At 47.8% G+C, this 57,671-nt stretch carries 55 protein-coding genes, 10 tRNA genes and 3 rRNA genes (2 of these 68 only partly in view); 55 read left to right on the forward strand and 13 right to left on the reverse strand.

Translation table 11 applies throughout. The features are described from left to right. The 6 genes from GI364_RS09290 to GI364_RS09315 all read left to right on the forward strand — a co-directional run. A protein-coding gene (locus GI364_RS09290; RefSeq protein WP_198853328.1) for a DVU_1553 family AMP-dependent CoA ligase crosses the window boundary here: on the forward strand, positions 1-706 show its 3' portion. Its footprint begins 677 nt before the window's first position; only the last 706 of its 1,383 coding nucleotides appear in the window; its start codon lies off the left edge, out of view; the stop codon is at positions 704-706. Then, positions 707-1,771, forward strand: coding sequence for an XdhC family aldehyde oxidoreductase maturation factor (locus GI364_RS09295; protein WP_198853329.1), 1,065 nt, complete (start codon positions 707-709; stop codon positions 1,769-1,771). Then, complete coding sequence (locus GI364_RS09300) at positions 1,764-2,423, forward strand: nucleotidyltransferase family protein (protein WP_198853330.1); 660 nt, start codon at positions 1,764-1,766, stop codon at positions 2,421-2,423. The genes GI364_RS09295 and GI364_RS09300 overlap by 8 nt, the downstream gene beginning before the upstream one ends. A 26-nt stretch (positions 2,424-2,449) precedes the next feature. Next, positions 2,450-3,220: an HAD-IIB family hydrolase gene (locus GI364_RS09305; RefSeq protein WP_198853331.1), complete on the forward strand. Its 771-nt coding sequence runs from the start codon at positions 2,450-2,452 to the stop codon at positions 3,218-3,220. A 210-nt stretch (positions 3,221-3,430) separates the two neighbouring features. Beyond that, positions 3,431-4,369: an alpha/beta hydrolase gene (locus GI364_RS09310; RefSeq protein ID WP_198853332.1), complete on the forward strand. Its 939-nt coding sequence runs from the start codon at positions 3,431-3,433 to the stop codon at positions 4,367-4,369. Between the two features lie 93 nt (positions 4,370-4,462). Beyond that, positions 4,463-5,203 carry a restriction endonuclease gene (locus GI364_RS09315; RefSeq protein ID WP_198853333.1) on the forward strand — a complete coding sequence of 247 codons (741 nt, stop codon included), beginning with the start codon at positions 4,463-4,465 and terminating at the stop codon, positions 5,201-5,203. A gap of 43 nt (positions 5,204-5,246) precedes the next feature. Here GI364_RS09315 and GI364_RS09320 read toward each other — a convergent pair whose 3' ends face one another. Further along, positions 5,247-5,636 (reverse strand): hypothetical protein, encoded by a 390-nt coding sequence (locus GI364_RS09320; RefSeq protein WP_198853334.1) that lies wholly within the window; start codon positions 5,634-5,636, stop codon positions 5,247-5,249. Between the two features lie 435 nt (positions 5,637-6,071). Between GI364_RS09320 and GI364_RS09325 the strand changes: the two genes are divergently transcribed. Together GI364_RS09325 and GI364_RS09330 are read left to right on the forward strand one after the other, a co-directional pair. Beyond that, the gene (locus GI364_RS09325; RefSeq protein ID WP_198853335.1) at positions 6,072-7,097 is read left to right on the forward strand and encodes a 2-oxoacid:acceptor oxidoreductase family protein; all 1,026 of its coding nucleotides are present in this window, start codon (positions 6,072-6,074) and stop codon (positions 7,095-7,097) included. A 24-nt stretch (positions 7,098-7,121) separates the two neighbouring features. Then, a complete protein-coding gene (locus GI364_RS09330; RefSeq protein ID WP_198853927.1) occupies positions 7,122-9,422 on the forward strand; it encodes a thiamine pyrophosphate-dependent enzyme in 2,301 nt (766 codons plus the stop codon). A 206-nt stretch (positions 9,423-9,628) separates the two neighbouring features. On the opposite strand, the gene GI364_RS09335 is transcribed toward GI364_RS09330, so the two are convergent. Then, positions 9,629-9,808: an H-type small acid-soluble spore protein gene (locus GI364_RS09335; protein ID WP_198853336.1), complete on the reverse strand. Its 180-nt coding sequence runs from the start codon at positions 9,806-9,808 to the stop codon at positions 9,629-9,631. Between the two features lie 585 nt (positions 9,809-10,393). Between GI364_RS09335 and GI364_RS09340 the strand changes: the two genes are divergently transcribed. From GI364_RS09340 to GI364_RS09355, 4 genes are all read left to right on the forward strand, one after another. Then, positions 10,394-11,940: ribosomal RNA gene (locus GI364_RS09340) — 16S ribosomal RNA — on the forward strand. 319 nt (positions 11,941-12,259) lie between these two features. Then, positions 12,260-15,220: ribosomal RNA gene (locus GI364_RS09345) — 23S ribosomal RNA — on the forward strand. A 126-nt stretch (positions 15,221-15,346) separates the two neighbouring features. Further along, positions 15,347-15,463: ribosomal RNA gene (gene rrf, locus GI364_RS09350) — 5S ribosomal RNA — on the forward strand. The 16S, 23S and 5S rRNA genes sit together here, the layout of an rRNA operon. 1,545 nt (positions 15,464-17,008) lie before the next feature. Continuing rightward, complete coding sequence (locus GI364_RS09355) at positions 17,009-18,331, forward strand: hypothetical protein (protein ID WP_198853337.1); 1,323 nt, start codon at positions 17,009-17,011, stop codon at positions 18,329-18,331. A gap of 146 nt (positions 18,332-18,477) precedes the next feature. Here GI364_RS09355 and GI364_RS09360 read toward each other — a convergent pair whose 3' ends face one another. Next, on the reverse strand, positions 18,478-19,779 hold the full coding sequence (locus GI364_RS09360; RefSeq protein WP_198853338.1) for an Nramp family divalent metal transporter: 1,302 nt from the start codon (positions 19,777-19,779) through the stop codon (positions 18,478-18,480). A 283-nt stretch (positions 19,780-20,062) separates the two neighbouring features. Here GI364_RS09360 and GI364_RS09365 point away from each other — a divergent pair, with 283 nt between their 5' ends. Then, a complete protein-coding gene (locus GI364_RS09365; protein ID WP_198853339.1) occupies positions 20,063-21,493 on the forward strand; it encodes an NAD(P)/FAD-dependent oxidoreductase in 1,431 nt (476 codons plus the stop codon). 71 nt (positions 21,494-21,564) lie between these two features. Here the strand turns inward: GI364_RS09365 and GI364_RS09370 are convergent, their stop codons facing one another. Further along, positions 21,565-22,209: a hypothetical protein gene (locus GI364_RS09370; RefSeq protein ID WP_198853340.1), complete on the reverse strand. Its 645-nt coding sequence runs from the start codon at positions 22,207-22,209 to the stop codon at positions 21,565-21,567. 278 nt (positions 22,210-22,487) lie between these two features. Between GI364_RS09370 and GI364_RS09375 the strand changes: the two genes are divergently transcribed. From GI364_RS09375 to GI364_RS25385, 17 genes are all read left to right on the forward strand, one after another. Beyond that, positions 22,488-22,564: transfer RNA gene (locus tag GI364_RS09375), tRNA-Arg, on the forward strand. Positions 22,565-22,568: 4 nt separating this feature from the next. Then, positions 22,569-22,651 (forward strand) — tRNA-Leu (locus tag GI364_RS09380). 5 nt (positions 22,652-22,656) lie between these two features. Continuing rightward, positions 22,657-22,732: transfer RNA gene (locus GI364_RS09385), tRNA-Ala, on the forward strand. Positions 22,733-22,737: 5 nt separating this feature from the next. Further along, positions 22,738-22,812, forward strand: a tRNA-Asn gene (locus tag GI364_RS09390). 112 nt (positions 22,813-22,924) lie between these two features. Beyond that, a tRNA-Glu gene (locus GI364_RS09395) sits at positions 22,925-22,999 on the forward strand. Beyond that, positions 23,000-23,074: transfer RNA gene (locus tag GI364_RS09400), tRNA-Val, on the forward strand. 24 nt (positions 23,075-23,098) lie between these two features. Beyond that, positions 23,099-23,174: transfer RNA gene (locus GI364_RS09405), tRNA-Met, on the forward strand. 3 nt (positions 23,175-23,177) lie between these two features. After that, positions 23,178-23,254: transfer RNA gene (locus GI364_RS09410), tRNA-Asp, on the forward strand. Positions 23,255-23,258: 4 nt separating this feature from the next. Further along, positions 23,259-23,335 (forward strand) — tRNA-Ile (locus GI364_RS09415). 308 nt (positions 23,336-23,643) lie between these two features. Further along, on the forward strand, positions 23,644-24,240 hold the full coding sequence (locus tag GI364_RS09420) for an anthranilate synthase component II (protein ID WP_198853341.1): 597 nt from the start codon (positions 23,644-23,646) through the stop codon (positions 24,238-24,240). Then, positions 24,237-25,910 (forward strand): anthranilate synthase component I family protein, encoded by a 1,674-nt coding sequence (locus tag GI364_RS09425; protein WP_198853342.1) that lies wholly within the window; start codon positions 24,237-24,239, stop codon positions 25,908-25,910. The genes GI364_RS09420 and GI364_RS09425 overlap by 4 nt, the downstream gene beginning before the upstream one ends. Before the next feature lie 61 nt (positions 25,911-25,971). After that, positions 25,972-26,046, forward strand: a tRNA-Arg gene (locus GI364_RS09430). Positions 26,047-26,254: 208 nt separating this feature from the next. Continuing rightward, positions 26,255-27,331, forward strand: a complete 1,077-nt coding sequence (locus tag GI364_RS09435) for a tyrosine-type recombinase/integrase (RefSeq protein WP_198853343.1) — start codon at positions 26,255-26,257, stop codon at positions 27,329-27,331. Positions 27,332-27,382: 51 nt separating this feature from the next. Beyond that, a complete protein-coding gene (locus GI364_RS09440; RefSeq protein ID WP_198853344.1) occupies positions 27,383-27,610 on the forward strand; it encodes a helix-turn-helix domain-containing protein in 228 nt (75 codons plus the stop codon). Between the two features lie 110 nt (positions 27,611-27,720). Then, on the forward strand, positions 27,721-27,966 hold the full coding sequence (locus GI364_RS09445) for a hypothetical protein (protein WP_198853345.1): 246 nt from the start codon (positions 27,721-27,723) through the stop codon (positions 27,964-27,966). A 99-nt stretch (positions 27,967-28,065) separates the two neighbouring features. Beyond that, positions 28,066-28,725, forward strand: a complete 660-nt coding sequence (locus tag GI364_RS09450) for a GIY-YIG nuclease family protein (RefSeq protein WP_198853346.1) — start codon at positions 28,066-28,068, stop codon at positions 28,723-28,725. Continuing rightward, positions 28,722-28,979 carry a DUF4357 domain-containing protein gene (locus tag GI364_RS25385; RefSeq protein ID WP_370541856.1) on the forward strand — a complete coding sequence of 86 codons (258 nt, stop codon included), beginning with the start codon at positions 28,722-28,724 and terminating at the stop codon, positions 28,977-28,979. The genes GI364_RS09450 and GI364_RS25385 overlap by 4 nt, the downstream gene beginning before the upstream one ends. 476 nt (positions 28,980-29,455) lie before the next feature. Here GI364_RS25385 and GI364_RS09460 read toward each other — a convergent pair whose 3' ends face one another. Further along, entirely contained in the window at positions 29,456-30,064 is a 609-nt protein-coding gene (locus GI364_RS09460) for a DUF4304 domain-containing protein (protein WP_198853348.1), read from the reverse strand. Positions 30,065-30,961: 897 nt separating this feature from the next. Here GI364_RS09460 and GI364_RS09465 point away from each other — a divergent pair. From GI364_RS09465 to GI364_RS09520, 12 genes are all read left to right on the forward strand, one after another. Then, a complete protein-coding gene (locus GI364_RS09465; RefSeq protein WP_198853349.1) occupies positions 30,962-31,402 on the forward strand; it encodes a WapI family immunity protein in 441 nt (146 codons plus the stop codon). A gap of 38 nt (positions 31,403-31,440) precedes the next feature. Next, on the forward strand, positions 31,441-32,007 hold the full coding sequence (locus GI364_RS09470) for a hypothetical protein (protein WP_198853350.1): 567 nt from the start codon (positions 31,441-31,443) through the stop codon (positions 32,005-32,007). A 53-nt stretch (positions 32,008-32,060) separates the two neighbouring features. Beyond that, entirely contained in the window at positions 32,061-32,516 is a 456-nt protein-coding gene (locus GI364_RS09475; protein ID WP_198853351.1) for a hypothetical protein, read from the forward strand. A gap of 64 nt (positions 32,517-32,580) precedes the next feature. Next, positions 32,581-33,126, forward strand: coding sequence for a hypothetical protein (locus GI364_RS09480; protein WP_198853352.1), 546 nt, complete (start codon positions 32,581-32,583; stop codon positions 33,124-33,126). An 8-nt stretch (positions 33,127-33,134) separates the two neighbouring features. After that, the gene (locus GI364_RS09485; RefSeq protein ID WP_198853353.1) at positions 33,135-33,506 is read left to right on the forward strand and encodes a hypothetical protein; all 372 of its coding nucleotides are present in this window, start codon (positions 33,135-33,137) and stop codon (positions 33,504-33,506) included. A 593-nt stretch (positions 33,507-34,099) separates the two neighbouring features. Next, positions 34,100-34,609 (forward strand): RDD family protein, encoded by a 510-nt coding sequence (locus tag GI364_RS09490; RefSeq protein WP_198853354.1) that lies wholly within the window; start codon positions 34,100-34,102, stop codon positions 34,607-34,609. A 265-nt stretch (positions 34,610-34,874) separates the two neighbouring features. Beyond that, a complete protein-coding gene (locus GI364_RS09495; RefSeq protein ID WP_198853355.1) occupies positions 34,875-35,474 on the forward strand; it encodes a hypothetical protein in 600 nt (199 codons plus the stop codon). Positions 35,475-35,586: 112 nt separating this feature from the next. Further along, on the forward strand, positions 35,587-35,847 hold the full coding sequence (locus GI364_RS09500; RefSeq protein WP_198853356.1) for a hypothetical protein: 261 nt from the start codon (positions 35,587-35,589) through the stop codon (positions 35,845-35,847). A gap of 241 nt (positions 35,848-36,088) precedes the next feature. After that, positions 36,089-36,295, forward strand: a complete 207-nt coding sequence (locus GI364_RS09505; protein ID WP_198853357.1) for a hypothetical protein — start codon at positions 36,089-36,091, stop codon at positions 36,293-36,295. A 242-nt stretch (positions 36,296-36,537) separates the two neighbouring features. Next, positions 36,538-36,978 carry a hypothetical protein gene (locus tag GI364_RS09510; RefSeq protein ID WP_198853358.1) on the forward strand — a complete coding sequence of 147 codons (441 nt, stop codon included), beginning with the start codon at positions 36,538-36,540 and terminating at the stop codon, positions 36,976-36,978. Between the two features lie 92 nt (positions 36,979-37,070). Further along, positions 37,071-37,829, forward strand: a complete 759-nt coding sequence (locus GI364_RS09515; RefSeq protein ID WP_198853359.1) for a kanamycin nucleotidyltransferase C-terminal domain-containing protein — start codon at positions 37,071-37,073, stop codon at positions 37,827-37,829. Positions 37,830-37,946: 117 nt separating this feature from the next. Continuing rightward, entirely contained in the window at positions 37,947-38,390 is a 444-nt protein-coding gene (locus GI364_RS09520; protein ID WP_198853928.1) for an HAD domain-containing protein, read from the forward strand. Between the two features lie 303 nt (positions 38,391-38,693). Here the strand turns inward: GI364_RS09520 and GI364_RS09525 are convergent, their stop codons facing one another. Next, positions 38,694-39,170 carry an SRPBCC family protein gene (locus GI364_RS09525; RefSeq protein ID WP_198853360.1) on the reverse strand — a complete coding sequence of 159 codons (477 nt, stop codon included), beginning with the start codon at positions 39,168-39,170 and terminating at the stop codon, positions 38,694-38,696. After that, on the reverse strand, positions 39,163-39,534 hold the full coding sequence (locus GI364_RS09530) for an ArsR/SmtB family transcription factor (protein ID WP_198853361.1): 372 nt from the start codon (positions 39,532-39,534) through the stop codon (positions 39,163-39,165). Before GI364_RS09530 ends, GI364_RS09525 begins: the two co-directional genes overlap by 8 nt. Before the next feature lie 1,433 nt (positions 39,535-40,967). On the opposite strand from GI364_RS09530, the gene GI364_RS09535 reads away from it, so the two are divergent. The 3 genes from GI364_RS09535 to GI364_RS09540 all read left to right on the forward strand — a co-directional run bounded on the left by GI364_RS09535 (position 40,968) and on the right by GI364_RS09540 (position 42,617). Beyond that, on the forward strand, positions 40,968-42,251 hold the full coding sequence (locus GI364_RS09535) for a hypothetical protein (RefSeq protein ID WP_198853362.1): 1,284 nt from the start codon (positions 40,968-40,970) through the stop codon (positions 42,249-42,251). Continuing rightward, positions 42,248-42,370 carry a hypothetical protein gene (locus GI364_RS25125; protein WP_255524630.1) on the forward strand — a complete coding sequence of 41 codons (123 nt, stop codon included), beginning with the start codon at positions 42,248-42,250 and terminating at the stop codon, positions 42,368-42,370. Before GI364_RS09535 ends, GI364_RS25125 begins: the two co-directional genes overlap by 4 nt. Before the next feature lie 106 nt (positions 42,371-42,476). After that, positions 42,477-42,617, forward strand: coding sequence for a hypothetical protein (locus tag GI364_RS09540; protein WP_198853363.1), 141 nt, complete (start codon positions 42,477-42,479; stop codon positions 42,615-42,617). Between the two features lie 86 nt (positions 42,618-42,703). Here the strand turns inward: GI364_RS09540 and GI364_RS09545 are convergent, their stop codons facing one another. Both GI364_RS09545 and GI364_RS09550 read right to left on the reverse strand, forming a co-directional pair. After that, complete coding sequence (locus tag GI364_RS09545) at positions 42,704-43,600, reverse strand: 2-hydroxy-3-oxopropionate reductase (protein WP_198853364.1); 897 nt, start codon at positions 43,598-43,600, stop codon at positions 42,704-42,706. A 427-nt stretch (positions 43,601-44,027) separates the two neighbouring features. Further along, complete coding sequence (locus GI364_RS09550; RefSeq protein ID WP_198853929.1) at positions 44,028-44,795, reverse strand: DeoR/GlpR family DNA-binding transcription regulator; 768 nt, start codon at positions 44,793-44,795, stop codon at positions 44,028-44,030. Positions 44,796-45,103: 308 nt separating this feature from the next. On the opposite strand from GI364_RS09550, the gene GI364_RS09555 reads away from it, so the two are divergent. The 3 genes from GI364_RS09555 to dhaL all read left to right on the forward strand — a co-directional run bounded on the left by GI364_RS09555 (position 45,104) and on the right by dhaL (position 47,696). Continuing rightward, on the forward strand, positions 45,104-45,928 hold the full coding sequence (locus GI364_RS09555) for a sugar phosphate isomerase/epimerase family protein (protein ID WP_198853365.1): 825 nt from the start codon (positions 45,104-45,106) through the stop codon (positions 45,926-45,928). Between the two features lie 123 nt (positions 45,929-46,051). Beyond that, complete coding sequence (dhaK, locus tag GI364_RS09560) at positions 46,052-47,053, forward strand: dihydroxyacetone kinase subunit DhaK (protein ID WP_198853366.1); 1,002 nt, start codon at positions 46,052-46,054, stop codon at positions 47,051-47,053. 13 nt (positions 47,054-47,066) lie between these two features. Then, positions 47,067-47,696, forward strand: a complete 630-nt coding sequence (gene dhaL / locus GI364_RS09565; protein WP_198853367.1) for a dihydroxyacetone kinase subunit DhaL — start codon at positions 47,067-47,069, stop codon at positions 47,694-47,696. A 58-nt stretch (positions 47,697-47,754) separates the two neighbouring features. On the opposite strand, the gene rpiB is transcribed toward dhaL, so the two are convergent. Further along, positions 47,755-48,207, reverse strand: a complete 453-nt coding sequence (gene rpiB, locus GI364_RS09570; RefSeq protein ID WP_198853368.1) for a ribose 5-phosphate isomerase B — start codon at positions 48,205-48,207, stop codon at positions 47,755-47,757. A gap of 209 nt (positions 48,208-48,416) precedes the next feature. Beyond that, positions 48,417-48,746: a winged helix-turn-helix transcriptional regulator gene (locus tag GI364_RS09575; RefSeq protein WP_198853369.1), complete on the reverse strand. Its 330-nt coding sequence runs from the start codon at positions 48,744-48,746 to the stop codon at positions 48,417-48,419. Positions 48,747-49,259: 513 nt separating this feature from the next. On the opposite strand from GI364_RS09575, the gene GI364_RS09580 reads away from it, so the two are divergent. The 4 genes from GI364_RS09580 to GI364_RS09595 all read left to right on the forward strand — a co-directional run bounded on the left by GI364_RS09580 (position 49,260) and on the right by GI364_RS09595 (position 52,682). Next, a complete protein-coding gene (locus GI364_RS09580) occupies positions 49,260-50,696 on the forward strand; it encodes a glycan biosynthesis hexose transferase WsfD (RefSeq protein ID WP_198853370.1) in 1,437 nt (478 codons plus the stop codon). A 140-nt stretch (positions 50,697-50,836) separates the two neighbouring features. After that, a complete protein-coding gene (locus GI364_RS09585; protein WP_198853371.1) occupies positions 50,837-51,082 on the forward strand; it encodes a hypothetical protein in 246 nt (81 codons plus the stop codon). A gap of 134 nt (positions 51,083-51,216) precedes the next feature. Beyond that, positions 51,217-51,672, forward strand: a complete 456-nt coding sequence (locus GI364_RS09590; protein WP_233096081.1) for a DUF420 domain-containing protein — start codon at positions 51,217-51,219, stop codon at positions 51,670-51,672. 44 nt (positions 51,673-51,716) lie between these two features. After that, positions 51,717-52,682 carry a COX15/CtaA family protein gene (locus GI364_RS09595; protein WP_198853372.1) on the forward strand — a complete coding sequence of 322 codons (966 nt, stop codon included), beginning with the start codon at positions 51,717-51,719 and terminating at the stop codon, positions 52,680-52,682. Here GI364_RS09595 and GI364_RS09600 read toward each other — a convergent pair. Beyond that, a complete protein-coding gene (locus GI364_RS09600; RefSeq protein ID WP_198853373.1) occupies positions 52,669-53,832 on the reverse strand; it encodes an ABC transporter permease subunit in 1,164 nt (387 codons plus the stop codon). The two genes, GI364_RS09595 and GI364_RS09600, sit on opposite strands and share 14 nt — an antisense overlap. Positions 53,833-54,096: 264 nt before the next feature. Here GI364_RS09600 and GI364_RS09605 point away from each other — a divergent pair, with 264 nt between their 5' ends. Continuing rightward, on the forward strand, positions 54,097-54,585 hold the full coding sequence (locus tag GI364_RS09605) for a PaaI family thioesterase (RefSeq protein WP_198853374.1): 489 nt from the start codon (positions 54,097-54,099) through the stop codon (positions 54,583-54,585). A gap of 155 nt (positions 54,586-54,740) precedes the next feature. Here the strand turns inward: GI364_RS09605 and GI364_RS09610 are convergent, their stop codons facing one another. Continuing rightward, positions 54,741-55,307, reverse strand: a complete 567-nt coding sequence (locus GI364_RS09610; protein WP_198853375.1) for a hypothetical protein — start codon at positions 55,305-55,307, stop codon at positions 54,741-54,743. 641 nt (positions 55,308-55,948) lie between these two features. Here GI364_RS09610 and GI364_RS09615 point away from each other — a divergent pair. Both GI364_RS09615 and GI364_RS09620 read left to right on the forward strand, forming a co-directional pair. After that, positions 55,949-56,587, forward strand: a complete 639-nt coding sequence (locus GI364_RS09615; protein WP_198853376.1) for a YfbR-like 5'-deoxynucleotidase — start codon at positions 55,949-55,951, stop codon at positions 56,585-56,587. A gap of 329 nt (positions 56,588-56,916) precedes the next feature. After that, positions 56,917-57,671: the beginning of a succinyl-CoA:acetate CoA-transferase ScpC gene (locus GI364_RS09620; protein ID WP_198853377.1), read on the forward strand. 757 nt of this gene lie beyond the right edge of the window; the window shows 755 of its 1,512 coding nt (coding positions 1-755); it begins with the start codon at positions 56,917-56,919; its stop codon lies beyond the right edge, outside the window.

Below are 57,671 nucleotides of genomic sequence, written 5' to 3' on the forward strand. Positions count from 1 at the left end.
TGTAATTGTCAACACAGATTCGGTTCCACGTTCTGTAATTCGACGAATTCAGGATAAGTGGGGCTGCCGGGTTTTTAATCATTATGCCATGACGGAAATGGGACTCGGCGGTGGATTGGAGTGCGCAGGGTTGGACGGGTACCACATGAGAGAGGCAGATTTATTGTTTGAAATTGTAAATCCTGTAAGCGGTCAGGTGCTACCAGACGGATCCGAAGGGGAAGTCGTGTTCACGACACTGACGAGAAGAGGCATGCCGCTCATTCGCTACCGGACCGGCGATATCTCAAGGTTCATGACAGATTCGTGCTCGTGCGGCAGTGTGCTGAAGCGCCTGGCACCCGTACGCAATCGAGCTGCGGGACGAATCGAACTCATAAGCGGAGACTTGTTAAGTATGTCCATGCTTGACGAAGTTGTATTGGCTATACCTGGAGTACTGAACTTCAAAGCTGTACTCACGACCGCAAAGTTGCCGCTGAACCGTCCTGTAGATTGCCTGAGTGTGACAGTCCAGGTCGCGGATTGGGTCGAATCCGACACCGCGGAAGTCGTAGAACATGCGTTGTTTTCTCTGCCTGTCGTAGCGAAAAACGTCCATGACAGAGCTTTAAAGGTGAATCCTGTGGTTGTGGACAAATCGCGCAAGTTATGGAACCCAGTTAAACGAGTGATTCAAGATGAAAGAGTTAAGGAGAGAGCCTAGATGAAGGGTCTGTATGATGCTTGTTCGCGACTCTTGAACGCAGGGGAAGACGTGGTGATGGCTGCGGTGGTTGACAAACAGGGATCGGCGCCTCGAACCGCGGGAGCAAAAATGCTGGTGCGGCGTAACGGATTGCTGTTCGGAACCATTGGCGGAGGGCTGCTGGAAGCCAGGGTTATACATTACGCTAAAGAAGTCTTCGCAACGCGTGAAAGCACTGTTCGTGAATTCTATCTCACCGGGGAAGATGCTGCCAGCACCGAAATGATTTGCGGCGGCAGGGTCAAAGTGCTCGTAGAGTACGTGTCTCCCGCTGACAAAGTTGCAGTGACACTGTTTCGCAGACTGACAGAGCTCTTGAATTCAGGACGGGATGCGTGGCTTATTACTGAGTTGCCGCGGGACGGACAACAAACCGAGCGGTTGAACCGTTATCTTTTGGATACCATGGGCAGTGCAGCAAATCCCGAAGGCATAGACAGTGAGGAAGACTTTCCCATACCGGCGATGGTACACAAAGCTCTTGCAAGGAAAAGGATACAGATTGTAGAGACCCCTGAGACCCGTTACGTAGTAAATCCCGTTCACTCTCTCGGGACTGTGTACTTGTTTGGTGCGGGCCACGTCGGACAGCAAGTGGCAACATTAACGGGAATGGTGGACTTTCGAACCGTTGTATTGGACGACAGGGCTGAATTTGCCAACGGTGAACGATTTCCAACTGTCGATGAGATACTAGTGCTCAAGAGCTTTGATTCATGCTTTAGCCGGCTGTCTGTGTCCGGAGACAGTTATATCGTTATTCTTACGAGAGGGCATGGACATGATAAAACGGTTTTGGAGCAGGCGCTTGCCACTGATGCGGGGTATATCGGTCTCATCAGCAGTCAGCGCAAGCGCAAACTGCTCTATCAGGCTCTGCAAGACAGTGGCGTTTCAGACGAACAGCTTCATCGAGTGTACTCACCGGTTGGCGTGGAGATTGGTGCGGAGACACCGGAAGAGATTGCAATCAGCATTGTGGCGCAACTCATCCAGGTGCGAGGAGAGCGGGCACATGAATGAAGTTGGTATAAATGAAGTTGGTATGAATGAAGTTGACAGAGCGCTTCCAGGGACTGCTGCCATCATACTTGCAGCGGGTTTCTCGTCGCGAATGGGGGCATTTAAACCCCTTTTGAGACTTGGACAAAGTACGGCTGTGGAACGGTCAGTCCGCGGCTTTCTCAATGCAGGTGTGAACAATGTTACAGTGGTTGTGGGACATCGATATGAAGAAATGGTTCAGGTGGTTCAGTTTCTCGGGGCACTGATGGTCGTCAATTCTCAGTATCGGGAAGGCATGTTTTCCTCAGTACAAGCAGGCGTGACAAGCTTGAGGAGTGACGTTCAAGCGTTTTTTCTGCTGCCGGTCGACTGTCCAGTGGTTCAATCCAGCACCATCAGGCAGCTGTATGCGGCCTATCAAGGCAGTGGAAAAGACATCGCTTATCCCGTCTTCAGAGGTCAGAGAGGACATCCGCCTCTTATTTCGACGTGTTTATCTAGCGAAATTCTTGAGTCTAAAGCGTCTTCTGATGGACTCCGAGGGGTGCTTCGGCAACATGAAGCGGCAGCAGTAGACGTTAGTGTCGAAGACCACGGCATCTTAATTGATATGGATGTTCCGTCAGACTACAGGGACCTGCAGGCGCATCTGCAGCGCACAGGTGAATGAATGTCATTTGGGAGAAGAGGAAGCCGATGCAGTATAGGCTGTTGGCGCTAGATTTGGACGGTACCCTGCTGACGCTCGATGACAGTGGCGAACCCACCGTTTCTAATCAGAATCGGCATTGGATTCAGGCTGCTTGGGACGCCGGCATACAAGTAGTCTTGGCGACAGGACGTCATCGTCTGTCTGCTGCGGTCCATCGAGTTGTTCAACAACTTTGTATCCCCTTCCCCTTGGTTGTTGTGAATGGAAGCGAAGTCTGGACATCTCAAGGTGAGCTTCTCTTGCGTCAGGCCTTTCGCTACGAGGATGCAGTTATACTGCACAATCTTGCGCGAAAATTTCATGTGTCTTGCATCGGATTTACCTGCGGAGGCCGTGTAAAAGCTGAGGAACTGGCTGAAGGACTACCAGACTTAACATGGTTGAAGTTTGTACTGCGGTCTTCTGCGGACTTGACAGGTCCTGATACCTTCGCGAGGCTGCGAACCCGTGTTCTCGCCAGCGGAAGATTTGAATGCACACGTTCAACAGACTCAACCATGGAAGTCAATCCTGCTGGAGTGAATAAAGCAGTCGGGCTCAGTATTCTCTGCAAGAGACTTCAAATCAGCAAGCACGAGGTTGCAGCCATTGGCGACGGGTGGAACGATATAGAGATGCTGAGGTGGGCAGGTCTAGGCATCGCCATGATGAATGCGCCCTCTGAAGTGCGAAGGGCAGCTGACGGAGTGACAGATACGTGTGAAAATGACGGCGTGGCCAAGGCTGTTGAGAAGATTCTCTTGGCACAGAGTTAAGTGTTTGACTTCTGGTGACAGCAGTAAGTTTCTAGCAATGCGACACAAGAGTGGAAGCATAGCACCAATCAGGTTTGAACCCATTTTTTGAACCCATTTGTAGTAAAATAGAATTACCTGACTATGATTGGTCAACTGCGTCTAGTCCAATTGTGCCGCGGCTGACACGAAGCCCGAATTATTGTACAAAGTGAAACAGGGGTGACCCACATGGAGCACGAATTTACCATGAGTATGTCTGACGGCCATCAGGTCTTCCTGAAAAAATGGCACCCTGAAGGGCAGGATGCCAAAGCAGTCATGCAGTTGTCTCATGGCATGGCCGAGCACATTGGCCGCTATCAGCCATTTGCAGAATTCTTGGCGAATCATGGTTTTATAGTGTACGGCAACGACCATCGCGGTCATGGGAAAACTGGGCAGCAGTCCGGGAACACGGGCTTTCTGGCAGACCATGACGGTTTTGAACGTGTTGTGGACGATATGCACGAGATAAACGGACTGATCCATGGTGAGTTTCCGAACGTACCTGTGTTTCTGCTGGGTCACAGCATGGGTTCGTTTTTAGCACGACGCTATGTACAGCGCTTTCACGGCCGGGTTCAAGGGGTTATACTGACAGGCACCGCGGGAAGTCCTGGCTTTCCTGGTCGCGTGGGCAAAATTCTTGCTCAGTCGCAAGTCCGAAAGCTGGGAAAGTTGGCGCCTAGTGAAAAGATGAACCAACTGATGTTTGGCAATTACAATAAATCTTTTGCAAATGTACGAACACCCTTTGACTGGCTGTCTCGAGACCATCGCGAAGTGGACAAGTACGTGAATGACCCCTTGTGCGGCTTTGTCTGTTCGTCGGGTTTCTACGTGGATTTACTTACAGGTCTGTTTGCAATTCATAGGGATTCAGAAATTTCCAAAATAGAGAAGGAGTTGCCTTTTTTGTTCTTGAGCGGCTCTGACGATCCCGTTGGTCATCGCACAAAAGGCGTCCAACAGGCAGTCCAGCAGTTGCAAAGAAGAGGTATCACGAACGTGGAAGTGAAATTTTACGACGGAGCCCGCCATGAGTTGTTTCAGGAGACCAATCGAGACGAGGTGTTTCAGGAGATCTATCAATGGCTGGAGCAACAACTGAAATTTGGAACCATCTAGTGATGTGTCAGCTCGTGATGTTTCATAGAGGATTGAACCCTGTCCGACTTGTCTACACTTGTAACAAGACAACAGCGCGACAGGGGAGTCCATATGAATCGAGATTGGATGAATCGCAGGCTGCTTTCAATGGCTATTGCGATTGGCATCGTCATTTCGTTAGTTACTTTTCACGACACGAGACTTGTCTTGGGAATCACAGTCCTCAGTACCGAAGCCTCGCTTGCTGCATATTACGTCATTCGGAAGAAATACACGGTTGCGGGATTGTTCGCAATCGCTATGGCTGCCACGGCCCTGTCATTTTCCCATAATCCGTTGCTCAGGAACTCAGACATATTGATTGTTGCACTAGGTATTGCAGCTATCGGATTTTACAACAAATACTTTGCGGCTCCTCGTCTCAAGGCGGAGCAGTTGCAAAGAATTGAGCAGTCAGGAATTCAGCAAATGGAGGAAATGGAGCCGGAGGCTTTTCTTGAGAGCATGGAGTTGCACTTTTATGCGAAAGGGTGGGCGCCGGAGCGTACACCGAGGACAAACAATCACGGGGCAAATCTAGTTGTCAACAAACCAAACGGCAACCGTGTTGCAGTGCGATTGAGAGCCTCTAGGGAGGCTGTAGGGACACGGTGGGTTGAAGAGGTCATTGGCAGCAGACCGTACTATCATGCTGACGCCGGAATGGTGATAACCACCAGCGAGTTTACGGCGGGCGCCCGTGAAATAGCGAAGAAGAATGACATTGAACTGTGGAATCGAAGCGATTTGATTGACAGTCTCATCGAAGTGAGTGAGAAACAGGAACAAGCGGAGAAAACGGTGCAGGCGTAGCCGTCTTCGGCTTGTTCTCACAGCTTATTTCGTCTTGGACTGTCTACTCAACAATTTCTGCATTTCCGTATCTTCCTGTTTCAATGAGTTGAGCGTACATATCGACCAGTTTCATTTCGTGGTCGGAGAGGTGTTTTGGAATACCGGGGTCTTTGTGTTGCATAAACATGGGGGCTTTCATTGTACGGATGTCAATGTAAAACTTGTGCTCGGTGCCCTCAGCGTATCCAATCATAATCCTCAAGTCTCTTCTACTTCCCGTCAGAGGAGGTTGCTTATCCCAATCAATCTGGTTCTCATACTCTGTTTCGTTGATGGCTTCAGCCATATGAATTCCATCGAGGATAGCAAGTTTCGCTGCAGTCTGATAGTTTCGAGAAACAAATTCCTCCTGCTTTGCACCGTCTCCGAATACGGCCTGATAAACGTTCACCGTGTCTTGACTCCTTCCTGTTGAAATCGTCCTCGTGAAGTGAGAACAGTTGTTTTAGTTCGCTGGCTGTTTGTAAACGAGAAAAACAAATTTACTGTCAATGATAAAAGGTCTGGTCTGATTTCCAGTGTACTAGTCTAAAAGACACATCACAATCCATCGAATCCAAGTGAACCAATGACGGCCAACCCTTACCAGTATTGAAAAAGTAACACATCTCAAGAATACATCAAAAAGGGGCAGGGTCGGATTGGGGGATATTTAAATAGTCCAAAACACCTATCTGATAATTAGTACATATTCCTCTACTATGAAATGCTCTGCAGGTCTACGCTTAATCCGTAGCTGTTGATACAGGGGTGTCGCGTAAGTAATACAGACGTCCTCATCGTGTTCTTTTACCTGAATTAACAGCGATTGCGGAGGTGAACACAAATGAAACAGCATGAAACAGCTGTATCACATCGATTCATGGAAATTCGAATGGAGTCCATCGGAGGACTTGGAGCGAATTTGGCCGGCAAGATTTTGTCGGAGTCAGGCGTGATTAGACAAGGTTTGAACGGTTGGTATGCAGCTTCGTACGGTTCTGAGAAAAAGGGATCACCTGTAAAAGCGTTCGTGAAGTTTGCACCGCATGAAATTGAAATTCGCGGCACATACCCTGTGGATGAGCCAGACGTTGTTGCGGTGTTTCATGAAGCACTGCTAAGAAACCCGTCAACCATTGCGGGACTGAGACCCGGCGGAACACTGCTGGTTAATACAAAACGCACGACGAAAGAAATTCGGGAACAAGTTTCGCGAAACGATATTAAGATTGCTGTTGTCGATGCACTGGGCATTTCGGTCCGAGAAAAGACCCGTATCAACACAGCAATGCTTGGTGCCATGTGCAGAGCAGTGCCGATGCTCGACCCAGAAGCAGTCCGGGAAGGCATCACAGAAGCATTCTCTACACGCTATCAACATTTACTCGATGCAAACTTGAGAACGTTTGACGGGGGCCGCACAGAAGTCATTGAGGAAGAGCCGATAGAAAGCGCGGAAACACCATCCAATAACAGTGCAACTGCAGCAGACCCTGTACCTGTAAAAACGAGCTTGGGTTACGAATCGCAGTTCCTTGGCGGGAACATCGTCCATCCAGGGAATTCAGTGGCGAAAGACCTGAGTGCATCACGTGAGGGATTCGTTCCAGCGTTGAATCTGGATACCTGCATTCACTGCGCGGCTTGCGACCAAGTCTGTCCCGACCTTTGCTTTGTCTGGGAGACAAAAGACAACGGCAAGGGACGCGAGTTTCAGTATCTGAAAGGTATCGACTACCAGTACTGCAAGGGTTGCCAAAAGTGTGTTGAAGCGTGTCCGACTGATGCGCTGCAGACAATTGCCGAAGAAAGCGACTATGTAGATGAGCATACGGTGAAACACGGTTTTGCCGGATTAGCAGTTCGGTGAGAGGGAGGTTGAAAACAAATGAGCATGAATGTTGTGGATAAAGCATCTGTCAGTAACAACAATGAGTCTTTGGGCCAGCAAATCCAGGAGTTTCATTCAGGCAATGAAATGGCAGCAAAAGCCGCTGCACAAATCAACTACCATTTAATGGGTTACTTTCCTATTACACCGTCAACTGAAGTCGCTCAGTACTTAGATCAGATGAAAGTGCGCGGCGAGCACAACATCACGATGATCCCGGCCGACGGCGAACACGGCGCAGCGGGTATCTGCTACGGTGCAGCAACAGGGGGCGGACGCGTGTTCAATGCGACGTCTGCGAACGGCTTCCTATATATGCTGGAGAACTTGCCCGTGTTCTCAGGGACCAGATTTCCGATGGTGTTGAATTTGGTAACGAGATCGGTATCGGGACCCTTGGACATTCGCGGCGATCACTCCGACCTATACTATGGCCTGAACATTGGCTGGCCGATTTTGTTGGCACGGGACCCGCAGGCTGTGTACGACATGAACATCATGGCCCTAAAACTGGCTGAGCACAAAGATGTACGCTTGCCTGTGATGGTTGCGTATGACGGATTCTTTACCTCCCACGCGAAACGGAGAGTAGAGTTCTTCGAGGATAGGAAACCAGTTGAGGAGTTTGTCGGACCGACACCGACACCAACCGTAACTTCACTGGATCCGAAGAATCCGGTGACCATTGGTCCATACATGAACGACCCGGATCAGATGAACAACAAATATCAACAGTCCAATGCAATTTATAACGCGGAGGCAGTCTTCGAGCAAATTGCAGTTGACTATGCAAAGGTATCAGGTCGGCATTATGGACTCTTGGACCTCTATAAAATGGACGATGCAGAAGTGGTCCTGTTTATTTTGAATTCCGCTGCTGACACGGCTCGAGATGCTGTCGACGACTTGCGGGCACAGGGAATTAAGGCTGGAATTGTGTCACCCAACATGATTCGCCCGTTCCCAAAAGCAGCAATCCAACAAGCATTGGCGAAAGCCAAGGTTGTTCTAGTAGCAGAACGTGCAGATTCATATGGTGCACACGGCGCGAATCTCACACAGGAAGTGAAAGCTGCGTTGCAGGAAGTTCATTCCGAAGCACATGTCTTATCTCGTGTGTATGGACTGGGCGGCAAAGAATTCTACCCTGCAGATGCACTTGACTTGTTTGATGCCTGCACAACCTGGTTGGCTGGCGGCGCAGTGCTCGATTTTGATTACTACGGCACACAGCCTGGCAGTGTGGAGGCTGTACAGGAAAACTTGCATCAAGGGTTGCCGGCACTGACTAAGGAAGAAATGAGCGGTTACGTTTCAGTTGAGCAGCAAGATACCGGGGAACTAAAGGTTAAGGTTCCGAATCTGAGAACACTGACCAAAAAGCCCCGCCGCTTGGCACCTGGTCATGGAGCTTGTCCGGGATGCGGTATCTTCCCTGGAGTTGAGACATTCCTGAAGGGCATTGAAGGGGACGTAGTGGTTTTGTATCAAACCGGATGCGCCATGGTAACCACAACCGGTTATCCATACACATCGCATCGCGTGACCTATGTTCATAATCTGTTCCAAAACGGTGCAGCGACTCTGTCTGGTCTCGTAGAAATGTTCTGGGAGAAAAAGCGTCGCGGAGAAATTGAGGTTGGCGAAGATATCACATTCGTGATGGTAACCGGAGACGGCGGCATGGACATCGGCATGGGTCCAGCCATCGGAGCCGCACTGCGGAACCACAAGATGATTATCCTGGAATACGACAACGAAGGGTACATGAACACTGGTGCACAGTTGTCCTATTCAACACCGCTGGGACACCAAACATCAACATCTAACATTGGTCCGAAAGGTACAGGGAAGTCATTCCCGCATAAGGATACACCGCAGATTATGGCTTCCACGAACATTCCGTACGTCTTTACTGGCACGGAAGCCTTTGCTCAGGACCTGATTAAGAAAGCAGCAAAAGCACAGTGGTATGCTCAGAACGAAGGATTGGTTTACGGCAAGATTTTGATTGCCTGCCCGTTGAACTGGAAGTCCAAGGATTCTGAAGGCAACAACATTGTGGGCGCTGCCGTCAAATCCTGCTTCTTCCCGCTCTATGAAGTGGAGCATGGCAAGACGAACATCACTTACAATCCGGATGAAAAGAAGCAGCGAATTCCGGTGACAGACTGGCTGAAGACCATGGGTAAAACCCGCCATCTGCTCAAGGAAGAAAATGAAGGACTGCTGCACCAGTTTGAGGAAGAAGTCGACCGTCGCTGGCGCCGTCTGCTCGCAAAGCACGAGCACCCGGATCTGTAATCAACGACACGTGTGATGAACGACATAAGTGCAATACGTGCACAGTACTGAAACTGAATACTTGAACCGTGAAGAAGCCCCCCCAGGCCCCCTCCCTGGAGGGGTCTTTCACTGTTTCAGTTGCGCTGGTGGCCCTCTCATACCATTGCAGGCTTTCTGATTCGTCTCTGGTTCCTAACAAGTGGACTTCTGCTTAGCGCATTCAGTTAACCCTCGTATAAATCGTCCAGTGCAACATTTTGTTCCGCCTTCGGATTATTCAGAGGATAGACGCGCGCTGAGTGACCGCTGTCCTCAACATGTTGGATGTAAATCGGCTGTCCCTTATACGTCACGTTGGCCATAATTGGCGATCTCGCAATTTGCTCCGCTCGATTCTGATTCACATCGATAGCCCCCTTCAGTTATCACGTCTTCAGCAACGTTCACCTTATTGGATTGCAACCTGACTCGAATTCTGATTCGGATTGATTCGGATTCACGGAAAGCGGCGTCGATGTGGTGCTTTCCTATCATGTTTAGCAAACTTCGTGCACCTGTTCTGGCCCTGCGTACATTCACGGCGGCAGCATCTGCGCCGTCTTCTCTACGATGTGCAGAATCCGTTCGTGCGATGTACGAAACTGAAATGTAGATTTTTGTCGTAAAGGGTTGATCTGCCTCTCACATCGTGGTATATTAGTCGATGTCGCCGCGAGAGCGGGCCGGACAACAAAGTCTTTAAAACCCGCGCCATAACAGCATTTATAAGACATCATGAAGGACTTCAGGCGGGATGATTCAGCCGAGATTGACAAGTGGATGAGCGGAGAAATGCAGACCGCCAACCCAGTGGATTGACAGCAGAATGGTTCATCGGGATTTGAAGCAAAGGGTTCCTTGAAAACTAAACACACGAAAGAGACGCTTGTGTAAGAAATGAGCTTCGTCTGTTCTTTGAGAGAAGAGCAGTACAGGATATAAGCAAGACCAAATTTGAGAGTTTGATCCTGGCTCAGGACGAACGCTGGCGGCGTGCCTAATACATGCAAGTCGAGCGGACTGATGGGAGCTTGCTCCCAGAGGTTAGCGGCGGACGGGTGAGTAACACGTGGGCAATCTGCCTGTCAGACTGGAATAACATCCGGAAACGGGTGCTAATGCCGGATAGACAGCGGGAAGGCATCTTCCTGCTTTGAAAGCTGCTACGGCAGTACTGACAGAGGAGCCCGCGGCGCATTAGCTTGTTGGTGGGGTAACGGCCTACCAAGGCAACGATGCGTAGCCGACCTGAGAGGGTGACCGGCCACACTGGGACTGAGACACGGCCCAGACTCCTACGGGAGGCAGCAGTAGGGAATCTTCCGCAATGGGCGAAAGCCTGACGGAGCAACGCCGCGTGAGCGAAGAAGGCCTTCGGGTTGTAAAGCTCAGTCAATCGGGAAGAGCGGACAGGAGAGGGAATGCTCCTGTCGAGACGGTACCGGAAGAGGAAGCCCCGGCTAACTACGTGCCAGCAGCCGCGGTAATACGTAGGGGGCAAGCGTTGTCCGGAATCACTGGGCGTAAAGCGTGCGTAGGCGGCCTTGTAAGTCTGGGGTGAAAACTCAGGGCTCAACCCTGAGAATGCCTTGGAAACTGTGAGGCTTGAGTACTGGAGAGGCAAGGGGAATTCCACGTGTAGCGGTGAAATGCGTAGAGATGTGGAGGAATACCAGTGGCGAAGGCGCCTTGCTGGACAGTGACTGACGCTGAGGCACGAAAGCGTGGGGAGCGAACAGGATTAGATACCCTGGTAGTCCACGCCGTAAACGATGAGTGCTAGGTGTTGGGGGTTACCGCCCTCAGTGCCGAAGGAAACCCAATAAGCACTCCGCCTGGGGAGTACGGTCGCAAGACTGAAACTCAAAGGAATTGACGGGGGCCCGCACAAGCAGTGGAGCATGTGGTTTAATTCGAAGCAACGCGAAGAACCTTACCAGGGCTTGACATCCCCCTGACCGGTGTAGAGATACACCTTCCCTTCGGGGCAGGGGAGACAGGTGGTGCATGGTTGTCGTCAGCTCGTGTCGTGAGATGTTGGGTTAAGTCCCGCAACGAGCGCAACCCTTAATCTGTGTTACCAGCATGTAAAGATGGGGACTCACAGGTGACAGCCGACGCAAGTCGGAGGAAGGTGGGGATGACGTCAAATCATCATGCCCTTTATGTCCTGGGCAACACACGTGCTACAATGGGCGGAACAAAGGGAAGCGAGACCGCGAGGTGGAGCAAAACCCAGAAAACCGTTCGTAGTTCGGATTGCAGGCTGCAACCCGCCTGCATGAAGCCGGAATTGCTAGTAATCGCGGATCAGCATGCCGCGGTGAATCCGTTCCCGGGCCTTGTACACACCGCCCGTCACACCACGAGAGTTGGCAACACCCGAAGTCGGTGGGGTAACCCTTAGGGGGACTAGCCGCCGAAGGTGGGGCTGATGATTGGGGTGAAGTCGTAACAAGGTAGCCGTATCGGAAGGTGCGGCTGGATCACCTCCTTTCTATGGAGTACTAGACAGACCGCGAGAGTCTGTCAGAACGCAAGCGTCTCTGAACTAACTGCAAGTCCCATTGTGGAAACTGGAGTTAGTGTGTGTGTTTAGTTTTGAAGGTGCCCTGCCTGCAGGAATGCAGGGAAGTGTATCTTCAACTTTTGTGTCTACGGACACAGAGGTGTGTACCTTGACAACCAGATAGCGAGAAGTGAATTTTCCTGTTCACAAATAAGAAATGGGTAACTGCACTTCGTTCACAGGGATGTGAATGAAAGTGATAGTATGAAATACCGAAAATCGGGAAGCAGCAATGCGGACCGAATGTGGTGAAGGTAGAAAGGGCGCACGGGGGATGCCTAGGCGCCAGGAGCCGAAGAAGGACGGGGCGAACACCGAAATGCCACGGGGAGCTGTAAGCGAGCCTTGATCCGTGGATGTCCGAATGGGGGAACCCCCTGGTCGTGATGGGCCAGGACTGCAGGCTGAATCCATAGGTCTGTAGAGGCAACCGGGAGAACTGAAACATCTCAGTACCCCGAGGAAGAGAAAACAAGAGTGATTCCGTCAGTAGTGGCGAGCGAAAGCGGAAGAGCCTAAACCGGATACGCGGGAAACCTTGCAGGGGATGCGTAGACGGGGTAGCGGGGCAAGCGAAGAACGGGCTGCAACCGGTTCACAGAGTGAGAAAACGATGTTCGTAGAGGAAAGGTCTGGGAAGGCCTGTCGAAGAGGGTGAGAGCCCCGTACTCGAAACGGACGCGACTTTGTCGCATGACCCCAAGTACCGCGGGACACGAGAAACCCCGTGGGAATCTGGGAGGACCACCTCCTAAGGCTAAATACTCCCTGGCGACCGATAGTGATGAGTACCGTGAGGGAAAGGTGAAAAGCACCGCGGGAGCGGAGTGAAAGAGAACCTGAAACCGTGTGCCTACAATCAGTCGAAGCATCCGTAGAGGTGTGACGGCGTGCCTTTTGTAGAATGAACCGGCGAGTGAGGGCGGCGAGCAAGGTTAAGGTGAGAAGCCGGAGCCGAAGCGAAAGCGAGTCTGAAAAGGGCGATAAGTTGGCAGTCCTCGACCCGAAACCGGGTGATCTACCCCTGGTCAGGGTGAAGTGCGGGTAACACCGCATGGAGGCCCGAACCCACTGGCGTTGAAAAGCCAGGGGATGAACTGGGGGTAGGGGAGAAATTCCAATCGAACTCGGAGATAGCTGGTTCTCCCCGAAATAGCTTTAGGGCTAGCGTCCGGGGATGAGTTGCGGAGGTAGAGCACTGATTGGGTGCGGGGCCCGTCCAGGGTTACCAAGCTCAGTCAAACTCCGAATGCCGCAATATTAACCCGGGCAGTCAGACTACGAATGCTAAGATCCGTGGTCAAAAGGGAAACAGCCCAGACCAACAGCTAAGGTCCCAAAGTACCAGTTCAGTGGGAAACGATGTGGCGGTGCACAGACAACCAGGATGTTGGCTTAGAAGCAGCCACCATTGAAAGAGTGCGTAATAGCTCACTGGTCGAGTGACGCTGCGCGGAAAATGTAACGGGGCTAAACTGGACACCGAAGCTTTGGATGCACAGAGATGTGCGTGGTAGGGGAGCGTTCCATGAGCGGCGAAGTTGAGCTGAGAGGCTTGGTGGAGGTCATGGAAGTGAGAATGCCGGTATAAGTAGCGAAAAGACAAGTGAGAATCTTGTCCGCCGAAAGCCCAAGGGTTCCTGGGGAAGGATCGTCCGCCCAGGGTTAGTCGGGACCTAAGGCGAGGCCGAAAGGCGTAGTCGAAGGACAACTGGTGGAAATTCCAGTACCACTCCAGACTGTTTGAGCGAAGGGGTGACGCAGGAGGTCCAGGGAAGCGGCCGGATGGAAGAGGCCGTCCAAGCAGCAAGAGGGGAATCGAGGCAAATCCCGGTTCTATTAACCTCAAGCTGTGATGGGGAGGGAAGAACAGTACCGAAGTCCTGAGGATCACACTGCCGAGAAAAGCCTCTAGTGAGGAAAGGAGTGCCCGTACCGAAAACCGACACAGGTGGGCGCGTGGAGAACACGAAGGCGCGCGGGAAAACTCTCGTTAAGGAACTCGGCAAAATGGCCCCGTAACTTCGGGAGAAGGGGCGCTCATCGAGAGATGAGCCGCAGTGAAAAGGCCCAAGCGACTGTTTATCAAAAACACAGGTCTCTGCCAAGCCGAAAGGCGAAGTATAGGGGCTGACGCCTGCCCGGTGCTGGAAGGTTAAGAGGAGGGCTTAGGGTTTCGACCCGAAGGTCTGAATTGAAGCCCCAGTAAACGGCGGCCGTAACTATAACGGTCCTAAGGTAGCGAAATTCCTTGTCGGGTAAGTTCCGACCCGCACGAAAGGCGCAACGACTTGGGCGCTGTCTCAACGAGAGACCCGGTGAAATTGTAATACCTGTGAAGATGCAGGTTACCCGCGGCTAGACGGAAAGACCCCGTGGAGCTTGACTGCAGCTTGATATGGGAGATGGGTATGTCATGTACAGGATAGGTGGGAGACAGAGAAGCAGGGGCGCAAGCCAATGTGGAGTCGGTGTTGGGATACCACCCTTGAGATGCCAATCTTCTAACCTGGCGCCATGAAACTGGCGTGGGGACAGTGTCAGGCGGGCAGTTTGACTGGGGCGGTCGCCTCCAAAAAGGTAACGGAGGCGCCCAAAGGTTCCCTCAGCGCGGATGGAAATCGCGCAGTGCGTGTAAAGGCAAAAGGGAGCTTGACTGCGAGACGGACAGGTCGAGCAGGGACGAAAGTCGGGCTTAGTGACCCGGCGGCCCCGAGTGGAAGGGCCGTCGCTCAACGGATAAAAGCTACCCCGGGGATAACAGGCTGATCTCCCCCAAGAGTTCACATCGACGGGGAGGTTTGGCACCTCGATGTCGGCTCATCGCATCCTGGGGCTGAAGTCGGTCCCAAGGGTTGGGCTGTTCGCCCATTAAAGCGGTACGCGAGCTGGGTTCAGAACGTCGTGAGACAGTTCGGTCCCTATCTGCCGCGGGCGCAGGATACGTGAGAGGAATCGTCCTTAGTACGAGAGGACCGGGATGAACAGACCGCTGGTGTCCCAGTTGTTCTGCCAAGAGCATAGCTGGGTAGCTAAGTCTGGAAGGGATAAGCGCTGAAAGCATCTAAGCGCGAAGCCCCCTCAAGATAACGTGTCCCATCCATTTATGGAGTAAGACCCCTTGAAGAAGACGAGGTAGATCGGTCCGGAGTGGAAGCGTAGTGATACGTGGAGCTGACGGATACGAATCGGTCGAGGGCTTCACCAGAGGAACAGGGAAACGACAGACGACTCGCTATCTGGGAAGAAGAGGTACCAATTACATAGGGGAATGAAGGGTGTGTGCGCAGTGGCTTGCGCAGCACGAACGAAGCACACGCCCTTCATCTCCCAGTCTGGTGACGAGAGCGGAGGGGCCACACGCGTACCCATCCCGAACACGACCGTTAAGACCTCCAGCGCCGATGATACTTGGAGCGCGAGCTCCTGGGAAAGTAGGACATTGCCAGGCGAGAGAGCAAGAAGAGAGAGGCGTTGCACCCGATGTGGTGCAGCGTCTTTTTGTATGTGACTGTAGGTACAAGTGGAGGAACCGACAAAGAGAGAAAGAGGAGAAGGAAGATAAACGGGGACACCCGTTTATTTACCGTCCGAAGTTCTTTGAATGCATGGAAGCAGAGTTGGTTGATGTTTATGGCGGAATTGTGTCTGCTTGAGGGCAAAAGAGGGGGGGCAGTGCCAAAACATGGTCCCTGGCGACGTTGTGTTCACAAGGCGGACACAAACAGCCCGTTGACATGCCTCAGATGTGGCGGAACTGTGTCCAAAGTGCCGATGAGGGGGAGGGGTGCAGAAAATAGAGATCCCACAAGTGCTTATTTGGAACATGCCTATCGCCATGTACAAAATAAGCTCCTGAGAAGTGCTTAAAGGCCAGAAAACCAACGAAAATGGGGTCTGAACAGCAAATAAGCTCGTCTGAAGCGCCTATTTCCTCTCTTGGGCCTCCGTTTCGGCGAATAAGCGCTTCTCGGATCTCTATTTGGCCCTGGCGCCGACAGCCGGAGCCCCCGTGCCCCCTGGTTTCGACCGCCCTGTACGTGAACCCGCCGCTCTTGCACAGTCGTGTGCAACTGTGTCCATGAAAGGAATGAACACAGAGAGAAAGAGGAGAAGGAAGATAAACGGGGACACCCGTTTATTTACTGTCTGAAGTTCTGAATGCATGGAAGTAGAGTTGATGTTTATGACGGGATTGTGTCTGCTTGAGGGCAAAAGAGGGGGGGCAGTGCCAAAACATGTTCCCTGGCGTCGTTGTGTTCACAAGGCGGACACAAACAGCCCGTTGACATGCCTCAGATGTGGCGGAACTGTGTCCAAAGACCCGATGAGGGGGAGGGGTGCAGAAAATAGAGATCCCACAAGTGCTTATTTGGAACGTGGCTATCGCCGTGTACAAAATAAGCTCCTGAGAAGTGCTTAAAGGCCGGAAAACCAACGAAAATGGGGTCTGAACGGCAAATAAGCTCGTCTGAAGGGCTTATTCGCTCCATTTGGCCTCCGTTTCGGCGAATAAGCTCTTCTCGGATCTCTACTTGGCCCTGGCGCCGACAGCCGGGCCCCCTGGCGCCGACAGCCGGGCCCCCTGGCGCCGACAGCCGGGCCCCCTGGTGGGCGGCAGCCGGAGCCCCGAGCCCCCGGTTTGGTGCCTGTGCCGCCGGGTTGGGTGCCCGAGCCCCCCCGGGCGGGGTTGCTTGTGCTGCACTGCCACCTGCCCCCCTGCCGTCGTGAGTAAGCGTTATAGCGAGTCACTCACAGAATAATGGTTCTTCTCACAAAAGCATATCTATCCGAGGCCTTCTAGGAGTCGTGGAGTCACGCGGTAGTGGGGCCGTGCGGCCGGCAAAACTGGAGGATTTTTGACTGAGTTGCTTCTTACAGAGATATTAAGGTAGTTTGACAGCTGATTTGGCTAAGGAGGAAGACTAGCGCCGTCTCTCATGTTATCGTGAGACACAAGAATGAAGGACCGATATGAAGGGGTTTGGCTGAGAAAATGACGACCGGGAATACTTTTAGACGTAACATTCTATTGTTAATCGGTTTTAACGTTTTGCTGCGGACGTTGTGGCTCTTGTATATGCATCCGCATCAGATATCTGATTTTGCGTGGTATTATGGGCACGCTTCGCAGCTAGCAGCGGGCCATGGATATCGTGAACATGGGCGTTTCACTGCATACTGGCCCATCGGGTATCCGTTCTTCCTCTCCCTGCTCTTCAGGTTGACCGGGCCTTCAGTGCCTTGGGGACTGGCTATGAATGCAGGTCTGAGTGTTTTTATAGTGGTTCTGATTTATGTGATGGCTTACAAGTTAATGAACCGCCATGACATTGCCTTTTTTGCAGCTTTGGGCTACACGATTCTACCAAGTCAGATTGAATGGAATTCCGTTCTGGGTTCCGAAGAACTCTACACAGCTCTGTTGCTGGGGGCTTTGCTGGTGTACATGTTTTCCTCATCACGTACAGTCTGCACTTCTGATACAGCCCGAACTTCAGGTCCTGTACGCACTTCAGGTTCACAGCACAAGTGGACAATACTCCTCTCGGGGATTCTCTTAGGCGTGGCGTCTGACGTCCGGCCAATTGCCCTGCTTTTTCCTGTGGCCATCGGTGTATATGAAGTTTGGATTAACAAAAAGCCGTTTCGTGCAGCGGCAGGCATGATTCTAGTGATATATGCAGGGGTATGCCTGAGTGTTTTTCCGGTAACGCTCAGAAATATTTTGACGACACATCATTTGTCATTAATCTCCACAAATGGTGGTGTCGTTTTGTGGCAAGGCACGCATGCGGACGGGTCGTACTACTGGTCCTGGAATCCGGAAGTTAATCCTTTATTGGCGGCGAATATGCACTATTTACCCGCTAAAATGGGGCAAATCGGAATGCACTATTTTCTGTTACATGTGATACGACATCCATTCTGGACCATTCTCCACGGATTCTACAAGTGGTTTTTCCTGTACTGGATGGACAACAATGTTATAGGCGTTACTTTTGGGGTTAAAGACCCGTCAAGCCGATGGCTAATAAATGGAGCCTCGTTATTTAATAACATCTCCTATTGGATGTGGATGGGAATATGCTTCATTGGTGCCATCAAAGGTATTCGAATGGTCTTAAAGTCCTGGCGTATCATTGCCCTGCCAACCGCGTACTTGGCTTACAACACGGCGATTTTCTTTTTCTTTCCAGCATGGGATCGCTTTCGATATCCGATGATGCCGCTTTTCGCTATATTTTTCGGTTTAGGTATACATGTAATTCGAACCATGATTGACTTTTACAGACCCAGCTTCAGAAAATTTACCTAAGGGAATTGAAGTGTTGCAACCGAGCCGACACAAGTGTTGCAACCGAGTCGCAACAAGTGCTGGAACCGAGTAGGATTAAGCGGTGTGATGGATGAAACCTGCTTTCCTGTCAATGCTGTGTATGTGGAATCTGCCCCTGCCAACAGTTACACAAACGGGAGTTTTCCGCCAAATGTTTGATAGATAAGAAGCAGGTTTAACATGACAATTAACACCGCGGTAAGGGACGCGAGGACTGTTGTCCAGCGCTTATTGACTAGAACGCCCATAATGTCACGCCTGCGGGTAAAGTATATGAGTGCAATAATAGGCATTGGTAAAACCAGGCTGAGAACAACTTGGCTTATGACCAGGGTTTTTGTTGGGTCGACGTGCAGAGCTACAATGACAATTGTGGGAGCCATGGTGACGACCCGTCGTACCCATAGTGGAATGGTAAATCCAACAAATCCTTGCATAATCACCTGTCCCGCCATGGTGCCAACAGCAGAGCTGGAGAAGCCGGAGGCTAACAGGGAAACAAGGAAGACGGCTGCTGAGGCAGAACCGAGCAGAGGTGTCAGGGTTTTGTAAGCCGTTGTGATGTCGGCGATGCCTGTATGCCCGCTGCCGTGAAAAACGGAAGCGGCCATGTACATCATGGCTAAATTGACGAGGCCGGCCAGACTCATCGCGATGATGATTTCCTTGATACTAAAGCCGTTGATTTTTCTTTTCTCTTCATCGTTTTTGGGGACGATCCGTTTTTGCGTCAAGCCCGAATGCAGATAGACTACATGGGGCATGACGGTGGCTCCAATGACACCGACAGCCAGAAGCATCGCACTGCCATTTCCAATCCATGGAACAACGCTGTGGTATGCGACTTGGCGAAAATTAGGTTTGGATAAAATGGTCTCTGCAATGTAGCAAATTCCAATCAAAACAACGAGTGCACCAATGAATTTTTCCAAGGGTCTAAACCCAAATCTATCGAGCATAAGAATTACGTACGTTGCTATACCGGTGATAATTGTGCCGATGAGCAGCGGGATGTGAAAGAGCAAATACAGGCCTAGCGTGGCACCCAAAAACTCGGCAAGGTCTGTCCCCATTGCGGCGATTTCGGAGAATACCCACAAGAACACGGACAGCCATTTGGGGAACCGCTCTCTGCAGAGCTCCGGGAGGCTTTTTCCCGTTGCGATCCCCAGTTTGGCAGACATGCTCTGTATCAGCATAGCCATCAGGTTTGCCAGCACAACGACCCACAATAATCTGTAGCCAAATTGCGACCCGCTTTGGATGTTTGTGGCGTAGTTGCCGGGATCGATGTATGCTACAGCAGCAATAAAAGCGGGTCCGATAAACGGAAGCAGAGAGCGTAATCCCTTCTGCTTACCGCTAAGCACATGTCTTGCAGCTAATTCTGTTTTATTTGGCTTTACCGTGGTTTCTGGAACAGACACAGACGAGCACTCCTTTACATATCCTCTCTGTCAGTACAGCGTACTTCGCCATCACAAAAGTTGCTTTGAAGACAATTTGTTAGCCAAAGGAAACTTAGGGTACAGTATATGAAAGGGGCTGTATTTGGTGCTTGTCTCTGTGAATCGAGAAACCATCTGGGTGGATTCTAGTGATTCTGTCAAGTATAATGAACAAGGTACAAATACCGAACATAAAATGATTTTGTCTATAGTAATGTTCGGATTCGTGCTTTTAGGAACTTGACAATAAAGGAGAGTCATTATGACTCAGCAGTATGATGCTATCATCGTAGGTGCGGGTCCCGCAGGTCTGTATGCAGCCTACGAGTTTACACGCCGTGCGCCGAACGCAAAAGTCTTGCTTGTAGAAAAGGGTGTGGAGGCAAAGTATCGCCACTGCCCAATTATGGAGGGGAAGATTGAAAAGTGTCCTCCCGCAAATAAGATTAAAAACTACGCTAGTTGCTGGCCGGCTTGCGGTGTTATTAATGGCGCAGGCGGTGCCGGCAGTTTCAGTGACGGCAAATTTAACATCACGTCTGAGTTTGGCGGCTTTTTGACGGAGTTTTTGTCGCCTTCGGAAGTGTTGTCTTTGATTCAATATGTAGACGATATTAATTTGGAGTACGGTGCCCCTGGAGCTATAACCGACCCTACGACAGACGCAGTCACACAGATAGAAAGAAAAGCCATGGGCGCAGGCCTGAAATTGCTGCGTGCCAGAGTGAGACATATTGGTACAGACAGAAACTTAGAGTTAATGACAAACATTTTTGCGTACTTGGAAAAACACGTGGAGCTGCGGTTCCGTACATTTGTAGAAGAGCTGATGGTCGAGAACAATCAGGTTCGGGGAGTGAGAACGCGATCGGGCGAAGAAATTCATGCCGATAACGTGTTGCTGGCTCCTGGGCGCGACGGCTCAACGTGGTTGTCCGAATTGCTTCGTCAACATGGGCTTCGCATGACAAACAACCAAGTGGACATTGGTGTTCGGGTGGAGACGTCGAATGTCATTATGAAAGAGATAAACGATCATCTGTATGAAGGCAAGTTTATTTTCCTTTCGCCGTCAACAGGTCTGAGAGTTCGGACGTTCTGCAGCAATCCTTCAGGTCATGTTGTGGTTGAAAATCATACGGGTGTCATGGCGGCTAACGGGCATGCCTACAAGGACCCGGCTTTAGGAAGTGACAATACCAACTTCGCTTTGCTGGTCAGCCACCGCTTTACCGAACCCTTTGATCGTCCAAACGAGTTCGCAAAGCAGATTTGCCGGCATGCCAATGAATTGTCCAACGGGTCCATCATTGTTCAGAAATACGGTGACATATTGAAGGGCCGCCGCAGTACTGTTGAGCGGATTGGAGAAGGGTTTATCGAGCCAACACTGAAAGAGGCGGTGCCGGGAGACTTGGGTCTCGTGCTGCCTTACAAGACCATGGTTGCTTTACAGGAAATGATTGAAGCATTGAACCACGTTACGCCTGGCGTAGCCAATGAACATACACTGTTCTATGGTGTTGAAGCCAAATTCTATGCAGCACGGGCAGAGGTAGACAACCGACTCGAAACAAAAATCCACGGCTTATATTGTGCCGGTGACGGTCCGGGAATCTCAAGAGGAATTTCTCAGGCAGCCAGTTCCGGTGTCTATGCAGCACGAAACATTATGGAACAGCTAAGTCAATAAAGTGACAAGGCGAACCCGACGGAGCACTTGGGTTCGCCTGTTTGTTCGTGGCGCTTTCTATCAGAGGGCCCTTAGTTATAGTTGGAACGGCTTGGTCCTTGCTCAGCAGTTTTATCTGCTTGCATGACCTGTGACAGGCCCGGAGTAAATCCTGGACGGGTGGTATAGGCTGGCTGCATGTGTTGGGGCTGTGCATAGTTTGCGTAGTTCGTTCTTTGAGGTTGGCCCATTTGTCCGTATGGCTGGTTGTGTTGCTGATTTTGTTGCTGATTTTGGTGATCCGCTTGCATGACCTGAGCCATCTGCCCAAACTGTTGACTGTATGGCTGGTTTTGCTGTTGAGCCTGCCGATCCGCTTGCATGACTTCAGCAATCCCGGGATACGAGTGCTGCTGGTAGCCTGGTTGCATCGGACGCATGGCTTGTTGCAGACTGTTTTGCATAGGTTGATGTTGCATAGGTTGATGTTGCATGTTTTGCGGCTGCATGTTTTGTTGTTGCATATTTTGCATTGTCATTTGCTGCTGAACTTGTTGTTCCGCCTGGTTGCAAAGTTGAATGATTTGCCCAAGTTGTTGGGCGGCATGGGTCTCGGTTTGCGCCATACCTGCCATGCCGTTTTGCTGCGCAAGCATCTGTGCGTTCTGGCGTTCACTGGCTTGCAGTTGCTGACTGATGGTTCTGATTTGTTGCAAGTCCTGCATGATTCGATGCATGAGGTAACCTCCTGAATTGGTTTTGTCGTCGCTGTTTTGGTTGTCTGCGATTTGTCTTCTTGGTGTCATTCAAAGCTTTGACGACAGATGCTATTTTCCGCAATCTAGGAGGAAATATACAAATGCATTGCACTAGTTGTTACGTGCAGCGAAGGGGGATGAAAGCCTATTATGACACGAAGAAAATTCGCCTGAAAAAGTGGTTGCATTGCTGGGGGAAACATCGTATAATAACCCTTGTCGCTCCGGTGGAGGACAACAACCAAAGAGCTTGTTTTGTGCCCGTAGCTCAGCTGGATAGAGCGCTTGACTACGAATCAAGAGGTCGGGAGTTCGAATCTCTCCGGGCACGCCAGCGTGCCGAAGTGGCGGAATTGGCAGACGCACACGACTCAAAATCGTGCGGGAAACCGTGCCGGTTCGAGTCCGGCCTTCGGCACCACCTTTGGGGCTATAGCTCAGTTGGGAGAGCGCTAGAATCGCACTCTAGAGGCCAGCGGTTCGAATCCGCTTAGCTCCACCAGACGGTCCTCGATAGCTCAGCGGTAGAGCATCCGGCTGTTAACCGGAGGGTCGTAGGTTCGAATCCTACTCGGGGAGCCATGACACTTTCCTGTAGCAAGTGACGCTGAACAACTTGTGGCATTCGTTGCACTCATAGGAGACGAAATGCAGGAGAGAGTAAGCATTGGTCACTGAAGGATTCGGTGATAAAGGCCCCATGGTCAAGCGGTTAAGACACCGCCCTTTCACGGCGGTAACGGGGGTTCGAGTCCCCCTGGGGTCACCAGGGCGGTTAGCTCAGCGGGAGAGCACTCGCCTCACACGCGAGGGGTCGGCAGTTCGATCCTGCCACCGCCCACCACCAATTTCATAGCATCAACCCTGACGCGGGGTGGAGCAGTTGGCAGCTCGTCGGGCTCATAACCCGAAGGTCGCAGGTTCAAGTCCTGCCCCCGCAACCAAGTGGAGCTGTGGTGTAGAGGCCCAACATGCCTGCCTGTCACGCAGGAGACCGCGGGTTCGAATCCCGTCAGCTCCGCCACTAAGGGCCTATAGCTCAGCTGGCTAGAGCGCACGACTGATAATCGTGAGGTCAGAGGTTCAAGTCCTCTTAGGCCCACCAAATCGCTTAGAACTAGCGAACCCCTTCCAAGACGGAGGGGGTTTTGAATTTTCTGTTGTCCCCTGGTACATTTGTCCCATTGTACCATCGTTATACGATTCTTATATTTTCACATTTTACAGAAGTTATTGTGAGACTCCTTGACACTGTGATTCGTTCAAGGTTACTCTGTTATGGAGATGAGCTGAGTAAGCAGAGATGAGTTGAACAGTTGAACGCCCGTAACAGGGTGTGGCTTAGCCTGCGAACCGGAGCTTATGCTGCGGTTTTTGTGTTTTCTACTGTTCAATTCGAGAGGAGGAGAGCCATTGCTGCTCGTACTTGACAACTTTGATTCATTTACCTTTAACCTCGTACAGTATTGTGGAGAATTAGGTGCCGAGGTGACAGTTCGGCGTAACAACATTTCCTTAGAAAATCTCGTCCGTCTTCAACCAGAAGCACTCTTGGTTTCCCCTGGACCAGGCACGCCGTTACAAGCCGGTTCATCTATGGACGCTATTCGTTACTTCTCAGGCAGAATCCCGGTTTTCGGGGTATGTTTGGGTCATCAGGTTCTTGCACAAGCTTATGGAGGAACGATTCTGCGGTCCCCCGAGCTTCGACACGGCAAGACTTCTCCTGTTCATCATGATGGTACTGATCCGCTCTTTTCAGATGTTCCTCCCGTTTTTCAAGCGACCCGGTATCATTCGCTCATAGTAGACCCAGCCACACTGCCTTCCTGTTTCGATATTACCGCATGGACAGAAGACGCCATTATGGCAATTCGCCACAAGGAAACGGGTGCTGCGGGTGTGCAATTCCACCCCGAATCCGTGTTGACACCGTCTGGAAAACAAATTCTTGGGAATTTCCTTCAGACATTCATGAGTAAAGTTGCAACAGGAGTGTTTTCGGCATGACCTTACTTAAAAAATGGAACCTGTCGAATCGAATCGATCCCTTCTACAGCTATTTGCACATTACGGAGGCATGTGGAGAAGGCGAAGTGTATTTGCTTGACGGTGCAGCAGAAACACAATCTGCCTACAAAATGAGTATTATTGCTGCACTGCCCGTGGTAGAGGTTCAGATTAAAGATGGAAATGTGATTCTCATTGCAGAAGAAACGCTTCTTGAGAACCTTGTGCGCGTGCTCCAGAAACGCGGCTATGCGCGAGATGTAGCGGATGCGGCAGTCGGGGCAAAGAGCGTCATAGCCGGTGAGAGAGCTGTGTTCTTCCCAAAAGACGCAATGGACTTCCTAGAAGCACTGAGGACAGGAATTCGGAGCTTTTTCGGTGATACGGACTTAGCACCTTTTGCCCAGGGGTTCCTGGGCTATGTTGGATATGATGCCGTACACTATTTGGAATCTCTCCCGAAAACAACGATAGATGACAGGGACTTGCCGGACGTTCGTCTGCAATGGCACAGTGCCGTCATTCAGTTGACTGAACAGAGGCTGGAACTCTATTCGGCTGCTGGAATCCTGCAGCAGTATGTCTCCGCGGAGCAGGCAAGAGTCTTGCTGGAGAAGACAAAGCAGATTTCTAGACTTGCGGCCGATTGGATTCAGGAGCCGCCGTCTGTGCCTGCATTCTATTCGTTTAGTTCCGCATCTGGAGCGAAAGGTGATGTCAATGCGAACCAGCAGACGGCGGGCGACCAGGCGATGATGAGTAAAGTACCTGAAACATACAATTGGCCGCCGACGTCTGCACCTGTGCTGGACGATGAAAGCCCGCTCACAGAAGACGTCTCTCAGGAAGACTTCGAAAATAGTGTTCGAAAGGCAAAGACATACATTGAGGCGGGAGATATCTTTCAAGTGGTGCTATCAAAGCGGATTCGAATCAAGAAGCGTATGCACCACTACGAAGCGTACGACAGGTTGCGCAAAATTAATCCATCTCCTTACATGTTCATGAGTGAGTATCCGGATATGAGACTGTTTGGAGCCAGTCCCGAAGTCCAATTTCGCACATCCTCAGGTCGGGCTGAGATGAAGCCGATTGCCGGTACTTCGAAGGGTAGAGGAGCTACACCAGAAGAAGATAAACGTCTTAGCCAGCGGCTGCTAAATGACGAAAAAGAACGTGCAGAACACATTATGCTGGTTGATTTGTGCCGGAATGACTTAGGGCGGGTTAGCAAAATCGGATCGGTCAGTGTGGAAGACTTTATGACGGTAGAACCTTATTCGCATCTGTTTCACCTTGTATCTACGATTCGAAGTGAACTGCGGGAAGACGTCAATGTGTTTCATGCGCTCTTGTCTACGTTTCCCGCTGGCACCCTTTCCGGTGCCCCGAAGATTCGCGCCATGGAAATTATTGACGAACTGGAACCGTACCGACGCGGGCCTTACGGCGGTATGATAGGGATGATTGACTTTGACGCGAATGCAAACACGGCCATTGTCATTCGCACAATTGTTGAAACGACAGTCGAGTCAAGCAGCACCTATTTTGTCCAAGTGGGCGCAGGGATTGTAGCCGACAGTAATCCAGAACAAGAGTGGATGGAGTGCGGTCACAAATCCGGCGCAATCTTGGCGGTACTGAACGAAAAACCAGGTGTCCGTGTGTGATGTGACGCCCGAGCGGGTTGCAGGTGAACTCGCTTCTGTGGTATATTTATGGGCGTCGCTTGCGCCTATAGCTCAGGGGATAGAGCACCGGTCTCCGGAACCGGGTGCGCAGGTTCGAATCCTGCTAGGCGCACCAAAGAAGCTGACTGGTGAGCGCAAGCCTTGCTGTGACAGGAATATCGCACGTTTGGCAATTTGGAAGCAGACGATGTTCCTAGGGCACAGGAAAGCCGAGCACGTGTGACAAACTTTGCACGGAACCGTGTATCCAGCAGTCCATTTCAGAAAAGATCTGCTTGTCCTCATATGGATTCAATCCAAGGAGGCAAGGAGGTCTTTTTGTTTTGAATCCACGTCAGCATCGCCAACCCGTAATGGGTACTGTTTTGATTAATACCCGTACGGCACCTACCTTTGCAGAAGCGCAGGTTTTGTTTCAAACCTTTTTGGAGGTCAAAGAAATTGAAGGATTGAGACCCAGGACGCTCTCCGATCATCAGGTGTATTTTAAGGGCTTGGTAGATTTCGTTAGAATGAGCCAGTCGGAAAACTTGGAAGAGGTCACACTATCGGTCGATGTCATTCGTCAATACATTTTGTACTTAAAAAAGGAGAAAGGCATCTGGGACAATCATCCTTGGCTCGCCAAGGATCATGCACACAAACGCGGGCTTTCTCCGGTCACCATCAATGTCCGACTGCGTACCCTAAAGTGCTTCTTTCGGTACTTGACGAGAGAGGGTTACATGCAGGAGGACCTGAGCGCGAAGATTAAATTGCTGAAGACAGACAAGGATCGCATCGTCGCGCTTGACAAACAACAAGTGACAGCGCTTTTGCATCAGCCCAATCTGCAGTCCTATGCAGGGAGCCGGGATTATGCAGTCATGTTGCTGTTATTGGATACAGGACTTCGTATTAGTGAAGCACTGGGATTGACGCTCTATGACATCGACCTGAAAACCCACGCCCTGGTCGTACCTGCACACTTAGCGAAGAACGGAAAATCCCGTGAATTGCCCATTTCGCCTGCGACGGTTCAAGCCCTGTTGAAACTTAAATCGCAAACGCAGCGGTCACTTCCCGAGGGCGACCGCTTGTTCTACAGCATCTACGGCGACCCCTTGGAACCGTCTGGCTTCCGAAGGCAATTGACGCGATACGCTAAACGTGCCGGAATCGAACAAACCCGCGTTTCACCACACGTGTTTCGGCATACCTTTGCCAAGTTCTATATTTTGAACGGTGGGGATGCTTTTACGCTGCAGCGCCTCCTTGGGCACAGCACCATGGATATGGTCCGTGTCTATATTCAAATGTTTACTTCCGATGTACAGGCGCAACATCAACGGTACAGCCCCGTGCAGGGTATTTTGGGGAAGACCCAACGCCGGACACGAATGGACCTGCGACACAGGTAATGGTTTGAGCATAGACGCAAGGTGACTTTTACAGGAAGGGAGTCATTTCGTGTGAAACTGGACCCGATATTTGAAGTCGATGATGACTGCATTCTCGATCCAAATACGATTGCTGAAATTTTGCAGGTCAGTGAGGAAACTGCCCGTCGGTGGTGTCGTACTGGAGTGATGGATGCGTACGCGCCTGGCGGTCACTACATCGTCTCTGGTGCCGCGTTTAAGCAGTTCTTGCGCGAATCTCGTCCTACTGCAAAATGGGACAAGCGATTGCCAAGATGACCCAACGTTCCCTTGCCGCCAGAGCATTCCTCAAGACGCGGGACATTGAATATTTCCACACCGAAGGCATGTTGACATTTGCTTGTCCAACGTGTCATTACGAGGCAGTAATGGACGAAGAGACAACGCGGTGGGCATGTACACATTGTCATGCAGACGGGAACTTACTTTCGCTTTTGCAAATCGCAAGTTTTAAGAGCGCGAGAATTGAACACGGCTACAATCCTGAGCGGCAGCGCAGGGATATCCAAACGATGTTTCTACACGCCATTAATGATGGGCAAATGAATCAACAGCGACTCCGATGCCTGTATGAGAAAACGATGGCGTTGATTCACTACTACCGTAACTCATGAGAGTGCCACGTCTTCTCTGAACACAATTTTGCACTGGGTGCTCGAAGGCGGAGGCACGCTGCCACGCTTTTGGTCAAGTCGTCGTTACAGGAGGGAGTCATGATGGATAACTATCCGCGTACGTTGTCGTCGTTCTTTATGGACGGATCACCGGCGGGGAGGGTGCTGTATACCCTCAGTAATTGGAGCGGTGCCGGACTGCGCATTCCAAGAGATTTGGTTCGACTGACGAGCCAAACACGAACTGAGTTGTATCGTACAGGCGTGTATTTGTTGTTTGGGAAGGATTCGAAAAACCCGAATCAAGCGAGAGCACGGGCTGGGCAGGGAGGAATCCTGAAACAAAGGTTATTTGACCATCTTGCCACAATAGATTGGTGGGACGAATGTGTCGTGTTTTTCGCGAATGACGGTAGCTTGAATACAGGACATACGAGGTATCTCGAACTCATGCTCATCCGGGAGGCGAAAAAGGCGGGAAAATATCTGGTGACCCAGAACGAACCGAGTGAGGATACGTTCGATTTGACAGAACAAGACCGTGCGCAAGTGGATGAATTTTTCTCCTATGTGAAGCTCATTATGTCCTCCGTTGGACATCCCGTGTTACAGCAGGAGAAAACGCCTCAGACGGAGGAGGAATCTGTATTTGTCATCCGCAGTAAGTTGGACGATGGTACAGCATTTGAAGCGATGGGCAGAAAGAGCATAGGTGCCCAATTGAGATTTTGGCGGGTTCCATCGCAAACAAGACGGTGAGTAGTGCGGTTTCCTTTTCGGCATTGAGCGCAGTACGTAAGAAGGACATCGAAGACCTTCTCTCCAACGGGGTAATCGTGGACAAGGGCGATTATTATGAGTTCGAGAAAAATCATCGGTTTTCTAGCCCATCCTACGCTGCGGTCATCGTTCTCGGACGAAACGTTAGTGGGCTGACAGAATGGAAGTGCGCTTCTTTGACGTTACGGGACTATGAATTCGAGCAGAACTCAGCGCTCACCGCTCAGTGTTGAGGACCGTTGTGGGGTAGGGATGTAATGGGTGCCGTTTTGGAGGATGAAACATGAAATGGATGAAGAAGGTGCCTTGTATTTCACAAAGTACATGTCGACGATTTGGTTCCCTAAATCGAAGAGAAACGGTGTGCTAATGATTAGTGCGCCGTTGGGCATTGTTTTTCTTCCAATATTGTCGCGTTAAAGCCCCAATGGTTCAATTTGATTGGGAACTAGATTAGCTACGCCAAAGACACAATGTGGTCAGAAGATAACTCAGTCAGCCGCGACGCGTGTGTTAGGTCAGGAAGCATTGACTGCTAGTCTTCATGTTTGACGCTCAGGACATTATTATCAACTTAAAGTTCTCGCTCTTGTCCTTGTAGATGTCTAAAAGTTCAGTGCTGTTTTCCGGTCAAGAGAGAATGATGTCATCTCGGTGATATGAGACTGCTGATAGCGTCCCCCTAGTCTCTTTGGAACACAGACGATGCCTAAGTAATACAATCAATTAACGAAACTAAATAATTATCTATTTTACGGAAATTTAGACCGTTGACTTTTTCGGCTTTGTATTTCACTAAAGCCTCATTGGCTCCGTCCTTATCTCTTAGTTTAATTTTGCAAAAAACCTGCAATAAGGCGAACTCTTTCCTTTTGGCAATGGGCGACACGTTGAGCAACGAATACATGTCATCTTCAGTTTTGCCAATTATCCCTTCGTACGTCCCATATTTCAAAATCCATTCCTCGATTTCTGGCATACTCTCAATAAAATAATCCGCTGCCCTCTCGTTTTCAATTGAAACTAATCCTTCTTCGAAAACTCTCATTTCTATATTCTTTACGACTTGTTCTACCCTTTGTCTTATGATACATTCATGTTCTTTTGGCTGTTCCAAAATTAGCAATTCATTGGAAACCAGTTTAGGCATTCCATGAGGATGTATACCTATGTTAATGAAATAGTATTGTCCGTAAAGCCCTCTTTGAAAATTGATTACTCTGTAAAAATCATTTTCAATTTTCCAAAAATTATTTCCCTTTCTCCTATATCCTAGGCTCTTTAGTTCCTGATCGACTCTTTGCAATAATACCTTCATAAGGTACCTCCCTATTTCGACCTCGGTCCAATGTATGTGTAACTTTTTTGAGGGATTTGTCTTCCAATTTGTCTAGCACATACTTCAGCGGTTCGTGGGGGGGTTGTACAGTCACATGAACGGCACCATCTCTGTTAGAAAGCAACACAGAACTTTACACCTCGTTCTGTGGAGTAAACTTTCCATCCGGTTAGGGTACATACTGTACACGCCAAGTGTTGTCTCGCCAACCGCCGTCACGCTTGTATGTAGAATTCTTTCGGCAAGCATGCTTGATTAATTCCACTTTTTTCAACCCAAAGCCTCCTCGAAATTCCGTTCGTCCAACTTCATCTCATGCCTGCCTAAATCTCACACAACCTGCAAGCCTGGCGGACTGCATGGATTTGCAATCCTATACGCGTTGGTTACTCAATACACGCTCTCGACAATACAACTGGTGATTCGGAGGACTGATCGAGAAACTTCGACTACTCCATGACAACCTGCGTATCCATAATCTTGCGCATTAATATCAGAGAAAACATAGTCCCTTCTCTTTCAGGTAGTATATCTTTCAAATATATAGAGCTGTCCTCATATATACTTGGAAACGAAATGGTCACATAATTCATTTGTCGATTCTTACTGTCCCACATTCTGTATCTCACCTTATGCGTTAGATGTGGCAAGCCTGTTAGAGTTTTTAGTGATGACTACGAACTGTTTGAGCGAATGCACTGGATTTGTTTCCACTTCGAGTTCGAACATGGGGGACTTTGACCCTGACGAGCCATGCACTGATCCTAGTTGCCCGTGGAATAGGATCGATGGGTACAAAGAGAGTCTGAGGAATCGCACTGATTGAACGTCCGAAAGGTTTCGTGGTCAACAGTAATATACTGAAGAGGTGAGCCTATGCGGGTCTTATCCGACGACAGAGAGTCTTATATTGAAATGATTCCAGTTGAATATGAATCGCAACATCTTCCTAGCGTCTCACTCATGATTAGCATTTCCGCGAGTTCATATGGTCATTTGTATTCTGCAAGCAATCCTACAGTCTGGTTTACAAAGGAGAGTTTGAAGAAATTTATTTCGGACCTAAATTTGTTGGACGCATCAAGACAAGGTGCGGCTACACTGCAGAGCATGAGTCCAAATGAGTGTGAAATATCTATCTTCGCATTTGACCATCGTGGTCACGTAGCTATTAAACTGCTCATGTCGAAGCCTCAGTTTGGAACAGGTCAGATGTTTCAACATCACCTGGAAACTGGATTTGAACTTGATCCCACAGAGTTGCTAAACATCATACGGGGTTTTAAGGGACTCTTGCAGCCGATCAGTACATCATAAAACTGTGCTTTTATTAGGGAAGGAGTGTGATGCGGTGTATGCAGTGGTTTTCAGAATTAGAGGATATTCCGCTATTCAAGCCACTCATAGAGGTTTTTGACCTACTTGGAGAACCTGTGAGCCGCATTCCTGGTGAGTTTTTTGGCGGTGGTCATTACTACATGGGTAATGGGTTTTCAATATGGTACAACACGAAGCGGTGGTACTTAGACAGTGGCATGGAACGACATGAAGTTGGTGTTGAAGGTGAGTATTTTGCTAGTCTTTCATATAACTCCTCAATCCTGTGGGAGTCTGGGATAGACAACGACTTCACTGAAAAAGGTATCCTCCCTAAGGAAGCTGGATTTGAGATTAGTCATGCTATCAGGGTTGGTTCATCATATAAGGACGTAATGCAGATAATAGGACAGACCAGTGGTGTTCGTGTATATGAGGGGCAAAGTCGGAAATTAAGTGCTGACCGTAACCAATTTCTGTTCGAATACAACTGGGTTGGTTGGAACAACTTCGAGTTTAGGTTTTATGGTACAGGAAAGAAGACACCTTTGAGTTCTTTCCAATTCACGCCTCCCAACAAATACAGATGGCAGGACTTGAACTAGGTTTATGAAACCGCCGCTCTTTTATTACAGCATGTTGCTAAGGATGTGATGCAGTGCTTTCCTTACAGACAATCGCAGGAGTTTACAGGTTAGGACTGGAAATTGGATTCTTTAGCAAGGACGAAGTAATAGAATGGGAAGACAGGCTCATCGAATTAGAGCAACGACCATCAAGTGAACTTATTGATGTTTCCATGGCGGTAAACTCAGAGCCTGTGGATGTTGTGAGTGCGTTGAGAAGACTTCAAGGTGAACACGGTGACGCGATGCCTGTTAAGGTTTTGCTTGGATTACTTTGGCTCAATGCGAAGCACAAATGTGATAATGAAGCTATAGTTCATTACCTCTATAGGTTTTCCAATGAAATATCCAGTGACTCCCTTGATGATGAAGTGGTAGTAAAGATGAACATTATTGAGGACGAATATCGTTTTACAGATTTAGACGAGACAGATGTGGAGAACTTTTTGCGCCCATTCTCTAAATATGGCGATGAGTGGAAGCGGTAATAAAGCGCTTTTGTTGGTAGTAGAATGCACCTTTAATGCTTGGGTAGCCAGGAGGGTACGTAAGGTGGAGCAGTTGGACACCGCTAGGGACATATTTCTCAAATATGGTGGCAGTTATTTTCACATGGATCGAGAAGGAGACTACGGATACTATAAGAGCTTTGGGGTCTCGAAGGAACAGGAACTGGCATGGATTGAAGAAAAACAACGAGAATTATCGTCAGAGATCAAAAATGAAACTAACGCCCACAAAATAGAACTTTTGTTGTCTGAATGGAGCGACATCCTCTACAACTACAACGACGTGTTTTTCTTTGCCTTACTGCTTGATGCAGTCAGGGAAAAGAGACGTGGTTTGGATTCTTTTAGTCAACTATTAGTGGCGGAGAGAATCGTTCATGTTCTTGGATCACTGAGTCAATTACAGGGCGAGAACGACGTATTGTCCGACGGGAAGGATTTGGCACTCGAACTTCTCCATCGTGTACTCAACAGCCCCATCACAATCGCAGAAGAATATCGAAATACGGACTATCTTAGTGACGTGATTACGAAGCGAAACATTGTGGCTAGGGCGTCGAAGGCTATTGAGGTTTTTGCGAAGAGGTGAAGTTATCAATGAAAAAATTGATTTTTGTAATGTTGGCAGTTGCGTTTCTGGTTAGTGGATGTGGTCAAGCAAAAACATTCACGACAGAGCCAATTCACACTGCGAATCAACTATCCATCACGCATTTTAGTATAAAGCCAAATTTATATTACGTCCTGACAGCCACACCTGTACACAAGGTTGGCAAAGTGTTAGCTGTTATAAACTCTAAGGACACAAAAGCAACTCAAAGCAACAATGGTTGGTCAACAGCTATTGTTTGGACTACGATTGAAATTCGTGAAATTCCTGGTGTTAATGTCAAGAAGGCAGTTGCTGTCAAAACTTCGTTTGACGGACATTATGTTAAAGCGGTGGCACAGAGTAAAGAGCCTACATGAGCCATTCCAGTCCAACACCCCGTACCCTTACAGACGCACTGCAGGATGTCGCAGTCCAAATATTCATCCAATTACTATATATACATGTCAGATAGAGTGACAAGATGCCACAAGACGTTGTATATGAATCTACGTCCCAGTGATTCGGTCTATGGGCTGCTACGAGGTGTCTACGTATGTTTACTGTAATTTTCCAACTTACACGATGGGTGAGCTATGCGTAAGTTGTTTCTTGTGTGCGTGCCTCCTTTGGATAGAGGATGAAACATGGTCAAGATGGAAGTCATTCTTGTCTACAGGTTGTTCGCACACATGCCAGCGTCGAGTTCATAAATTTCTTCTCGGACGAGCTTGTGTATTCCGCGGTTGTGATTTACACAAAAACGCTGCTTCCGTTTATGTAGATAAATTGCATATTCATACGTTACCAGTGTGCTAAACTTATGTAAGTCAAGGGCAGAATAGCTGAATAGCAGCGCAATTGAATAGGCGCATAATGATGGAATAAGTGTGAGGGGCTTGGTCAAAGGATTAACTTTGAGGTTGACACCGATAGCAGTCCACGTACACTAGAGCCGGGCAGATGGAAGGACGTGACACCTCTGAAGAGGATTATTGCGTACATTATTGATATGTGTGTAGTGGGCGTTTACATCGGTCTGCTTGCCATAGTGGGACTATCGATAGTCCACTTGGGACATCACGATACGGTGGTCAATAGCAGCTTCGAACGTGCAATGGCTCAACTTGGAGCCTTCTTCGTGCTGACACTGCCAGTGACAGTATGGTTGGCTGCTTGGGAGTACGGAGCGCAGGTAACACCAGGCAAGCGTTTGATGGGTCTAAAAGTGGTTACATACGACGGAAGACAATTGACCCTGAGGCAAGCGTTTCTAAGGTCAGTCATAAAAGTCACACCTCCATGGGAGTTGGCTCACGCTGCCGTTTGGAGGCTAGTCACCATTCATGGAACAGGTCCTGATATTGTCACTTATCTTTTTCTCAGTTGTTCCTACTTCATAATTCTGCTCAATGTAGTATTACTCTTTTTACCCACAAGCAGACTACTTCACGACAGATTAGCTAGGACCATCGTGAGGTAGTCGAGAGAGCCATGTCCATTGACCTTTTCAGGTTCAGGGGCAAAACGTACCAGAGACGTGGTTGCTGTCGCCATGTATGAATATGCACTTCCATAGTGAGCACCGTTCCGGGGCTATTGGACAGTTTAGTCCAGCGGAATCCATATCAGGTAAAATCAGAGTATTAGGATATCTGTGCAAAGCATTTCAAACGACGGTTATGCTGAACACTAGAGTAGGACCTACCTTTCACGTATCTATACGAAAGCAGAATGGAGTGAGTAATTTGTCGGTCAGATTTCATCGGACTCGTCCAACCAACCACTACGATGAAGATGTTCGTCCCTTGGATGCAAAATTGGTCGAATTGATTGCGGCACGCAAGACTGTTTCAAACAATAATCCAGGATTCCCACCTAATGCAGACATAGATATGTGGGCACAGAAGTTCGGCTTGTATGAAACCTTTGTACATAGTGTTTTTACCACCTTATACAACGAAGAGATTCACCGACCCAGGGTAGAGCCCCAAGGATTTCGTCGTGTCATTCCAGTCATGAGGTTAAAGGAGACTGACTCCCAAGTCTTCTTAGTAACGCACCTACGTCAATACGATAATGCGAGCGTCTTGTATCTGGAGATTGATAGCAAATCCGAAAATCAAAGTGAGCCTACACATCGCCCCCACGTTCAATGGAATTTGACTATAGGACCCGAGTACGACTGTTATTCGACAAGCGGCTCGGGGAATAGCGACCACTTTTCGCAACAATTCGTCGTCAGTCCTTGCTTACCAGATAAGGTTGAAAACCTCGTTTTCAAATTCAAATGGTCATCCAGAATGCCAAATGCGGAGGACGGCTCCCAAGGACAAGTCATTCTTTGAAATACAATAGCCATGTTTGACTGCATGTTTATGCGGTCAAGTGTGAGATCCAGTTATATCGCAATTGGGCAGGTTTGTACCACAAAATCTGCGTTGCGAAATGAGGTGTCACGTGGACGATTTACGGAAGACAGCATATAAAACGATGAATTATCAAGCTCTGTTGGATATCAAGAACAGTGGGCAGTTCACCGAAGCGAACTTTTATCGAGTGTCTCGTGTTGCACATGTCTTCCACAACCTTGCGGAGTACATAATTGCTGACTTCAATGGCTTTGATGAAGACTCTTTTTGGAATGCAGTGGCTGGTTTGGAACAGCAGTTCGGAATGCATCACTACAGGAAAATCTTTGATGAGGTAGTCTCGCATTGAGTCTACGTTCTGTCGCATAAGGGGGCATAACCTGAACAAGCCCGCCCAACAATTTTTTGAATGAATATTCAGTTGCGTCGGTGGCACAGAAATGTCGCTATTGGGCAGTTATGCGACACAGTAGTTGTCGACGCTAGGAGGGGAATTTCTGAGCCGAAGAACTAGACGCAAGAAGCACAAAGAATATCTAATGTCAATGGTGTATGCAATAAGCCTGAGTCCAACGTGGAGAAAAACACTGTTGGATAGTCCGTTGGGTGTAGAGCATAAAATCCTTCCCGAGACTTTAGACACCAAGCATCTGCTATATTCCGCTGTTGAACGATATAACCTTGAGTACAAGGTTTGGAAAGACAACGAATCCCATGGATTTGTGGAATTTGTAGTACAGTCAAACGAGTTTCCCGAAGTACAGGGTTCTAGTTGGAACAATCCAAACGTCATGTAAGTAGGAACAGAGTGCGGTGCGGTTGTGTCGCTCACGGGGCAATACCGACATAAGCATTGGCTTCCCTATTGCACTATCCGGCAGATTAGTTTATTAAAGGCGAATTAGGAAAGAAGGGCATCCGGGTGTGGATGGGCATCCCAAATTACGAACCACGATTTATGCGAAGTACCGCAGAGGTCATCTCACAATGCGGAAGAACATTACGGCAACTGCATGGTAAGACCTTAGAAGGTATTTATGTGCTGTGGAACATCACATTGGATGAATGGTACAAAGACGCCCCCGTTATTGTCCAAGTAGAAGATTCACAAGTTGAGCTTTGTTCAAATATGAACGACCTGTTCTCAATCACCTTCAATCAAATCGACAGATCGCTTGATATAGAGCCCATGGACTTGGCGGACATTGGGGTGTGGCATTTTGAATGGAGAAGTATTTCTGAGCAAGACATCGTTGGTCGTAGGATTAACGAAATTGAAGTGATTGAATATGAATTTCGAACTACAAATCCCAGCAGCAAAAAATCACTTAATGGATTAGGACGAGAGGCATACAGTTGGCTGCACGGTCTTGGATTCAACTTAGATCGTGGATACGTTGGAGTTTTTAATGCACTTGACGAAAATGACATCACCTTCCACCGAACAACTACCGAGGAATTTCATTACATCGGCATTTAGGTGGAATATTATAAAAATTAATGGTTGCATGGTCGCCATGGAGTTAAAGGGCTATAAAGTGACAAAAGGAGTTAGAGTCGGGAGCTGTTTAAATGTTTGGTCCGATGCCAACATCACGGCAAGAAAAGCTAGATATGATCGACGAGATCGTGAATCGATTATTGGCTCGCTATGCGTCTGCAATAGTTGCTATTGGAGTCTATGGTTCAATTGCCCTGGAGTCGGACGGACCGTTCTCAGATATTGAAATGTACGTCATTGTCCAAGATGGTGCGGAAGTCCAAGGGCATGAATTTGTCTATGAACCATTCAAGATTGAAGTGGCTGTATTTCAGAGAACGCCATTCCTTAACCGAGCCAGGGCAGTTGACGATTTGTGGGCACTTACTGCTGATTCATATATCAATATCAAAGCCGTTTTTGACCCAGATGATTTCTTTTTGGCAGTCAAAAGTCTCCCACTAGATATCTCCGATGTGACCGTTGAGAAAATTATGAGGGAATTTGTGATTTGGGAGCCATATGAGACTATCGCCAAATTGCGCAATAACTATAATGCGGGTAACCTCAACTACATTTCGCTCGGGGCAAAGGACCTTTCGTGGCGAACAGCGAAACTAATTGGACTTGCTAACAAGCAATATTACAGCACAAGAGCCAAAACCTTTGAAGAATCCTTACTGGCAAGGTCCAAACCTGACGGATACGCAGAATTGGTTCAACACATCATGAACGGTTCATTGAGTGACCGTGACCACACTTACAAACTGTGTGAACAACTATGGAACGGCTTAAACGATTGGCTGAAAGAACTCGGAATCGAGTACGTGGAAACAGAGTTACCCTTTTGACGCTCCCGAAGACAGACTTAGTGAATAAATATGCTTTTAGGGAGTCAAGTGCTTCCTGAACACTTGGGCAGGATAGTGCAACAAGGTCTGACCAAATTATGGGTGGTGAACTGTGTGATGAAGGTCATTTTTCTTGATATTGATGGAGTGCTAGTTACCAGTCGCCACTTCGTCCAAAGCCAAAAGTATTTTGGTCACGAGTTTGACCCTGTTTGTGTCGAGAATCTAAAACTGATTTTAAGTCAGACGAATGCAAAGATTGTAGTGTCTTCGTCGTGGAGAGAAGGACGCACGCTGAAAAATCTTGAAGCTATCTTCGATGCGAATGGACTTGAAAATTGTCTTGTCGGACAGACTCCATTGCTGGAGTTTGGTACGAGGGAAGATGAAATCCAAACCTACATCGATGAGATGCGTGGCACGGAATTTGAAGTACAACAATTCGTCATAATTGACGATGAAGAGGAAATGAACAGGTTGGTGAGCCATCTTGTTCGTACGGACTTTCAGACGGGATTAACCTCTGAAACAGTTCTGTCTGCGGTCGAACATTTGGGATAAGCCTATTCGTATAAACATACATCTTGCTCAACGACGCCTTCCGTCGCACACGGGCAGCAATGTTGAATAGTGAGCCTACTGAAAAGCCTGTCATGGACGCTGCCGCGGCGAGGCAATATGAAACGCCCACCAAACTTGAGCTTGATGGGCTGGACAAACTTGAGATTAAAGGGATCCCTTACGCTAACGGCTTACATACAACACGTTGGAAGACGTTAAGATGAAATTGCTCGGTGCTCTAGACTACCCGCCTACAGGTGAGATCAATTTACTGTTCCTGCTTTTTGATCGTTGGTGAACCATTCACATCAATTTTAGTACTTCGTCCAACATGGCATAGGTTTGCTGCATGCCTTCTTCCATGCCGCCTGATATCATTCCGTCCCTATCGTCGACACTCAGGCAGGTCCCGGTTGATACTAGTTTCGTCATTCCGTTGCCCACTTCGATGAGTTCTATCTTCTGAAGGGACACATGTCCACGTTCAGCAAGACCGTCAAATTCGAAAGTTTGAACCGTCATCTCTGGGGAAACCATGTGGAAGCTCCCGTGGAAGATAAATTCGGCTCCATTCGGGCTGGTTTGCACAAATCGCCATGAACCACCGTCGCGTACGTCGAGATGCTCTACGCGCGTGGTATATCCTGGTCCAATCCACCAGCGTTCTAACTTGTCCTTTTGCGTCATCGCAGCAAAGACTTTGTCTCGGGGGGCATCAAATGTGCGTTCAATTACCATTGTTGGTTGTCCGGGCTCAGCTGTCACTTTAGCTCTATTCATTCTGATCGTCCTCCTGTAATAATGCGTCCAAGGTATCAAAGCGATAATTCCATAGTGCTTCAAATTGGTCCAGGTACTCACTCGCATCTCTCAAGGCATCGGGTGCGATACTGACAATTTGCTCCCTTCCATTTCGTCGTTTGACGATTAACTTAGCCTTCTCCAGTACACTCAAGTGTTTGGCAACGGCAGCGAACGACATTTCATAGTTCTCGGCAAGTTGACTGATGGTGCGCTGGGCATGGACCAGTTTCTGTAATATGTCTCTTCGAATTGGATCTGCCAGCGAGCCAAACAAGCCATCTAGATACGGATTATATTCAACCATATGGTTTAATGTAAGCCGTTTCGTATAGAATGTCAAGCACGCAGGTCACAACCCAATCGAACCTATTTTGGACATGCGTTCCAGGATATTGAACAAACGGGGGCTTTAGTTCAGCAAGAGATCTCTGTTAAAAATGCATAAATATTAATTTTCGAAAATATCTATCCGATGCACATTCTGTGTTATGGTTTAACTTAAGATAACCGAATGCTTATGGTCTGTTGTTGCGACCGGACTGCAGGCGTTGCTCGTGGAAAGGGAATATTCTCCTCGGTGATATGAACGTCAATGTCCAATGCGAACTCCTTAACGGACAACTTGTAGCGTCAACGCCATCTATGAGTTTTAATGGGGCAAATGCGGTCATTAGTCGGCATCATTACCGGGATCCGTATTCCAGGAACCAAGGCTTTCGGACCTGATACTCGTCAACCTATGGACAAAATGGCTCGGTAGTAACACTTGAGGTCAAGAAAGACCGCCCGTGTGGAGAGCTGAATTCGGAGGTCACCCATATGTCGTTCAAACAGTTTTATAACGGTATAAAGTTTTCAGAAGTTACGGTAGAACACTTTAATGAGCTGTTGACTAAAAATATGAGGGTTCTTTACCAACATGAGTTCAAAATCGCCGTTGCATTTCATGTCAAACGGTGTTTTGCTACAATTCTCGCTTTGGAAGTCTTCCCACCACTTCTTTTCCTTAGGATCAAGGTCCCTGGATATGCATAATACCCATTTGCTGATTGTTTTATTGTGTTGACTGGCACTGTCAAATGCCTTGCCAAATGATTCCTTAATTTGTGACGATCTACTTTCCTAATCGATTGTGCCACTTACAAAAAATTCACACTGATATACGACCCACTTATCACCGCTCTCAAATATAAGGTCTAATCCCCCATCGCCTTGTCGTGTGGAAATATGGTATACCTTCTTTGCCACATTCAAGTGAGTGTCGTACCCAAGACCGGAAACGCGCAGTTCTCCAAGTGTGCTTGCTGAACTTCTGATAGACTTCAGTCAGCATGTTCCTGTAGCAACAGTAGTGCACACATGTTTTCAAAGTGATGCCTTGTACTCTTCACGCCATAAAGCCCCGCAAGCAAATAGCTTATTTGCACGAGAATACCCCCTACGATAATTGCAGATACATTGCGGCTGTCGCCTTTTTTTCAATCTTATCAATAGAGCTACCAATGCGTATATTCGTCGTCAACATCCATATTATACCACGCGCGTCTTTCTACATGATGCGCGTTTGACTCGAGTAATGGTTCCGCAACGAGCATTGTCTTCATGAAGATCGTTTCATCAAACTCACGTCCACACTTGTATGAGCCGTGTACGCGTTTAGCGTCGGTACCTTCAAAGAGAAGATGCACTGTAAATATTTATGCCATTGAGTTATACTTTTCAGCAATGGGAATCATTCGGGTATCATGACTCTGAAGTTAGGGAGTAAGTTCAATGGACAAGCCTCAGAAGACTGTACAGGAAAAAACATCTGCCGATACTAAAGCCATTGGGTTCGACTATCAATATTATTATTTCCTTTACCAGATGTTGCACTTGAGACATGGGGAGTCTGTGGGGTATGAAGTGAAAGATGACGTTCACATTTCGAGAACTAATGGTAAGACTGTGTTGATTCAGATGAAGCATTCAGTTGTAACTAAGGCAGATGGGAATGTCGAAAATCTGACCGAGAAGGATGAAGACCTGTGGAAAACAATTTCAAACTGGATAGCAATGATTAACGATGACGCGGATGAGAGGACGACAATCAACCTACAAATTGACTTCATTAACCACCATCTTTTTCAACTAGTAACCAATCAATCTCAGTCTGATTCGAACAGATTTATTTTCAAAATGTCCGAACTCAATGATGGAAAGTTAAGTGTAGAAGCTTTCAAGGACTATCTTAGCTCCCTTGTGAAACAATCATCAGAGAGACAACTATCAACGGTAGATTCGTATATCTTGAAATTGCGTGAACAGAACGCTGTTTGGTTGACAGCGTTTCTGAAAAGATTGTCCATCTACCATAACGTGGACGATTTAATTTTCAAAATAAAACAAAAAATAAGAGAGAAGAATGTTCCCGAAACTAGAATTGAAGATGTATATGCAGCCGTCAACAGTCGGCTTCGAACTTTAATTTATGAAGATATTAAAGCGGGTAACAAAGTACACTTTTCGTTTGAGAACTACTATAGGGAGTTTACTAGATATTTCGAACTGGGGAGAACGAGAAGACTACCAATTCGACTAAACACCACAGCGCCAGAAGTACCTCAAAACGCTCAAGAGCATATGTTCATTACGCAACTAATAGATGCCGAGATTTTAAGTGTTCGAGACGATGACTTTGAAGAAAAGTTGGTTGAGTGCTTCTCCAATAAATATGAAATGCATAATAACTTGACCCGGTGGCTACACGATAGCGAAATTACGGAACATGAAAAAATGGCATTTGACTGGGAAAGTGAAAAAGAATGGAAAAATACCTTTGACAGAGTATATGCGGAGCATAAGACAAAACTCAGAAACCAGAACGCTCTGGACACTAGTGAAATGGAGGAGCCACGAGGGTTAGCAGCCGTCTGTTACTATGAAACCTTGAAGATAAAGCTGACCCTAGATGCAACGCAGTTACCCGTTACAATGTGTAACGGACAGTATTACCTCTTATCAGATAAGCCCTCAATTGGCTGGCTCTATAATTGGAAAGCAAGGTATCTGGTATGAATGACTTAAACTATAGTGAAGACGGGCTTTCGAATGGTCAGTTTGATACAGATTTCTTTAACAACGAAGCGAACACACAAAACGATGGTATCGAAGATGAGGACCGTGTACGTACATAAGCTTGAAAACTGCCTAAATAGGGCGATGGTAAATTATCGGTGCACGCTTGCAGACACCAACACTTCCAGAAAGCAGGTAAGCCTGGCAAAAAAGGAATTGAAGAGCTTGGATTTGCAAATGGCCGAGTTAAAAACCTATGACACATTGCTGTGCAGCGCCGCAAAGCGTCAGATTGAAATTAATTTGGATGATGGGGTAGACACGAACTATGGAAAATTTGCGAGATTGCTTGCAAAATTAAGATAATATTGGTTTGTTGAATGTACTGTTAAGAGATTTTCTTCCAGCCACTCACAGGGGACCGGTGAGTGGCTGGGTTAGCGCAGAGTTGCTTACTGTTTTCCACCTTTCGGTGTTTGGTGATTCGCCATTCTTTCAAAGAAATCTATAATGTAAGAATGATCCTTCTTAGCAAATCCGCTGGCGATTTCGGCACTGAAAATCTCTTTGACAAGGTGTGTGACAGGGAGAGGGACCCCCAGACTGTTGGCTGTTTCCTGGACGTTGTTGAGGTCCTTGAAGTTGATTTCGATACGTCCGCCTGGTTCGAAATCCCTATTAATAATTTTTGGCATTTTCGCTTCGAGAACAGCGCTGCCGGCTAGTCCTCCGCGAATTGCGGCAAATACTTTGTTCAAATCAATACCGGCTTTGGACGCAAACACAGCCGCTTCGGAAACAGCCGCCAAATTTATACTTACGACGATTTGATTTGCCAGTTTAGCGACTTGTCCCGCGCCTGTCTCGCCAACATGAACAATACTGTCGCCCATTGAGTGAAACAGAGGTAATACGCGCTGAAATGGTTCTTCATCACCGCCAACCATGATAGAGAGTTTCCCGCTAATTGCCATTGGTTCTCCACCGCTGACAGGCGCATCGAGAAAGAATATGTCGTTTGCTTTTAGTCTTTCTGCGAATGATTTTGCATCAGAGACGGAAACAGAACTCATGTCTACAACAATAGTGCCTGGATTGGCTTTGGCTGAAATTCCATTCTCTCCAAACAACACTTCGGCAACGTGTGCGGCGGCGGGAAGCATGGTGAAAATAATATCACACGCTTTGGCAAGTTCCTCTATGGACTCACTGGCCTGTCCGCCAAGCGTCGCTAAATCATTTACTGCAGCTCGATTTATATCGAACAGATATGTTTCAAATCCATCTTCAATTAAATGACGAGCCATAGGTTTTCCCATGATGCCGAGACCAATAAATCCTATTTTCATGCCTTAACTACCTCCATATGGCTATTTGTTCTTCGTTTTCATTCTATACCTAAATGAAAGAAAATGCAGATTGGATTTTGAAAATGAAAACAAACGACATATATGTCAGGGTTGCAGCGACATATAAGATAAAACATATCTGTTCCGTTTGTAGTTCTCCAGTTCCGTCATAACATCATGGCTGGATTTGTATCTGTGGAATGGCGGCTATTCAGCATAATTGCATCAACGCGGCCAATAAGTATGGATACAAGAGGGGAGTATGTTCAGTTTGAGGCCAAGCGGACGCTTGGATTCTCTCAAAAAGAGTCCGACCTATGAAGTTGAGCGGCCGGAGTCAGTGAAAGCCGTACATATCATCTTGTAGGAATCTCTACTAGCTTCGACTTTCATCGAGATCGACCGCGAAATGATTACAGGTCTGCTGCTACTCAGCAACTATAACATTTACACTGCTCATTGTTGGATGGTACAGATACTCGTCTGCGATATTCTTGTCGGTAATAATGCTCTCAATCTCGTTGGTATTCGCAAAGACAGCACTTGAATTACTTCCTATCTTAGTGTGGTCAAGCAGTGCAATGGTCCTCTTTGCCTTTTTCACCAGTTCGCGTTTCAATTGCACTTCGTACAGGTTGAAGTCTGACAACCCTTTCTCTGGGGTGAATCCGTTGGCAGACGTGAACATGATGTCGACATTGACTTGATCGAGAATGCTCAACCCTAAGGTTCCTTCAATGGATGAGGACCCTTTTGTCATCATTCCTCCAATCAAAATCACCGTAATATCAGGGTGTTCATTAAGCTCCAGACCAACATGGGCGCTGCTCGTTACGACTGTCAATCGCATTGATTCTTCCTTTAGGCAGTGAGCAAGTTCTAAGGCAGTTGAACTGGCATCAAGTAAAATGCATTGTTTTTCTTCGATAAAATGCAACGCTGCTTGAGCAATAAGTAATTTTTCCTTATGATTTCGTTTGATGCGGGCTGTGAAGCTCGTATCGTTGCCTCCAGCATCATTTAGAATGGCGCCTCCATGGGTCCTGGTTAGGAGGCCTTCCTTTTCCATATTGTTGAGATCCGTTCGCAGGGTTGCTTCTGATACCACAAGTTGCTCCGCCAGTTCGGAAACCGTCAACCGCTTTCGTTCTTTAAGTAAATTTAGAATTTGATTTCTTCTCTCTTCGACAAACATCTTCACCGTATCTCCAATCCTTTCGAATCTAAGTCTAAGTGATTTGTTTGCCAATAGCAATCATGAGCAATGTCTTGCCGCGCCGTGCATAGCACACACCGACAGACTTCTTGTCAGGGTGCAATGAACACGCTTTGGGTACAAACTGATTTTAAATACGTGTTGCAATGTTGTCGATTTCATTTGAAACACGTTCAAATGAAAGTATGATTGACAAAACACAAGTATATGATTAGTGTTGAAATGATTTATCATATTGACGGCGTTTTAGTGTAAACGGAAACAGGAATTATTTGGGGGCGATGCTAATGAGCATAAAATTCGGGTGTCAAGGTTCAACCTGGATGCTTGATTATGACGTTGAAGCCGACATGATGGATAAAATGATGAATGACGTTCAAAATGGTGGATTTCAAGGGCTTGATGTGCAGGTGAGTCTCTTAGGAAGATACCACGATGAGCCTGAGCGTTTAAGGTATGAATTAGAGACTAGGGACTTGCAGCTAGCTGCCTTGACGTTACCGACGGCCTTTGAGGGGGGGCATGAGTCAGAGACGGAACGAAAGAGAACGGACTACTACATTGATTATTTAAAGCATTTTCCGGGCGCCATTTTGAATGTGCCATCACGAGTGGGGCCAAGCCGGGATGACCTGTCGCGAAGACAAAGCGAAATTATTAATGGTGCAAACGAATTGGGAAAGCGTGCCTATGACAAAGGAATTATTGCCTCAATTCATCCCATTTCTTATAAAACCTCTTATTGGAGGACGGCTGACGACTATAAAATACTGCTTGAAGGTCTAGATTCGAGATATATGGGGTACACACCGGATGTCGGCCACATCACTTTTGGAGATATGGACGCGGCTGAGATATTTAAGGAATACTTTCAGTTGATACGACATGTTCATTTTAAAGACGCTTCAATCAGTCATGAGTGGAGAAAGATGGGCGAAGGCGATATCGACTTTGAAGGATGCGTCGAGGTCTTGGTAAATCGAGGGTACGGCGGTTGGATTATGGTGGAAGAGGAAACGCCTGAGGCACAGTTGAAGACGACCGAAACAATCGCTGAGCTCGGAAAATATGTAGAGCAGAATCTCGTTCCTATTGTGCGAGGAAATGCCTGAGACTGGATACGTGAACGTTGTTTACAGTATTACTCGACCGTTTGTTGATTGGTCCAGGGTCCATGGTAGAGGTCCAGGGTCTGTGGTCGAGAAAGAAATGTTTATGAAGGAAGGAGCTTTCTTGTGAAAAAACTGATTAACAACCCTGAATACGTAGTTGATGAAATGATTGACGGATATGTGGCCGCACATCAAAGCTACATAAGGAGACTGGAGTCCAACAAGCGCTCGCTAGTGACAAATAAGGCAACTCGTGAAGGCAAAGTCGGTATCGTCATCGGGGGTGGATCTGGACACGAACCTGCTTTCATGGGCTACGTTGGAAGTGGCATGGCAGATGCGGTCGCTGTCGGCAACATCTTTGCATCTCCGCCTCCTGCGCCAATTGTAGAGGCAACAAAGGCAATTAATAAGGGGGCTGGGGTACTGTACCTTTACGGCAACTATGCCGGGGACGTGATGAACTTCGGTATGGCTGCAGAGTTATCCGAGATGGAGTCCATTGACGTGGAGATGGTACTTACATCAGATGATGTCGCATCAGCGGCTAAAGAAGAGAAAGAGAAACGCCGTGGTATTGCTGGGGAGTTCTTTGTATTCAAAATGGCCGGAGCGGCAGCAGACAAGGGTTTCAAGTTAGCAGACGTAGCTAATATAGCTCGTAAAACCAACGAGAATACACGGTCCATGGGTGTTGGACTGACACCGTGTTCATTACCACAGACAGGGCAACCCAGTTTTGAACTGGACGATGATGAAATGGAGATTGGGTTGGGACACCATGGGGAACCAGGGGTCAGGAAGTCTCAACTTGAATCAGCAGATAATACCGCAGATATACTTTTAGCTGCGATTCTCGAAGATATGCCTTTGAGCACGGGGAGTGATGTAGCTGTCTTGGTAAACGGATTGGGCTCGACGCCGCTTATGGAACTGTACATTGTTTTCAGACGTGTACAGGAAGTCTTGCAAGAAAAAGGAATCAATATTTATCGTTCTTATGTTGGTGAATACATTACATCGCTTGAAATGGGTGGTTGCTCTGTCACCGTTACAAAACTCGACGATGAATTAAAAGAACTACTTGACCATCCAGTGGATTGCCCCATGTTTGTGCAAAAGTAAGGAGAGGATTCTTGTGAAGTTCACAGCTCAACAACTTATTTCATATTTCAAGGATGTTGGCAGGGTGATTGAAGAGAAGAAAGACTATCTTTCTGAATTAGATCGTAAATTAGGTGATGGCGATCACGGGGTAACTATGTCAATTGGGTGGCATGCAGTCAATGAGACGTTGGATAGCGAGTTGACGAACGAGCGTGATTGCGGAAAAATCAGTTCTGCAGTCGGAATGACCTTTTTGAATGCCGTTGGTTCTTCAGTAGGTCCGTTGTATGCTACTGGATTTTTGAGAGCAGCCAAGGTGGTTTCGCAGAAATCGGAGCTCAATGACAGTGAACTCTCACAGTATTGGATTTCGTTTATTAACGGAGTGAAAGAAAGGGGTCAGTCTAAAGTTGGGGACAAAACGATGATAGACACCCTACAACCTGCGTTGGAAGTTCTTGAATCGAAGTCCGGTGACTTTCCCAGTGTATTTGCGGAAGCGGTTCAAGCAGCCGAGCGGGGCATGAAAGCTACCGTTAATCTTGTGTCTAAAGTTGGCCGTTCAAGCCGCTTGGGAGAGAGATCGAAAGGGATTCAAGACCCTGGTGCCACTTCTGCCTACTTGCTCGTAGCCACTTTTCTCCAGACTGTCGCTCAGTAAGCTGCATCGGCCCTATAGAGAGTGACACCTATAGGGCCGCATCCTGCCTGAGTCCGTCTCAGGAATCAAATTCGGTTTCTTCGTAGGTTCCAATTTTTTCGACTTTGCGCGTGGAGTTCCCGCCTTGAAATTCACTTTCCATCCAAGCATCGACAATGGTTTTGGCCAATTCTGGCCCAATGACTCTCGCCCCGAAGGTGAGAATCTGTGCATTGTTACTTTTTCTGGCGCGTTCTGCTGAGTACGTATCATGGCAGACCGCTGCTCGCACGCCTTTGACCTTGTTGGCCGTGATGGCAACGCCTAGTCCTGTGCCACAGATGAGTATTGCTCGTTCAAACTTCTCAGCTTGGACTTCTTTCGCTACCTTATAAGCAACATCGGGATAGTCCACGACTTCATTTTCAAAGCACCCGTAGTCTACACATTCATGTCCTGAACTTGAGAGATGGTCCTTGATGGTGGCCTTAAGTGCAAGTCCCGCCTCGTCACAACCTATTGCTATGTTCACGATTTCTTCCCCTCTCGCATGTAAAGTCGTACAATCATACACAGCATAATTGATAAATTCTTTTAAAAATCCTGTTCTTATCGTCTATTGTTAACGATTACTGTTGAAATTGTCAAGACATCCACTTTCTTTTTATTTCATTTATGTTCATTAACTTTTGATTTAGTTGTTGTTGTTTGCTGTTAAGCTGAACTGAAACATGGTTGTGCCTAGCTCTTTACCAGTGTGGCAGTGCCCCACACAAGAGCCCACTCTTGAACCGCTGCCATGACCGTTTGCAGACTATACCCTTTTTGGGTAAGTGAGTACTCGATTCGTACGGGTCGCTCAGGGTAAACCTTTCGGGTAAGCACGCCGACTGATTGCAATTCTCTCAGCCGTTCAGCTAACATTCTGTCGCTTAAGCGGGGCAGCACGGCTAGGATGTCTGTAAAATGCTTTGGACCATCAAGTAATGTATAAACAATGAGTCCCGACCAACGTTTACCAAGGAATTCAAAGGCACTTTCAAAATTACTTGGTATGTGAGGATACTTCATAGAAACCACCACCCGTTTGGTTTTAGTCATCAAAAAGACTCTGGCCTTGGAGATGAACTGGCTGATTGAGAAAATGGGCAGCGGAATACCGACACCTTCTCAACCCCGTCCTTGTCGCGGCAAAGTAATGCACTTGTGTTCCTTCTGTTTTGTGTATCAATGCTGATTCTGGTGATACAGAGAGGTAGATACCGGAAAGTAAGAATTGGAGAAATATCTCACACCGCACTATTAGTGTGTTCCTAATGGAACGGAACGCCAATGCCAAGAACGGGTCATTTATAAAGGGTGAATTGACTATGGAATTTTTTAAGTTGATTTGGACAGAATTCATCATGACAGTTTCGTTTTAACTAGTCACTTAGGGGACTTTTCAAAAGGACCTTTACCTGTCTTGGACTGTTACTTAAGGGAATAATACGATAATATCGAAACGGGCATAACAATGCTGTACCTTGGCAGCGTTGGCTTAGGCAAAGTATTTATACTTAACGATAAAAGGAGTTATAACTGGTGGCGAAAAGAAGTTTGTTGAGGCACCCGGAACTGATAACCGCAGTGGTCGGTTTTGTTCTCATATACTGCACTATTATGTTGCCGCATATGATAGGTTTAGCAGATCAGGGAGACTTCATTCGGTCGATGCAAGTGTTTGGCATTCGGCATATGAGTCATAACAGGCAGTTGGAGTATCTGAATTATGCAAATCGCTTTTTTCGATCAGGTTTTCCTCACGAGTCAATAGCCTATTTCAGTTCTGTGTATCCGCTCATTCTCGCAGCCTTGGTCATAAATCATTTTCTCCATCCAGGCCTATTTGATATTGAGATTTTAGGCGTTATTTACATCCTTTTCGTATCCCTTTCTTTCTTTCTCCTTATTCGAGCCGTGAAAATGCTGACTCCGCACCTCTGGGTGGCTTATGTTGCTGGTGCTCTGTGCCTGTTCATATTTGCGGATATCGGATACACAACCTATTTCAACTCATTCTTCGAGGAACCAGCAGCCTACGTGTCATTTTTGTTGATGATTGGATTTGCAATGAATATCGTTGTGTCTTCAAAAAGAAGTCTCTTTTACTTAGTTGCATTCGGGATTTCGGCTGCCAGTTTTATAACAGCTAAGCAGGAAGATTTACCTTTAGTCCTTCCGATAGCAATACTGTGCGTCGGGTTAGCCTTCGTACAGAAAGGGTCAACCTGGAAAACACTCAGTATGGGCTTATCGGTAGTGCTGATCCTGATTGCCTTCGCTGATTTCAAAATTACGAATCCGGTCTACAACAAAATTAACGTGTTTGAAAGCGTGTTTCGGGGTGTACTGTACCATCAACCACAGGCGACAGTCGTGAAAGACTTAAAGTGGTTTGGTGTGGACCAAAAATACAAATCATTAGCTGACATGTCGTGGTGGGACAAAAACAAGCCATATAATGTTGAGGGTTCCGAATTTCAGAAAAACTTCTTTGCTAAGGTAAATCACGTGTCAGTCGTCGAGTTTTATCTGACGCACCCGGGTCGGCTTTATGAAGCAATGCAGTCGTCAACAGATGCTGCAGTAACAAACAGGCCGATGTACCTAGGGAACTTCCAGAAATCCTCCGGCTATCCCCCAGTGACAATTGCCCATCGAATGTCCGGTTGGAGTACGCTGAAAAGGAAACTGCTGCCGAGGTCCATATGGGCACTCGTCATCTTTTACGTGCTGTATTTTGGCCTGTTAATCTATCGCTTCTTGTTCGCAAATTCAAAGAACCGTGCGATAGTCGGCATCTTTATCATCATAGGACTCATGTCAATACTGGAATTTCCAGTACCCTATACGGCGGAAGGCATCACCGAGTTGGTCAAGCACCTCTTCGTATTTGATGTCATAACGGACTTTATGCTGGGCTTATCTGTAGTCTGGCTATTATATAAGATTTTCGCAAAGAATGTGCGTTCGCGCTAATATCACATGTTTGAACTTACTTTGATTTTATCAAGCAACTATATTTATGGGAGTAATGTAACGGCGCTTAGTCAAAGGCATTGTCATTAGGTCACAATTGTCTTGGCGGTTTACAACGACTGGAAGGAGCACATAGACACATGATGATGTCGCGAGACTCCAAGAAGTATAAGAGTATGCTGGTTGCAAAAACCGTATTGTTTTCAATTGCGGTGTTGTTCGGGGCAATCATGTCTGGATTTTTAATTTTCGCTAGAGATGTCGACGCGTTCGTGAGTGGATTCTTGTTTTTCATTTTCTCAGCGTGGGGAACTCATTACTCAGACAAACTCCTTGAGTTTAGAGTTCCTATCAAGAACTTCAGACGAAGAACCATGCACCGTTAATCTTGAACCGTCTCAACTGACATCTGAGCTGGTACTCGTTGGGTTTACGAATGGTTGTTTTTGAGACTTTTTGAAGAAAGACGAGTTTACAATGATGATAGTCTTTTTGTCATGTGGTGAAATGGGGTGGCAATGTGGAATTAGTACTCCCTTGGGTGATGGAAGGTTTCATCATTAGTAGTGCGATTGTTTTTGGTTTTGGCTGGTGGCAAATCCGCCGGAGAAATGTTCATGTACACCGGCTTTTAATGTTGACGGGTTCCATTTTGGCTGCACTGTTTTTCATTACTTATGTCTTCAAAACATTTGCAATTGGAGACACCATGTTTGGCGGCCCAAAAAACCTGGCAGCACCCTACCAGTTGTTTTTGCAGACACATTCTATTCTGGCAACTGTAGCCGGTATCATTGGCGTCGTGACATTGGTTTACGCTTTCAAGGCGCGGTTTCGAAAGCATAGAAGGGTCGGTCCCTGGACTGTAAGTCTGTGGTTTATCACAGCCGCAACGGGATTGACTGTGTTTTTGATGCTGTACGTGATTTATCCTCCGGGTCCCACAGCGAACATCTGGAAAGCGTGGATCGGATGAGGGCATTAACACGACGACAGGTCAGCGTCCAGGTGCACAGTCAAGTGAAGGAGCGCATTGTACTTGTGTTGGCCGTGCTCACAGTGGTGGGGTTGTTTGCCGTCAACATTGTTGGTTTTGTTGATACGGAAACGGGATCGGCGCTTGGCTGCGGGCATGATTGGCCGCTGTGCAACGGTGCTGTGATTCCTCATGTCTGGGGATTAAAGACGCTCATTGAGTTTAGCCACAGAGCACTGGTTGCGACGGTAACCGTATTGCTCCTCATCACGTCCGTTTCCGCGTGGGTCCTGTATCGCGGTTGGGTTGAGGTTAGAGCGCTTATTGCCGTAACTGTAGGCTTTGTTTTTGTTCAGGCTGGCCTCGGTGCCCTTGGCGTTATCTATGGCGACCCACCGTGGTTCCTTGCCTTTCATTTTGGATTTTCTTTATTGGCGTTTGTCGGTGCCATGCTGCTTGTCATTGTGTTACGTCAAATTAGAAAATCCGAACGGCGTGATAAGGGTTCACAGGCGGCGGGTATCACGTCGTCCGGCGTTTTACGACACGGCAGTGTTCCGCTGCGGTTGTCGCGACTCATCTGGTTTACGATTGTTTATATGTACGGAGCTATGTATTTTGGAGCGTACGTTTCAAGCACGGGCGACGGCTCTGCGTTTCGCGGTTGGCCATTCCCAACAGAGGCTCAGTCTCCTTCCGTTTTTATTGTTGACATTGTCCATCGGAGTATTGCATTTGGTTTAATTCTGCTCATTCTGTACTTGGCCGTTTTGGCGACTCGGAACGGACGCAAGCGACGAGATTTACTCGCTGGCAGTTGGATCACGTTCATACTAGCGCTCTGCCTAGCGTTCACCGGTGCACTATTGGTGTGGTCGCACCAGGTATTGTGGGCGTTTCTCCTTCACATCAGTTTTGTAACATTCGTGTTTGGCGCATTGTGCTATCTTGCTCTGCAGAGCTTGCCTGAACCAAAAAGTCGCGTCATAAAGCATCCTAGGACGGACTGAACCGACTTTGTAAATACTTCTGAAGCCATGCGGCCAGTAGTGAAAATCCTGCCCAAAGTATAAACCAGTATAAGGTGAGGACATATGGAGTATGGCTCAAATGTGTGTTGCTTGCGGTCATCGCATTGATGATAAGGAAACTTCCTGCGCCAATGAGTGAGAAGTAATACCACGGCTGAATCTGCTCAAGTTGGATCCATCGCGAATAGTTTTCTCCGGGAGCCGCCAGATAAGCGCGGAAGCCAATAAAGGCGAACAATGCGGTCAGAAAGAGGAACCAGATAACGACAGCAAAATTCATCGAGTGTCCCGCCGACACAGAGAGGATAAGCTTGTCGTTCTGAAAGGAGCCGCCAAACCCAACATCGGGTGAGAAATAGCTGGTCGGAGACAGGCCCCGGAGAATCGTGGAAAGGTGCTGCGCCGTGGTCAAGTGTCCATGAGAAACCGCGTGTCCTGGATGGGTTGAGGGATGCATGGACAGGCCGATTGAGACGGGGACCGAACGAACTACGGATAATCCCAAAGCCCAAGGAAATGCAGTAATAAGGATAGCGGAAAAGGCAGTCAGGAGACCGGCCTGTATGACTGCTGCGCAAGCTAGACCTGTTGCCATGAAGACGCCCGATATGAGCAGGTTCTTTCCGAGCCATTCCAATAAAGCGATGAACGTGATGGGATTCCCGGAAGCATGGTCTACGATGGCAAGAAGCAGGAAATTGAGCAGGAAAGCGGTGAGTACGATGGTTGCGGAAAGCAGCAGTTTGACGCGCAACAGAGAACTTCTCGTAATTGGGAATGACAATGTAAACCACAGACTTCCTTTGTTTCTGTCTGCCGATACAAGTACAATCGTGAGTCCCATGGCCACAACGGGCGCAAAATAACTGACCGCAACGTCACCGCTAATGACAGCGTTGGACACGGGATGTCCACTTGCAGCAGGGGAGTATTGAAGTTTGTATACGATGGGAGCTAGAAAGTTCCACAGTATGAACGCCTGACTGTTTCCTGTACGCGACTGCTGGACGAACGTCAGCAAGTGGGAGAAGGGCCCGTACAGCATCAGTAAAAATGCCGATAGGATCCACCACCGGTGTTCTTTCCATTCTTTAAATAGTAAAGGTTTGGGTAAGAATGATTCCTTCACGAGGGCATTCCCTCCTCAAGTAGGTTTGCTGCCTCATTGATAGCGGGGGCAGCGAAGCGTCACTTTATACACAGCTTACATTCCAAAGAGACAGATGTGGATACATGCAAATGCGTCTAGAGAACTACGTGTACTACTACGGGTGGTACAGTAAAAATACCTTAATGCAGCCGCATCGTCAAGGCTCACGTTTTGATGTGCTTTTAAGAAGGCAGCATCATGATGTGAAACAAGGATGGAGTTTTTCGTGTGAGGTGAGTGAATGTGCTGATTGACGACATTTTGACCGAGTTGCAAGATTTGCCGGGAACGGAATTGCAGGCAATTTTGAATCTCATTCGTGCGAAGAAGGATACATACCATCGTCCGCTGGCGTTTGTTCAGGAATTGATGGGATTTGAGTTTCTGAATGAGACAGAGAACGCTTTCTCCTATCGGATGAAAGTCACAGACGATTTAGTCAATCGCTACGGACTGTTACATGGAGGTCTAACCACCGCTTTTCTTGATACAGCCATGGCAGAAACTGCTTTTAAGATCGATAACACGATTGATCGAGCCCTGACTTTGAATATCACCGTAAATTTTATTCGTCCTGGTCTTCCTGACGATGAACTTGTGACACATGTCAATGTCATTCAAAATTCCAGAGTGATGATTGTCTTTCAAGCAGATGTGAAAAATGGAGAAGGAGACACGCTGGCAACAGCTATGGCGCACTTCTACAAACAACATAAGAGAAAGAAGTCATAACGAGAATGAATGAGAGCAGGCTGAGTTGAGTTGAAACTCAGCCTGCTTCCAGCCTGGGCACATGTAAAAACTGAGGTCAGGTATTCGTAGTCAGGAACAGTGTTCTCAGGTGGCTAGTGACTGGTGGTTGCAGGGTTGGGGAACAATGGGCCCGTTTATCCTTCGCCGACAGCCGAATCGCTCCAGATGATTTGGGCTGAAGAGGATGACCTTGGCGTGGGGCCGGACAGGTCTGGAATATGTTCCGCCATGTGTTTTAACAGAACTCGAATCCCGGCAGCACTGGAAGATCGACCGCTTTCTACGTAAAAATCGGAAATGGCATTGAGAATTGAGCCAATGCACTGCGAATAACAATGACTCCCAAATTTGAGGAGTTCCTCTGCGGCCCCTAGGAAAACTGAGGTCGCAATCAGGTCTGTACTTCCGCCTAAACCCTCTACAGCCAACAGTGTTCCTCGGATTGACTCCTTGATGACAGATTGATTTAAAGAAAAGTGAATGAGCCCGTATTCAACGACGGACTTTGCCGAAAAGTGGGATATTTCCAGAATGTCTTCCAAAGTGACGGGAACGTCCACGTAGGATACAAATCCATAGCTTAATGCATCTTGAACGACAGATGCCAACAGAAATTCTCCGTGATGTTGATACTCTCTTTCCATCAGTTGATGAAGGTGAGATTTCATGGTTTCAAGCTTTGTGAGCAGTGCTGAGTCCATTTCTGCTACCTCCCTTTAAATATCAGAATAGACTGTTAATTTTGTTCTAGACATTTTGGACATCGCCTGAGTTTGCAAACACATGAGGTGATGAACTGCGCAACCGAACTGTGAAACCAGTGAGGTGATTGAAAGGAGCCGCATATATTACCTACATTATACAATAAAATCTAGGGTTCAAAGCAAGTTCAAACAAAATTTATATTCTGACTTATCTGTTGAAAATGAGACACATTCGGATTGTAGATTTCTTGGACGTATTACGCGGATTTGATGGGTTTTTGATAAAGGAGGCCGATGATCTACCCATGATATATCCAACTGCAGCTGGTTATCTCTTTGACACCTAGTTGAAGAGTTTCTATATATGGTCTTCTCGACCAATGGAGTATATTGTTGTATACTGCTAAACCCCCCTGTTTGAGACTGGGGGGTTTAGCATCTTTGCTGGAGACGAGTTGGCCTCTCTTATGGGACATTGTTCTTTGGAGACACGTCAGAATGGGCAAGGACATATCAATGACTGTGCCAATGGCACAAGGACTAGGATTGTGTTTGCTTGGTAACAATGGATAGCGGTTGTCCGTGCTGACGAATAACGAATTCGTAATTTGCGGGATATGAAACGGCAGGTGTTGTGAGTGGGGATTCATGCGTTTTTCAAGAGTTTAAATGAGTTGGAACGCATCTTTCGTGCACCCGGAAAATTCAAGTTTGAGGAACATAATATTTCTAGCCATAGTTTCAAGGTGGCGCAATACGCTCAGTTTTTGGGGACTGTGGAGGAGTCAAAGGGCGAGAAAATAAACTGGAAATCCCTATATGAAAAGGCATTAAATCACGATTATGCGGAGGTTTTTATCGGAGACATTAAGACCCCCGTCAAGTATGCCTCCAGCGAGTTGCGAACACAGTTGCTTGAAGTCGAAGAAGCAATGACCAAGAAATTTATTGACAAGCATATTCCAGATGAATTCAGGGCCCTTTATCGTGAGAAATTAAAAGAAGGGAAGGACAACTCGGTCGAGGGAAAGATCCTTCAGGTGGCCGATAAAATGGATCAGGTGTATGAGGCGTATCAGGAACTGCAGCGAGGCAATACTGAATCTGGTTTCGTGACGATGTATCAAGAGGCACTTAGCGCAATTGAAAATGTGGAGCTTCATTGTGTAACCTATTTCATGGAAAATATTTTGCCTGATATGTTAAACGAACAGCACATTTTTGCAGTCGATCTCCGGCGCATTACACATGAGGTGTTGCGTAAAGAAGGGAAGTAGTGGCGCCGTACAGGAATAGTAGTGGTTGCCGACGTCCGCTTTCGCGTCCCATACCAGTGCTGAAAACAGAGAGGTGAACTAGACTAAGGCGCCTAGTTATAAACGATAAGAGATACAGGTGAATTACGACTAGTACTTAATGTTACCTCTCTTTTAAATTGACTCCACATTGTCCACGCGTTCCGGTCAAAAATTTAGCCAATCTTGCTCTGCTGTGCACTTTCATCCTGCAGTACAATCACCGAGGTACAGAAAGTTCTCTTTGTGCCGCCACCCTTGGCATAAGGAGAACCTGAACATACCAAACCAGGAGCGAGGGAGATAATCGTATGTTAGACGACCGAATTCTTTACTCAGACTATCGCGATAAACTGATGTCGGCGAAAGAGGCTGCCTCCTTCATTAAAGACGGTATGACAATAGGGATGAGTGGATTCACGAAATCGGGAGACGCGAAAGCTGTTCCCATGGAGATGGCCAAGCTGGCGCAACAGTTTGGAACGAGAGTGAACTTGTTGACAGGAGCGTCTCTGGGCCACGAACTCGACGGGATTCTGGCAAATGCCGGAGCGATAGAAAAGAGAATGCCATTTCAAGCAGATGCGGGTATGAGAAAAGCCATTAACAGAGGTGAACTGAACTTTGTCGACCAGCATTTAAGCCATACTGCAGAAATGCTCCAAAGTGGACAAATGCGCGGGATTGATATAGCCGTCATCGAGGCAGCTGCATTGTTGGAAGATGGTTCAATTGTTCCTACAACTTCGGTCGGTAACAGTGCCTTATTTGTCCACTTAGCTGATAAGGTCATTATCGAATTGAATGAATCGCAGCCAATGGAACTGAGGGGCCTGCATGACATTTACATGCCAGGTAATCGCCCGGGACGGCAGCCCATTCGTATCACTCGGCCGGAAGATAGAATTGGCACCGAATCAATGCACGTGAACCCTGATAAGGTGGTTGGTGTTGTCGTGACAAATCAGAGGGACGATCCGTCTACAGTGTTGCCGCCGGACTACGAAACGGAGCAAATAGCGGGACATTTGTTGGATTTTTTCACGCACGAATTGAGGATGGGTCG

It is taken from the genome of Alicyclobacillus sp. SO9 (assembly GCF_016406125.1).
Lineage (GTDB): Bacteria > Bacillota > Bacilli > Alicyclobacillales > Alicyclobacillaceae > SO9.

What these genes read in the sequence shown, in the direction of transcription:
- GI364_RS09555 (WP_198853365.1), top strand. Translation starts at nt 45,104, where the DNA reads ATGAGCATAAAATTCGGGTGTCAAGGTTCAACCTGGATGCTTGATTAT.
- GI364_RS09545 (WP_198853364.1), bottom strand. Translation starts at nt 43,600, where the DNA reads ATGAAAATAGGATTTATTGGTCTCGGCATCATGGGAAAACCTATGGCT.
- GI364_RS09525 (WP_198853360.1), bottom strand. Translation starts at nt 39,170, where the DNA reads ATGAATAGAGCTAAAGTGACAGCTGAGCCCGGACAACCAACAATGGTA.
- GI364_RS09450 (WP_198853346.1), top strand. Translation starts at nt 28,066, where the DNA reads ATGATGGATAACTATCCGCGTACGTTGTCGTCGTTCTTTATGGACGGA.
- GI364_RS09370 (WP_198853340.1), bottom strand. Translation starts at nt 22,209, where the DNA reads ATGCATCGAATCATGCAGGACTTGCAACAAATCAGAACCATCAGTCAG.
- GI364_RS09585 (WP_198853371.1), top strand. Translation starts at nt 50,837, where the DNA reads ATGATGATGTCGCGAGACTCCAAGAAGTATAAGAGTATGCTGGTTGCA.
- GI364_RS09575 (WP_198853369.1), bottom strand. Translation starts at nt 48,746, where the DNA reads ATGAAGTATCCTCACATACCAAGTAATTTTGAAAGTGCCTTTGAATTC.
- GI364_RS09550 (WP_198853929.1), bottom strand. Translation starts at nt 44,795, where the DNA reads ATGTTTGTCGAAGAGAGAAGAAATCAAATTCTAAATTTACTTAAAGAA.
- GI364_RS09460 (WP_198853348.1), bottom strand. Translation starts at nt 30,064, where the DNA reads ATGAAGGTATTATTGCAAAGAGTCGATCAGGAACTAAAGAGCCTAGGA.
- GI364_RS09310 (WP_198853332.1), top strand. Translation starts at nt 3,431, where the DNA reads ATGGAGCACGAATTTACCATGAGTATGTCTGACGGCCATCAGGTCTTC.
- GI364_RS09465 (WP_198853349.1), top strand. Translation starts at nt 30,962, where the DNA reads ATGCGGGTCTTATCCGACGACAGAGAGTCTTATATTGAAATGATTCCA.
- GI364_RS09365 (WP_198853339.1), top strand. Translation starts at nt 20,063, where the DNA reads ATGACTCAGCAGTATGATGCTATCATCGTAGGTGCGGGTCCCGCAGGT.
- GI364_RS09355 (WP_198853337.1), top strand. Translation starts at nt 17,009, where the DNA reads ATGACGACCGGGAATACTTTTAGACGTAACATTCTATTGTTAATCGGT.
- GI364_RS09485 (WP_198853353.1), top strand. Translation starts at nt 33,135, where the DNA reads ATGAAAAAATTGATTTTTGTAATGTTGGCAGTTGCGTTTCTGGTTAGT.
- GI364_RS09470 (WP_198853350.1), top strand. Translation starts at nt 31,441, where the DNA reads ATGCAGTGGTTTTCAGAATTAGAGGATATTCCGCTATTCAAGCCACTC.
- GI364_RS09610 (WP_198853375.1), bottom strand. Translation starts at nt 55,307, where the DNA reads ATGGACTCAGCACTGCTCACAAAGCTTGAAACCATGAAATCTCACCTT.
- GI364_RS09325 (WP_198853335.1), top strand. Translation starts at nt 6,072, where the DNA reads ATGAAACAGCATGAAACAGCTGTATCACATCGATTCATGGAAATTCGA.
- GI364_RS09295 (WP_198853329.1), top strand. Translation starts at nt 707, where the DNA reads ATGAAGGGTCTGTATGATGCTTGTTCGCGACTCTTGAACGCAGGGGAA.
- GI364_RS09305 (WP_198853331.1), top strand. Translation starts at nt 2,450, where the DNA reads ATGCAGTATAGGCTGTTGGCGCTAGATTTGGACGGTACCCTGCTGACG.
- GI364_RS09330 (WP_198853927.1), top strand. Translation starts at nt 7,122, where the DNA reads ATGAATGTTGTGGATAAAGCATCTGTCAGTAACAACAATGAGTCTTTG.
- GI364_RS09315 (WP_198853333.1), top strand. Translation starts at nt 4,463, where the DNA reads ATGAATCGAGATTGGATGAATCGCAGGCTGCTTTCAATGGCTATTGCG.
- GI364_RS09445 (WP_198853345.1), top strand. Translation starts at nt 27,721, where the DNA reads ATGGACGAAGAGACAACGCGGTGGGCATGTACACATTGTCATGCAGAC.
- GI364_RS25125 (WP_255524630.1), top strand. Translation starts at nt 42,248, where the DNA reads ATGAATGACTTAAACTATAGTGAAGACGGGCTTTCGAATGGTCAGTTT.
- GI364_RS09300 (WP_198853330.1), top strand. Translation starts at nt 1,764, where the DNA reads ATGAATGAAGTTGGTATAAATGAAGTTGGTATGAATGAAGTTGACAGA.
- GI364_RS09520 (WP_198853928.1), top strand. Translation starts at nt 37,947, where the DNA reads ATGAAGGTCATTTTTCTTGATATTGATGGAGTGCTAGTTACCAGTCGC.
- GI364_RS09425 (WP_198853342.1), top strand. Translation starts at nt 24,237, where the DNA reads ATGACCTTACTTAAAAAATGGAACCTGTCGAATCGAATCGATCCCTTC.
- GI364_RS09535 (WP_198853362.1), top strand. Translation starts at nt 40,968, where the DNA reads ATGGACAAGCCTCAGAAGACTGTACAGGAAAAAACATCTGCCGATACT.
- GI364_RS09515 (WP_198853359.1), top strand. Translation starts at nt 37,071, where the DNA reads ATGTTTGGTCCGATGCCAACATCACGGCAAGAAAAGCTAGATATGATC.